45 protein-coding genes (2 of these 45 running past the window's edge) are annotated in these 57,671 nt (G+C 46.8%); 10 read left to right on the top strand and 35 right to left on the bottom strand.

The genetic code is table 11. The annotated features are described in order from the left end of the window. Positions 1-16: the 3' end of a tetratricopeptide repeat protein gene (locus gpAD87_RS15565; protein ID WP_064639115.1), read on the top strand. The gene continues 662 nt to the left of window position 1, outside the view; 16 of the gene's 678 nt are visible here — the last part of the coding sequence; its start codon lies off the left edge, out of view; the stop codon is at positions 14-16. A 167-nt stretch (positions 17-183) separates the two neighbouring features. On the opposite strand, the gene gpAD87_RS15570 is transcribed toward gpAD87_RS15565, so the two are convergent. From gpAD87_RS15570 to rpiA, 13 genes are all read right to left on the bottom strand, one after another. Beyond that, on the bottom strand, positions 184-1,239 hold the full coding sequence (locus tag gpAD87_RS15570; protein ID WP_064639116.1) for a phosphotransferase: 1,056 nt from the start codon (positions 1,237-1,239) through the stop codon (positions 184-186). A gap of 121 nt (positions 1,240-1,360) precedes the next feature. Next, the gene (locus gpAD87_RS15575) at positions 1,361-1,987 is read right to left on the bottom strand and encodes a GDSL-type esterase/lipase family protein (protein WP_063564694.1); all 627 of its coding nucleotides are present in this window, start codon (positions 1,985-1,987) and stop codon (positions 1,361-1,363) included. 194 nt (positions 1,988-2,181) lie between these two features. Next, positions 2,182-5,349, bottom strand: coding sequence for an MMPL family transporter (locus gpAD87_RS15580; RefSeq protein ID WP_064639117.1), 3,168 nt, complete (start codon positions 5,347-5,349; stop codon positions 2,182-2,184). Further along, the gene (locus gpAD87_RS15585; protein WP_064639118.1) at positions 5,346-5,804 is read right to left on the bottom strand and encodes a MarR family winged helix-turn-helix transcriptional regulator; all 459 of its coding nucleotides are present in this window, start codon (positions 5,802-5,804) and stop codon (positions 5,346-5,348) included. Before gpAD87_RS15585 ends, gpAD87_RS15580 begins: the two co-directional genes overlap by 4 nt. A gap of 204 nt (positions 5,805-6,008) precedes the next feature. After that, entirely contained in the window at positions 6,009-6,449 is a 441-nt protein-coding gene (locus tag gpAD87_RS15590; protein WP_064639119.1) for a GNAT family N-acetyltransferase, read from the bottom strand. Between the two features lie 63 nt (positions 6,450-6,512). Continuing rightward, complete coding sequence (locus tag gpAD87_RS15595; protein ID WP_064639120.1) at positions 6,513-7,499, bottom strand: N-acetylglucosamine kinase; 987 nt, start codon at positions 7,497-7,499, stop codon at positions 6,513-6,515. Positions 7,500-7,621: 122 nt separating this feature from the next. Beyond that, positions 7,622-8,335 (bottom strand): class I SAM-dependent methyltransferase, encoded by a 714-nt coding sequence (locus gpAD87_RS15600; RefSeq protein WP_064639121.1) that lies wholly within the window; start codon positions 8,333-8,335, stop codon positions 7,622-7,624. A gap of 17 nt (positions 8,336-8,352) precedes the next feature. After that, entirely contained in the window at positions 8,353-8,703 is a 351-nt protein-coding gene (locus gpAD87_RS15605) for a hypothetical protein (RefSeq protein WP_064639122.1), read from the bottom strand. A gap of 46 nt (positions 8,704-8,749) precedes the next feature. Further along, positions 8,750-9,712, bottom strand: coding sequence for an alpha/beta hydrolase (locus gpAD87_RS15610; RefSeq protein WP_082935140.1), 963 nt, complete (start codon positions 9,710-9,712; stop codon positions 8,750-8,752). 55 nt (positions 9,713-9,767) lie between these two features. Then, positions 9,768-10,280, bottom strand: a complete 513-nt coding sequence (locus tag gpAD87_RS15615) for a response regulator (RefSeq protein ID WP_064639123.1) — start codon at positions 10,278-10,280, stop codon at positions 9,768-9,770. A 179-nt stretch (positions 10,281-10,459) separates the two neighbouring features. Next, positions 10,460-10,918: a MarR family winged helix-turn-helix transcriptional regulator gene (locus tag gpAD87_RS15620; RefSeq protein ID WP_024630132.1), complete on the bottom strand. Its 459-nt coding sequence runs from the start codon at positions 10,916-10,918 to the stop codon at positions 10,460-10,462. A gap of 14 nt (positions 10,919-10,932) precedes the next feature. After that, positions 10,933-11,532, bottom strand: a complete 600-nt coding sequence (locus gpAD87_RS15625; protein ID WP_064639124.1) for a GNAT family N-acetyltransferase — start codon at positions 11,530-11,532, stop codon at positions 10,933-10,935. 24 nt (positions 11,533-11,556) lie between these two features. Continuing rightward, the gene (rpiA, locus tag gpAD87_RS15630) at positions 11,557-12,228 is read right to left on the bottom strand and encodes a ribose-5-phosphate isomerase RpiA (protein WP_064639125.1); all 672 of its coding nucleotides are present in this window, start codon (positions 12,226-12,228) and stop codon (positions 11,557-11,559) included. A gap of 631 nt (positions 12,229-12,859) precedes the next feature. On the opposite strand from rpiA, the gene gpAD87_RS15635 reads away from it, so the two are divergent. Both gpAD87_RS15635 and gpAD87_RS15640 read left to right on the top strand, forming a co-directional pair. After that, positions 12,860-14,602 (top strand): methyl-accepting chemotaxis protein, encoded by a 1,743-nt coding sequence (locus gpAD87_RS15635; protein ID WP_063564933.1) that lies wholly within the window; start codon positions 12,860-12,862, stop codon positions 14,600-14,602. 46 nt (positions 14,603-14,648) lie between these two features. After that, positions 14,649-18,356 carry a non-ribosomal peptide synthetase family protein gene (locus gpAD87_RS15640; RefSeq protein WP_064639126.1) on the top strand — a complete coding sequence of 1,236 codons (3,708 nt, stop codon included), beginning with the start codon at positions 14,649-14,651 and terminating at the stop codon, positions 18,354-18,356. Between the two features lie 106 nt (positions 18,357-18,462). Here gpAD87_RS15640 and gpAD87_RS15645 read toward each other — a convergent pair whose 3' ends face one another. Both gpAD87_RS15645 and gpAD87_RS15650 read right to left on the bottom strand, forming a co-directional pair. Next, positions 18,463-19,083, bottom strand: coding sequence for a TraX family protein (locus gpAD87_RS15645; protein ID WP_231952585.1), 621 nt, complete (start codon positions 19,081-19,083; stop codon positions 18,463-18,465). A gap of 53 nt (positions 19,084-19,136) precedes the next feature. Beyond that, complete coding sequence (locus gpAD87_RS15650) at positions 19,137-19,634, bottom strand: GNAT family N-acetyltransferase (RefSeq protein ID WP_064639127.1); 498 nt, start codon at positions 19,632-19,634, stop codon at positions 19,137-19,139. Between the two features lie 209 nt (positions 19,635-19,843). Between gpAD87_RS15650 and gpAD87_RS15655 the strand changes: the two genes are divergently transcribed. Genes gpAD87_RS15655 through gpAD87_RS15670 form a run of 4 tightly spaced genes read left to right on the top strand, consistent with a single transcriptional unit; the run spans position 19,844 to position 23,820 of the window. Next, entirely contained in the window at positions 19,844-21,289 is a 1,446-nt protein-coding gene (locus tag gpAD87_RS15655; protein ID WP_064639128.1) for a spore germination protein, read from the top strand. Further along, positions 21,286-22,437: a Ger(x)C family spore germination protein gene (locus tag gpAD87_RS15660; RefSeq protein WP_064639129.1), complete on the top strand. Its 1,152-nt coding sequence runs from the start codon at positions 21,286-21,288 to the stop codon at positions 22,435-22,437. The genes gpAD87_RS15655 and gpAD87_RS15660 overlap by 4 nt, the downstream gene beginning before the upstream one ends. A gap of 43 nt (positions 22,438-22,480) precedes the next feature. Then, positions 22,481-22,687, top strand: a complete 207-nt coding sequence (locus gpAD87_RS15665; protein WP_063564708.1) for a hypothetical protein — start codon at positions 22,481-22,483, stop codon at positions 22,685-22,687. A 14-nt stretch (positions 22,688-22,701) separates the two neighbouring features. After that, positions 22,702-23,820, top strand: a complete 1,119-nt coding sequence (locus tag gpAD87_RS15670) for a GerAB/ArcD/ProY family transporter (protein WP_064639130.1) — start codon at positions 22,702-22,704, stop codon at positions 23,818-23,820. A gap of 8 nt (positions 23,821-23,828) precedes the next feature. Here gpAD87_RS15670 and gpAD87_RS15675 read toward each other — a convergent pair whose 3' ends face one another. Beyond that, positions 23,829-24,302 (bottom strand): RbsD/FucU family protein, encoded by a 474-nt coding sequence (locus gpAD87_RS15675; protein ID WP_064639131.1) that lies wholly within the window; start codon positions 24,300-24,302, stop codon positions 23,829-23,831. Between the two features lie 299 nt (positions 24,303-24,601). Here gpAD87_RS15675 and gpAD87_RS15680 point away from each other — a divergent pair, with 299 nt between their 5' ends. Further along, on the top strand, positions 24,602-25,030 hold the full coding sequence (locus tag gpAD87_RS15680) for a MarR family winged helix-turn-helix transcriptional regulator (protein ID WP_064639132.1): 429 nt from the start codon (positions 24,602-24,604) through the stop codon (positions 25,028-25,030). Between the two features lie 31 nt (positions 25,031-25,061). Beyond that, complete coding sequence (locus gpAD87_RS15685; RefSeq protein WP_064639133.1) at positions 25,062-26,384, top strand: MFS transporter; 1,323 nt, start codon at positions 25,062-25,064, stop codon at positions 26,382-26,384. Between the two features lie 94 nt (positions 26,385-26,478). On the opposite strand, the gene gpAD87_RS15690 is transcribed toward gpAD87_RS15685, so the two are convergent. From gpAD87_RS15690 to yicI, 4 genes are all read right to left on the bottom strand, one after another. Beyond that, complete coding sequence (locus gpAD87_RS15690) at positions 26,479-27,780, bottom strand: MFS transporter (protein WP_064639134.1); 1,302 nt, start codon at positions 27,778-27,780, stop codon at positions 26,479-26,481. A 177-nt stretch (positions 27,781-27,957) separates the two neighbouring features. Beyond that, positions 27,958-30,870: a glycoside hydrolase family 3 C-terminal domain-containing protein gene (locus tag gpAD87_RS15695; RefSeq protein ID WP_064639135.1), complete on the bottom strand. Its 2,913-nt coding sequence runs from the start codon at positions 30,868-30,870 to the stop codon at positions 27,958-27,960. Between the two features lie 15 nt (positions 30,871-30,885). After that, positions 30,886-31,902, bottom strand: coding sequence for a phosphotransferase family protein (locus tag gpAD87_RS15700; protein ID WP_064639136.1), 1,017 nt, complete (start codon positions 31,900-31,902; stop codon positions 30,886-30,888). Between the two features lie 148 nt (positions 31,903-32,050). After that, positions 32,051-34,369, bottom strand: a complete 2,319-nt coding sequence (gene yicI / locus gpAD87_RS15705) for an alpha-xylosidase (protein ID WP_064639137.1) — start codon at positions 34,367-34,369, stop codon at positions 32,051-32,053. A 172-nt stretch (positions 34,370-34,541) separates the two neighbouring features. Here yicI and gpAD87_RS15710 point away from each other — a divergent pair, with 172 nt between their 5' ends. Continuing rightward, a complete protein-coding gene (locus gpAD87_RS15710) occupies positions 34,542-35,456 on the top strand; it encodes an AraC family transcriptional regulator (protein WP_064639138.1) in 915 nt (304 codons plus the stop codon). 154 nt (positions 35,457-35,610) lie between these two features. Here the strand turns inward: gpAD87_RS15710 and gpAD87_RS15715 are convergent, their stop codons facing one another. The 15 genes from gpAD87_RS15715 to gpAD87_RS15785 form a co-directional block, all read right to left on the bottom strand. Beyond that, positions 35,611-36,531, bottom strand: coding sequence for a hypothetical protein (locus gpAD87_RS15715; RefSeq protein WP_064639139.1), 921 nt, complete (start codon positions 36,529-36,531; stop codon positions 35,611-35,613). 397 nt (positions 36,532-36,928) lie between these two features. Further along, positions 36,929-38,785: an adenine deaminase gene (locus gpAD87_RS15720; protein WP_064639140.1), complete on the bottom strand. Its 1,857-nt coding sequence runs from the start codon at positions 38,783-38,785 to the stop codon at positions 36,929-36,931. Positions 38,786-39,106: 321 nt separating this feature from the next. Then, a complete protein-coding gene (gene helD, locus gpAD87_RS15725) occupies positions 39,107-41,482 on the bottom strand; it encodes an RNA polymerase recycling motor HelD (RefSeq protein ID WP_064639141.1) in 2,376 nt (791 codons plus the stop codon). 241 nt (positions 41,483-41,723) lie between these two features. Continuing rightward, a complete protein-coding gene (locus gpAD87_RS15730) occupies positions 41,724-42,185 on the bottom strand; it encodes a hypothetical protein (protein ID WP_064639142.1) in 462 nt (153 codons plus the stop codon). Between the two features lie 139 nt (positions 42,186-42,324). Next, a complete protein-coding gene (locus gpAD87_RS15735; protein WP_064639143.1) occupies positions 42,325-43,392 on the bottom strand; it encodes an FUSC family protein in 1,068 nt (355 codons plus the stop codon). Positions 43,393-43,649: 257 nt separating this feature from the next. Then, the gene (locus gpAD87_RS15740; protein WP_064639144.1) at positions 43,650-44,375 is read right to left on the bottom strand and encodes an HD domain-containing protein; all 726 of its coding nucleotides are present in this window, start codon (positions 44,373-44,375) and stop codon (positions 43,650-43,652) included. 1 nt (position 44,376) lies between these two features. Next, the gene (locus tag gpAD87_RS15745; protein ID WP_063564724.1) at positions 44,377-45,816 is read right to left on the bottom strand and encodes an NAD-dependent malic enzyme; all 1,440 of its coding nucleotides are present in this window, start codon (positions 45,814-45,816) and stop codon (positions 44,377-44,379) included. A gap of 281 nt (positions 45,817-46,097) precedes the next feature. Continuing rightward, a complete protein-coding gene (locus tag gpAD87_RS15750; RefSeq protein ID WP_064639145.1) occupies positions 46,098-48,170 on the bottom strand; it encodes a beta-galactosidase in 2,073 nt (690 codons plus the stop codon). Between the two features lie 34 nt (positions 48,171-48,204). Beyond that, positions 48,205-49,314, bottom strand: coding sequence for a glycoside hydrolase family 53 protein (locus tag gpAD87_RS15755; RefSeq protein ID WP_082935141.1), 1,110 nt, complete (start codon positions 49,312-49,314; stop codon positions 48,205-48,207). Positions 49,315-49,346: 32 nt separating this feature from the next. Next, positions 49,347-50,225, bottom strand: coding sequence for a carbohydrate ABC transporter permease (locus gpAD87_RS15760; RefSeq protein ID WP_064639146.1), 879 nt, complete (start codon positions 50,223-50,225; stop codon positions 49,347-49,349). Between the two features lie 29 nt (positions 50,226-50,254). Next, entirely contained in the window at positions 50,255-51,145 is an 891-nt protein-coding gene (locus tag gpAD87_RS15765; RefSeq protein WP_062321959.1) for an ABC transporter permease, read from the bottom strand. Between the two features lie 247 nt (positions 51,146-51,392). After that, positions 51,393-53,078 carry an extracellular solute-binding protein gene (locus tag gpAD87_RS15770; protein ID WP_063564727.1) on the bottom strand — a complete coding sequence of 562 codons (1,686 nt, stop codon included), beginning with the start codon at positions 53,076-53,078 and terminating at the stop codon, positions 51,393-51,395. A gap of 124 nt (positions 53,079-53,202) precedes the next feature. After that, a complete protein-coding gene (locus gpAD87_RS15775) occupies positions 53,203-54,825 on the bottom strand; it encodes a response regulator (protein WP_064639147.1) in 1,623 nt (540 codons plus the stop codon). A gap of 89 nt (positions 54,826-54,914) precedes the next feature. Beyond that, on the bottom strand, positions 54,915-56,660 hold the full coding sequence (locus tag gpAD87_RS15780; RefSeq protein ID WP_064639148.1) for a sensor histidine kinase: 1,746 nt from the start codon (positions 56,658-56,660) through the stop codon (positions 54,915-54,917). Positions 56,661-56,990: 330 nt separating this feature from the next. Further along, positions 56,991-57,671: the 3' portion of a hypothetical protein gene (locus gpAD87_RS15785; protein ID WP_064639149.1), read on the bottom strand. 18 nt of this gene lie beyond the right edge of the window; 681 of the gene's 699 nt are visible here — the last part of the coding sequence; its start codon lies off the right edge, out of view — the gene reads right to left on this strand; its stop codon occupies positions 56,991-56,993.

Genomic DNA, 57,671 nt, shown 5'->3' on the forward strand with positions numbered 1-57,671 from the left:
CAAGCGTGGACTGTAAAGCTGTTGATTACGTTAGATTGAGCATTGGATTCGACGTCATGAATTTGAAATGTACGCATCCATTCCATTCATTCGTGATAAAAATTTCACCAAATAAAAAGTGCACTGATAATTGCCTCAAGGCAGAAATCAGTGCACTTTTGTCATACATCCCCTGTTGCAGAGCTAGGTCAGCAGCTCACGCAGTCGTTCCTCATTACCTTTCATCCAGTCTATCCGTTCTCTCAGCTTCCTGATTTGCTGCACAGCCACTTCAGGCTCATCTGTACCTTCGAACAATCGACTGATAAAATGCATCACCACATCCAGACTTCGAAGCAAAATAAGCGCTGGAATCACGCTCAGCTCCTCTGGTTCCAGGTTGACCTGTTGCCTGAATCCCTGAATCAGTCCCTCCAAAGCCTCCCACATCCATGCCTGCTCCTTGTCCATCGTCAGAAGGTCAGACATGGGCACAGCAAGCTCCATTACCCGCAGATCCCATGTGGCAAATTCAAAATCCAAAATAGCACATATGATATCCTGAGAGTCTGCCAATACATTGGATGCATTCAAATCCCCATGGACCAATTGATGTGGTAAAAGCTCCATACCTCGCAGCGTATTGAATAAGTCTGGCAATACAACCTTCAGCTTCTGCAAGTCATCCGCACATGCCATCAGCGTATCCGGGGGTGAGGTGCATAGTTGTAACAATTTCTCCGGTGAACAGAGCGGGTAAGCCTCCTGAATCTGATAATAGGGTGGATAAACGGGAGCCAGGGATATGGGAAGGTGCGCCATAACGGAAGACAGCATGCCAGCCGCCCTGCCCAGCCCACTGAGCTGATCGGGTGTATTCCACACGGGATTATGGCCCTCACGATAATGGAACAACGTCACGATTTTGCTTCGGCCCGAGGAACGATCCTGCACAGCAAGAAATGTTGCATGCTTATCATCAGGAAGGCTAACGGGCGAAGGCACATCAAGCTCAAACTCTGAACGTGACAAGGCAGACAGCACCTCGTGTTCAAAAGCAATTTTCATTTGATCATTATGCGTTTCATATTGCCTCAGCACGTAACATTCTTGGCCCATCTCTACCATGAAGGTAGAGTTGTTCATGCCTCCCTTTCCACGCTGAGCTTTCCAGTTGGACGTGAAGCCATATGAGGATAAAACGGTGGATATGAGCTGCTGTTCTGAATCGTTTAGGGAACCTGAATCGATGATGTGCACCAAAAATAACTCCTTTATCTCACGTAATACAACCTCTATATGTCCTCATCTTAACGGAAGTATTTCTTTCGGTCTAGTCAGCTTCGAGGTAATAGTCATTCTAAGCTTCACTGCCTGCTGATCAGGCAAATGGATAGTATCCTGTACGATTCAACTGTTCTGCAATCACGCGATATCCTTTTGCATTTGGATGAACCCTGTCCCAAAATAACAGTTCACGTTCACGCCCTTCAAACCGGTCATAGACCTGAGCACAGGCATAGTTCCCCGATCCTGCACTATTCAGAAAGGAATTATACTGCCGCACCCAATATGCAGCTTCAGCCGCTTGCGGATACGGGTTGTACAACCCAATCGTACGGACCATATATACACTGTTTCCTTTCAACTGCCGGATATGCCTCATAATCTGGGACACGTTACTGCGAGTATCCCCAAGCACCTGTGTCATCTTACTTGCATTCGGGATCCCGCCGCTCGCTTTGAATGTACGAATCAGATCGTTCCCACCAATCGACAACGTAATAATATCCGCCTCACGCAGCGATTGCCGCACTCTTGGATTGTTGGATATCATCTGCAGCATTTCCCCTGACGTAAGTCCATTCACTCCCAAATTATCCATGGATACAAACGTACGCACATTCGTTTCTGCCATTCTCCGATATAAAGGAACAAAGCCGGTGCCCAGCAGCGCTCCTGTACCTACCGTTAATGAATCTCCTATAGCCACATATCGATATACCATCCCGCCGCCCCTCTCTGCTGTGTTATAAACTACTCCATATACAATTCCTATATATCGTATGAGAGGAACGGAGACAAGGCGCGGGATGGTGTCCGTAGGCATACACATTTATTTGTCCGTTTCATAAAGGATTGTTCAAAACCATACAGAAAGCCCCGCCGGGAATCCAGCGGGGCTGTTCATATATCATTTAATTACATGCCTATGTTACGATCCGAATCAACGGAATCTGCCTGTTCCTTATTCGGGAATGGCCACCAGTTGGCACGGCCAAACATTTTCACCATTACAGGAACGAAGAATGGCAGGAACAACAGAGAATACAAGATCAGTCCGCTGAGTACAACCGTCGCAATCTGCATCATCGAAAGAACTCCCGATGGATACATTGCGGCAAAGGTACCACTCAGAATGACGGCTGCAGACAGGATGACCGTACCCATGTTTTTCATGGCATACAACATGGCATCCTGTACTCTCATACCTTTGTTCTCATTGAACCGGTCCATCAGGAAGATGCTGTAATCCACTCCCAGTGCAATAAGCATGACAAAGCCGAAGAACGGCGTAACCCAACTGATGCCCGCGAACCCAAGTATATTCACAAAGATCGCTTCAGTCAGGGCCATGGATGTGAAATAAGCCAGCAACAACGAGACAATCAGATACAGCGGCATAATAACCGAACGGAGCAGCAGGACCAGAATGATAAACGTTCCTGCAAGCATCAGCATAACTGTGCGTGTGTAGTCATTGTTGGAGACTTCCTGCAGATCTGCAAATGTACTGGTTACCCCGCCAATGGCAATATCCGCTTTTTCAAGCGCACTTCCCTGTACAGCACGATGTACAGCAGCTTCGATATCCGGAACACGATCAATCGCTTCAGTTCCATATGGATTCTCGGCAAAAATAACGTCAATCGTCATCGTTTTCCGATCTTTGGACAGATACGTATCGAATACCTGTGTGAAGTCCTTACTATTCAGTGCTTCTTCAGGAACATACCAGCCTGCCAGATCGGAATCAGGTGAGTTTTGCAATTGTGTCAGGTAGTCCTGTGCTGAATCGAGTCCACCTGAAACCTGTTCGATTCCATCTACACTCTGATTAAGACCATCTGTCAATTGAGTCAGTTGACCACTCAGATCCGAGAAGCCTTGCTGAATTTTCTCCTGACCACCCTGAAGCTGACCAAGTCCGTTCTGGATGGAAGGAATTTCACTAATCACTTTACCTTGACCGTCAGCGGCCTGTTTGAGACCAGATTGCAACTGACTGATTCCCGTCACAATCTGACCCAGACCATCGGCAAGTGCCTTCTGTCCGGAAGCTGCGGAGGCATAGCCTTTGTTAGCCTGATTGATTCCAGCCGCGGCTTCGCCCAGCTTGGTTTGAATTTGACCCAAACCTTGAGCGAGCTGTGCTGTGCCGGTACCTGTTTCACCAAGGGTGCCTTTGACCCGCTGATAATCGGCGTCTTGCAGCAAATCAGGATAGCGCTCTTCAAGCGCTGTGAACGATTCATTCAAGCTGGTCAACGCTGTAGATACACCTTTGAGTTGTTGTTGCAGTTCACCTACACCATCACCCAGCGCTGCGACACCTGCTCCTGCCTGACGATAGGCTTGAAGCAGCTGATTGTTGGCCTGTGCAAGTTGATCTGCACTCGTTTTGGCTTTCTGCAGACCTGCTTTTAGATCACCGGCGCCCGAGGAGCCGTCACGAATGCCTTTTTCAATCTGCTGAAGTCCTTCCGACAACTGTGTAATACCAGACTGCAGTTGGGAAGTACCTTTGGTCAGTTCTCCAGCCCCATCCGCAGCTTCTTTAAGTTGTGGTTCATTTTTGCTTAACTGACTGCTGGCTGCGCTCAGACCATCACGGATTTTATCCAGACCCGATTTGCCTTCGCCCAAACCATCAGACAATGTCCCTACTTGTTGTGTCACTTCAAAATCTTTGATCTCATCACCGGTTGGACGTGTCATACTGCGGACACCAGAGATCCCTGGCACCTTCTCCACTTCCCGGCTGATCTTTTCGGCGAGCGCCATATATTTGGCATTATCCATGGCTTCATCATTCTGGATAACGACCTGACCCGGCAAGGATTCACCCGGACCGAAGCTGTCGGAAATGATATTGAATGCTTTGACCGAATCATATTTCTCACCAATCTCATCGAGACTGTTAAACGACAGCTTGCCATCGTAAGTTGCCAATAATGGCACACAAACCGCTGCAACGATGAGCAGGGCTGCCCATGGACGTTTTAGGGAGAAACGACCGGCTGCACCATAAATCTTGCTCTCGGCATGTTCCAGTGAACCCTTGGAAGGCCAGAACAGTCTTTTGCCCAGCACTGCCATGAAAAATGGAACAATCGTGACTAATGCCAGCATCATCACGGCAATACCGACAGCAACCGCTACCGCGGAACGATACAACATAAACTGTGCAAAACCAATGGCAATGAATCCAACCAGCACGGCGAGTGCGGAGAAGAATACCGTTTTGCCTGCTGTGCGGTACGTAGCAATAATGGCATCCCACGTATTTTCATGATGAGCCAATTCTTCCTTGAACCGGCTAATCAACAGGATGCAATAGTCCGTACCGATCCCGAACATGACCGCCACCATAAAGATCTGCGTAAATGTCGAAATAGGGAAGTCTAGACCGTCCACAAGGAACGCGACAATCTGCTGTGAAACAATATAGCTGATCCCCACCGTAAGCAGTGGAACAAATGGAGCGACAAAAGAGCGGAATACAAGGAATAGGATGAGCAAAATAAATACTACGGTAATGTACTCCGATTTTTTGAGTCCTTCTTGGGAGCTTTCCACCGTATCCTCATCAATTAAGCCTTTACCGGTTATGTAATGCTCCACATTGACCGATGACAAAGCTTCATTGAGATCTTCGCGCATTTCCTTGACTGTACGATCTCCCTGATCAATAGAAAGCGACGTTAAGATCGTCTTGCCATCGGCAGAGATCATTTTGTCTGATAATTCTGGTTGAGAGAACGGTTCCAGTATGGACAGAATGCCCAGTTTCTCTTTTTCGGCCTCTAGTTTCTTAACGGCCTGTTCTGCCTCTTCTTTACCCTCGGCACCCAAACCATCCGGATTATAAAATACAAGAGCCAACTGGCTGCCCTGCTGCTCACCCTTTTGTGCAGCGGCTTCTTCCAGAATCGCCGCTGCCTGGGTGGAAGAGTGTCCTTCAGGAACCGAAAATTGTCCCTTTTCCCGAATCAATTCACTCATGTTAGGGGCGGTGAACATTAATACGGCGGCCACAATGACCCATAGCCCCATCAACCACCATCGCGCTTTCAAAATCGTTCTCATTCGTTCTCCTGTCCTCCTTCATGCGTTAGCAAAGCTGCGAGCTTCTCAAAAGATTCAATGAAATTCTGAACCTCTTCCGGTTTGAAATGGACCAAATACGGCTCCAGAAGCTGCTGTATTTCCTGTTCCGTTTCCCTGTATACTTCACGTCCAGTGTCCGTCAGGGTCAAATAAACAACTCTGCGGTCGCGCTCATCCCCGGCCCGATGGACCAGATCCCGATCCACCAGCTTGTTGACCAGAGCAGTGATACTGCTCTTGCCTACACACAAAAGCTCTGCCAGATCAGAAGGCGTACATAACGGTTTCTCCTCAATCATACGAAGTGCACAGAACTGATCTGTGGTAATGGTTTGCCCCAAGCGCTCACGTATCTGGGTATCAAACCGTTTGGTTACTAGGAAAGAAGCATCCAAATAGCGGTTAACCAAACTTCTAGCATCCGGTGTGTTCATTCTTCATTCTCCTTCCCTTATAGTTCACTCATAGAACTATTCTTCAATGAAACTATTCTATAATGAAACTATATTGCAAAGCAATACGTTTTTCCTATTTTTTCAAACAAACGACAAAAAAACAGGACGTCCGACTCAGCTGCTTCGCCAAATCCAACATCCTGTTATGATTATGCTCTCTTTACGTTACACAGTAGTAGACAGTTACTTGTCTTCGTCTTGCTCCTCGTCCTTCTCTAATACACAGCGGAATCGCTCCACACCCGGATACAGCTCACCCAGGCTGTACACTACGAATCCCGTATTTCGATAAAACTCTACCGCTTCCACATCGGTCTCAGCGATCAGTCTGTCGGGGTTATATTTGGCCAGCACCTGTGAAATCATGCCACGACCATAATTTTTAAAACGGTTCTCAGGCAGGACAGCGATGTGATGAATAGTGATCTCACTCGTTCCTGTACTTTCATATCCAATCAGACCGATCAGCTGGCCTTCGTCTTCATAACCGTCCAAATGCAGCTCGTCCTTATTAACATACTGTTGTAACGCACGATTCAGGTGATCCGGGTCGGGAAAGACCGAGTAGGACAACAGCTCCTGCACTTCCGGCTCCTGTATGCGTGATTTCAATTGAATTAACACCCTGATTCCTCCTATAACTTGCTTGATTCCGTTATCGTATTGTAGTCGTTAGCCTTTAAAAGTTCAAGTCGTATGCCGTTTCAGCTCCGATTGGAGATCAGACGTGATACCTTCAGGCACCTGAATTCCTGCCAAATGATATGCATCCAGCAGCGCACCTCCGACTGCTGGCACATGGCTGGTAATGTAATGAATCTGTTGTCCACCCGGTTTATAGGCTGCATTCAGCCCCTTTCGAACGGCCTCCACCATATAAGGTGTACTCAGACAACTTCCTGTAAGCGTCATGCGCACCTGCTGATCTTTAAAACACGATGCAAGCATGAGAATACCCACAACGACCGTATCCGCTGCTGAATCGCATACTCTGACCGCAAGGGGAATATTTTCGGCTGCTGCTTCGGTAACCAAAGGAGCCATTTGACCAAATATCCGATTGATGGCCTGTCTATTTTCAGCAAAACCTGATACGCCTAGTGCAGCAAGCTCCTGAATCGAAGTTACATTCCAATAGGCTAATATCTGTTCGATCCAGGGTTGGTCCTGCGGACCATAACGTCCCGCAAGGATGGAATGCACCGCGTCATAAGCCAAAAAACGAGCTGCTGTTGGCGCATAGTGGCCGAACTGGTCATTGCGGAGCCAGTTCCCTTGTTCCGTTTTACCGAGAATCAGAGAGCCCGTGCCCCCAATAGCTACGATGCCTGGCTCACCGCCAAAGGCTGCCGTATGTGCAATATGCGTGTCATTTACTGCGCTGATTCTGCCTAATATCCCGGTTCGAGCGAGTAAAGCTTCAGCCCAGACTGTATCTTCTGGCTGATCCAGGCCTGCCATCCCCGCCTGAATGGAAGCAATCTGATCCACTGCTAGCCCAGCTCCGCGAATAGTTTCAGCGATGCCCTCCAATACATTCTGCTCTGCATTGGCATCATGATAGCGGTTGCAACCACCTTTTTGCACATAAGACAAAACCTTTCCGTTCTCATCGGCCAATGCCACACGTGTATGACTTCCCCCGCCATCCATGCCAATCACATATGTACTCATTCTGATCCCCCATGTTCTGGTGTGATGATGTCCCCTATCCCATGATGCTTCTCGTGATGTTCCTATTAAGCTGCCGAGTAATACGAACTACCGGGACCTTACTACGCGATCCCGGCAGGCTGCTATTGCTTCTGTGCAGCGAAACGAAGCAGTTCACAACGGAACTGTGTCGGTTCATCATATTTTTCCTCTTCGATCGTCTGTGTTACATGTTCCTGAAGCAGAATGTTCCAATTAGCATAAGCCTTCTCCAGTAATGCTATAGCCTCAGCTGTGGGCAGATTCAATTCAATCAACGGCTCAATCTCCCGGCCTGTGTTGATTTCCTTTTCCTCTACACTCGTACTCATCGTGATACAATGAATGCCGCCTGTACGAGTTCCCACTTGCAAACGTTCAATAGCCTCCACTAAGGCTTGTTTATTTGAAACATGTTCCAGGCAAGAGCAAGCAGCAATATAATCAAAATGATCCGGCTTGACAGCGTAATGCTCAACATCCGCCTTCTCTACTTGCACGATATGATCAACCTGATATTCTTTCGCATATTTGCGAAGTCCATCTACAGCCTCATCCAGCAAATCCACCCCGATAACTTCACTATTTGTTTGCCCAAGACGCTGCGCAATGGGTATCGTATGTCTGCCTACACCACATCCCAAATCGAGAACACGCAGCTCTGTCTTATGGGTAAGCAAACGCTCAAGCATATCCATAACCATCGGCATGGGTCTCGCCATCCAGGTACCGGACGCGAATAATTCATTATTCTGATAGAAGTTAGAATGGTAACCTGCCTCTGCTTTCCGTGCAGCCTCAAATTGTTCATTTGCCATACAAGCACCTCCATAGCTTAGATGTTAATCGTCAATGTCCCCGAACCTGCAAACAGAATAACGGTGAGAATAACCATCACTACAAATGCCCCGGTGACGAGCAATTTACCTGTATCCTGCTTATACGTATTGTCATTAAATAACATCAGGCCGCCAATGGTCATGGCTACGGGAGGAAGAAACAGTGTCATCAGAACAAGTAACACAATTGAATATCGATCCAATATAAATTCATCATTTTCAATCATGTACGGTTGTTCAGGCTGAACCGTTTTGGTAGTAACCAGATTGCCGCAAGATTTGCATTTGAACTCATCCTCTGCCATTTTTTCATGACAATATGAACAAACTCTAGGTGTATATGGCATCTCGCACCTCCCCTTAAGGACATCTTCTACTTAATACCCAGGATGCTTAATTGGAATCAGAAGAATGCTGCTGGTTCTTTGTCAAAAAGGATTCAAGTACCTGCTCGTATCGGGTTCGATCCACTTGAAACGCTGTTCCATGACCCGCACGGGGAATAGTCAACAGTTCCTTTTCTGTCGGACAAGCTTCATATAGTCTATAGACCATTTCCGTCGGTACAAACGCATCTGCCTCACCATGAATAAAAAGAACCGGAACTTGAACTTTGGGGAGTTGATTTAGTGCCGATGCTTCCCCAAAAAAGTAGCCTGCCTTCCATTTGGAAATGAAACTTGTAACGGGAATAAACGGAAATGCGGGCAGCTTGTATAGCTGCTTGAGCTGGAAGGTCAGCTCCTCCTTGACGGAGGTATACGCACAATCCGATACGATGGCCTTTACCTGATCAGGGAGAGCTTCACCACCTGTCATCAATACTGTAGCGCCTCCCATCGAAATTCCATGCAAAATGATCTCCGTCTCCGTACCAACCTTGCCCAGAACCCAATGAATCCATTGAACATAATCTTTGCGGTCCAGCCAGCCGAATCCGATGATATTGCCCTCACTTTGGCCATGACCCCGATCATCCGGCATCAACACATTGTAGCCCCGTTTTTCAGCATAAAAGCGGGCAAAACCCGCCATTTCTCTGCCTTTTCCCGAATAGCCATGGGCCAGGATAACCGTTGGTCGCTGCGATCCGTAGTGGGAAGGAAGCCATGTTCCATGCAGCTTTAATCCATCATGTGATTCAATATATATATCTTCGGTTGGCTGCGTATCAAGCCACGTTAAGTCAGACGCACTGCTGATTATTTCGTTATCCGGTTCGGGCATCAGATTCGGATTATCAACTAAAAATGATTTTGGAGCACGCCGAATGGCGGTTTTGAAGAAGTAAAGTCCACCTAACCATAGTACGGCAAGAACGATTAGGACCAGAACGGCAAGGCTGTATAATAACATGAACATTTCCCTCTCTTTCAGTCGATCTTCCACGTGAAACATGTATGTATATTATTTATCGTTTCGTAATTTCTTCAGACATGGATGATGGTTGCCACTTCTGGATTACGTTGTTTAGAGCTTCAAGGGTGAAGGGTTTACCAATAAAATCATCCATCCCGGCTTCAAAACATTTCTCTTTCTCTCCATCCATCACATTTCCTGTCATCGCAATAATCGGAGTGGGATGCCACTTCTTATCCTGTTCTAAAGCTCTGATATGGCGTGTCGCCTCCAGTCCGTCCATTACAGGCATCATGTTATCCATCAGGATCATACTATATTTATTGCTGAGAAAAGCTTCACTAGCCTCTTCCCCATTGGAGACGGTATGCACTTCGGTCATGCCCAGCTTTTTGAGTTGCATCTGCACAACCTGCCGATTGATGACGTTATCGTCTGCCAGCAAGATTGATATCGGAAGGGATGTACGAATCTGCTTCTGGTTCTCCTTACCGTGAATCATCTGATTGGATAACGATTCAATCGTTCTGTGCGATGATTTCATTTTGCCATGTTCATTAGACATCACATGATCACTCTCCTAATCGCGAATTATGCCATACTGCTTATACGAAGGCTTCACTCATCCAATCGTTTGCAAAAGCTTCAGCAGCTTCGATCTTCCCCGTTCAAATACAATCCCTCTATTCATTATACATGAACGACGAATGGCATACATTCATATAAAAAAACTGACCTGCGTTATTAACGCAAGTCAGTTTTCCCCTCTGCAGCGAGTCCAAGCTTTTTTAACAAACGAATCGCATCTGCCTTTTCCGAAGGTTCCAGTCCATCCACCGCATCAATGATCACCTGGTGGTGCTGAGGAAAGATTTGTGTAAACAAATGTCTTCCTTCCTCCGTCAATTCAGCGTATATGACACGCCGATCTTCCTTGGATGCTCGACGAATCAGCAGATTTTTGTTCTGAAGCTTGTCCACCACATACGTGATATTGCCGCTGGACATTAACACTTTCTCACCGATCTTTTGCAACGCCTGCGGCCCTTTATGGTATAACAAATCAAGCACGCCAAATTCTGTTGTATTCAGTCCATGACTCTGGATATCCCGGTTGGACCTGGATGTAACGGAATTGTATGCGCGAGCGAGAACCACAAATAATTGTAAAGACAGTTCCCGATTGTCCTCGTTGTTCGGCATTTCTTAATCCTCCATCAGTTGTTTACATTTCGACCTGCGCCTGCAGATTTCATCTGCTCCCACTCTTCGCGCAGCATTCCCATACGAATTGAATCATAATGTTTGCCATCCACGATGCGGCATTTGCGCATACGTCCTTCCACCTGCAGTCCCGCCTTCGAAGCTGAACGCATCATTCGTTCATTGCCTGACCAGGTTGTCAATCCAACCCGGGCCACGGGCAATTGCTCGAATAAGTGACTGGACCACATCTGAAGTACTCGCGTGCCGATCCCGCGCCCCCATTGGGCTGATCGATATAACACTATTCCCATTTCCAGCCACATGGATGGACGATGTTCCCAATAATAGCTGATTGTACCGACGATTCGACCATTCAGCTCAATAATTCGAATGGAGTCCGGATCAGAATTGTTCTGAGTTGCTCCAAGTCTTCTTAACATGCTCCGTTCGAAGTCTTCGTAGCTCTCATGTTCAAGGGCATAATATGGCGCATCCCATTGTTTCCATTCCGGTACGTCTTCACTGTAGATCAATTCATAGAGTTCAGTCAGATCCTCTTTCTCCACACATCGAAGAACAATCTCACCATCCACTAACGGGTTTTCCCTCATCTATGCAATGACCTCACTTTCCGTTCATGAACGATGACGCTCATCGATGCTGCCATCATCCTTCGCAAGAATGACGGTGTCCGCCATTTTAATAAACAGTCCATTATCGACAACACCTGGGAGCATATTTAACTGAATGTTAAGCTCTGCAGCATGCTCTATGGCTTCCATGCGGCAATCTGCAATGAGGTTGCCATTATCCGTAAGGTAACGTTGATCCCCATCCATACGCCATTCTGGATGACACCCGAGTTTCTCCAGCGCCTGGAAGGTCCACTCTGAAGCAAACGGAACCACTTCAACTGGCAACGGGAATTTTCCCAGCTTTTGTACGGCTTTGCTACCATCGGCCACAATAATCAGTTTGTCGCTGTTTGCAGCTACAATTTTCTCACGTAAAAGCGCACCGCCGCCACCTTTGATCAGGTTAAACTCAGGATCTACTTCATCTGCACCATCAATGGTCAGATCCAGACGTCCAATTTGATCAAAGGGAACGATCGGAATTCCCCACTCTTTGGCGAGCTTGTCCGATGCTTCCGAAGTAGCTACAGCCTGAATGTTCAACCCTTCACGTACTCGCTCACCAATTCGACAAATAGCGTAATACGCCGTTGACCCTGTACCCAATCCAACCTTCATTCCATCTTGAACATACTCTGCCGCGCGCTCAGCTGCTATCTGTTTAAGATTCATCTATAAACCCCCGCCTGCTCATGATTTGAGAAATGCATACTGTAGTTATTATAGATAAAACCGCTTCCGATGTATATCTGTGCATGACGTGTTCAACTGGGAAACTTGGCCTGTTTCTCTGCTTCACATGTATCAATAATGTTGCTTATGTACATTCTTGGTTAGATTCTCCTCCCTGATATCTGATTTGTGTGGCAAAAGAAAGTCCGTTTTCTGTCGTTTTCACTATTTTTTCAATGTTTTAGGATGTTTTTTAACCCACCATGTTATAGAATACAGAATGAAACTAAAAAATGGGAATTATTTTAAATAAACAGTTCTAAATACCTACTTCTTACTTTCATATGTCCATAAGTACGTAAAATATTAAAAAAGTTTTAACAAAACTATTCAATTTGACGACATTTTATACGACATATTAAGTATAGATGTGTTTTAATAATTAGACACCTATGGGTATCTAGGTAAAAATATCTCTACATAGCGACCAGGAACCCAAGACCATGGTCGCACATTATGCCTTTGGAGGGGATACTGGAATGACTTAATTTGCAACATGAAGGCACCAACATATTATCAATTCAAAGAAGATCAGGAGTGGACTTTAGTGAAATCATTAAGTTGGAAAAGCATGTCTTTTTTCTCCAAAAATCTGTTGCTTTCATTTACTAACATTATTATCATCGGCGTGGCACTTATTGCCAGCAGCTATTACTTTCAAAAAACAATCCTCGTAGACCAACTACATGGTCAGGTAGAACAAATTACTAAAAAATGGGCAGAAGGCATTGATTCCACCGAAGTGCAGGCTGCTATTGCAGAAGCCAATTATGATGGAAAAACCCAAACCAAATTGCGTGCCTATTTCGATGAAATGCAGCAATATTATCCTAACATTGCACAAGCCTACATCTTTGGCGTCGAGCTGGGTGGAGATAACCAACGGTTAACTTCCCTTGTTGCCATGCCAACCAATCTGAAGGAAGCCTTCCAGAGTGAAAATGTAAATATCGGCGACATGTATGAACAGCCAGTCGTTGTGGCAAATGCACTGAAAGAAATGGTGAATACCGATCGCCCAACGTTCACCACATTTTATTCCGATGATTTCGGAACCTGGACAACCATTGCTTACCCGATCAAGGATAGCAACGGCAAGATTTACTCTTACTTTGCAGTCGATGCAGACGCATCAGCAGTACCTGCCGGACTGAACAAATTGCTCAAGAACGGAATTATCATCCTGGTAGCGTTCCTGCTGTTGTTCCTGATTATCCAATATCTTGTTGTCAAAAACACGCTTTCCCCTATTCGTCACCTGATCAAAGGGATTGATGACGTAAGCCGGGGTAATTTGAATGTCAAAATTCCGACAGGCAAAGACGATCTGGGCATTGTGAACGAAAAGTTCAATACAATGGTTCGCAAGATCAACGATACCATCGTCAAAGTGCAAATCACTTCGCAAGAAGTTAACGAGTCTGCTAAGGAACTGTATGAAGTCTCGGAGAGAAACAGCGAGAATGCTGATTCTATTAATAGCAACGTTACTCAGATTACATCCAACATTCGTGCACAGGAACAGGCAACCCGGGATAGTGCCCGTGCGATGTCCGAGATGGCTATCGTCATTCAAACTATTGCCAGCAGTTCAGCGAGTGTAGCTGACGAGGCCTATGAGATGGAACGTCGATCCCAACAAGGAAACAGTGTGGTTCGTCAGGTATCCGAACAGATGAATCTGATTACGGAATCTGTTAAAAACACTGCTTCGGCCATTCAGGTTCTGGAGAGCCGCTCTCAGGAAATTGGCGATATTCTGAATATCATCTCAGGCATTTCCAGCCAGACGAACTTGCTTGCACTCAACGCATCTATTGAAGCAGCACGTGTTGGTGAAGAAGGTCGAGGATTCGCAGTTGTAGCAGGTGAAGTCCGTAAGCTTGCTGAGCAGTCCGAACAATCCACGAGCCAGGTTGCTGTACTGATCCAAGAGATCCAGGCTGAAATCAGACAAGCCGTTCGTGCGATGGAACAAGGAACGTCTGAAGTGGATACCGGACTCAGCGTAGCTGATCAAACCGGTCAATTGTTCGAAGAGATTCTGGAAGCAGCCAAGAAAGTATCGAATCAGATTCAGGAAGTATCGAGTGCTACAGAAGAAATCTCTGCAGGTACAGAAGAAATGACCGCAACTGCGGATGATTTGTCTGCGAGTGTGAGTAAGACAGCTGACAACAGTGAACGGATCTCTTCATCCGTAGATGAACAAAAAGCATCTCTGATTACACTTGTTGATTCCTCTACCCGTTTGAACAACATGTCTGAGGAACTGCAAGAACTGATTTCGCATTTTAATGTAAGTAAACAATAATTCAACCCACAACTTGAACGGTTTGAACCAAGGAGGAACAACTGAAGTGGTCGAAAATCAATCATCATCTACCCAAACAGTGGAATCTGGCCTGCCGGTTCTTCAGATTCCACTGGATTTTGGGCGCCGTCAACAAGCATTCACTTATGAGTCTGCTCATATTTCATTGGAATCGTCCCTGGGTCGGGAACTGAAACAAAAATTCGGTTCAGAGGGCGTTTATCCAGCATTATTGTCTGCCTACGCAGCCTTGTTGTTCCGTTTATCAGCTGAGCAGGAACTTGCCATCGGCACGCTGGCTCCCGATCAGGTAGCCTCCCATGTGTTATTGCAGATTCAAGGAAAGTTAACCTTTATCGAACTGATTCATCAGATTTCAGATCAACTCCAGCTGCATTACACGCTGCAAGCGGGAGGTAATCCGGAAACGCTGTTCATGTTTAACAGTGTACAGCTCCCTAAAGCTCCTCAATTGTTAAATTGGAATATCCGTGATGATCAGAATATGCTCACGCTGGATCTGTTCTATGACAGTTCACTTCTAAATGAATCTACGGTCACAAGATATGCAGAGTATTATCAGACTCTTTTACTGGCTATGTTGCGTGACCAAGACAAGGCCATCGGCACAGTGGACATTTTATCCGCTTCAGACCGGTTGCTATACCGAGAAATGAATGATACCGCCGTTCTCGAACCAGAACATCAGACGATTCATGGCTGGTTCGAAGCAACAGCAGCCGAATATCCTGAATCTCCAGCAATTACTTCACCAACTGGCCGGTACACCTATAGAGAACTGAATGAACGTGCCAATCAGGTTGCCCGTGTGCTGTTATCCAACGGATTGCAAAAAGGAGAATTCGTCAGCATCTTTATGGAGCGGAGTCTGGAAACGATTATTTCTTTGCTCGGTATTCTCAAAGCTGGCGGAGTATACGTTCCTGTCGATCCTGAGCATCCACAAGAACGCAACAGTTATATTGTCGAAGATACAGCTTCATCCTTTGTCCTGACCAAAGAGTCCTCTTTACCTGAAGCTTCACGGTTATTCTCAGGAATTACTAGCGTTCGCCAAATCCTGGCCGTAGATGGACGCCTTGCCGGATTCGCTGCAAGTAACCCCAATCTCGATATTGAGCCAGACGACCTGGCGTATATCATTTATACCTCGGGATCTACCGGCAAGCCCAAAGGTGCGCTTATTGCCCATCGGGGTGTAGCCAATCTTGGTAGTGTGGTGCAGCGGGATTGCGATATTCAACCAGGTGACGTATTAACCCAGTTTGCTACATACAGCTTCGATGCATCAGTGTGGGATACGATTGGCGCCTTGTTCTACGGAGCAGAACTGTACCTGTTGTCGGCGGAAGAACGTGTATCCGTTGAAGAATTTGCGAGTGCAATTGAGCGCACAGGCACAACAATTATTACGATACTGCCAACCATCTTTTTCAACCAGCTTGCTTCCTTCCTGTCTGATGAAGGCTTCCACAAGCTGGCCAAAGTCAAAATCATTACCGTGGCTGGAGAAGCACTGTACGGTGAGCAGGTTCGTGCCTTCCAGCGCAAATTCGGCAACCAGATTGATATCGTCAATGTATACGGACCTACGGAATGTACAGTAGCGACAGCGACTCACCGAATTAGTGAGCAAGTTCCGGAAAGTGTCGTTAACATTCCAATAGGCAGACCGATTCATAACTATAAAGTGTATATCGTCAATGAAGAACAGCAATTATGCCCGGTAGGCGTTCCCGGCGAGGTATATATAGCAACACCCGCTTTGGCCAAAGGTTATCTGAACCAGCCTGAGCGTACAGCACAGGCATTCATTGATAATCCATTTGCTATCGATGAGAAAATCTATAAGTCTGGCGATATTGCCAAAATGCTCGATAGCGGACTGCTGGAATATGTCGGACGCAGCGACTCCCAGTTAAAAATCCGGGGTCACCGGATTGAGATTGGAGAGATCGAGGATCATTTTGCCCGTCTGGATCAGGTTCAGGATGTTGCCGTGATTCCAAAGAAGGAATCGGATGGTCAAAACATGCTCGTAGGATACTTTACATCCAAAGATGGCAGTACACTTTCCGTTGCGGACATCAAAGCGGAGCTAACGGTGAAGCTTCCTTCCTATTTTGTACCCAAATGGATCTGTCAGCTCGATGAAATGCCAATCGCACCGACAGGTAAAATCAATCGTAAAGCGATGGTAGCTCTGCCTCACGTAGAGCGTCATGAAGATCGACCAGATCGGGTACTGCCGGAGACGGAAACCGAAGCGATTATTCTGGAAGCATGGAAAGAAATTCTTCAGCACGATGACTTTGGTGTGGAGGACAGCTTCTTCGCCATTGGCGGTGATTCTCTTCGGGTCATCCATGTGCTGGTTATTCTGAAGCCGCATTATCCACAGCTGAAAATTGCCGACTTTTTTGCCGAGAAGACGGTTCGTGCCTTGGCACAACGCGTGGAGAAGCTGGCTCAAACTATAGAAGAAACTGCTCATTCCTCAGTGAATGAGGGCATGATCACCCAATTGTCAGAACATCCTGTAGAGCTGAGATCCCAGATTGGATATCCTGAAATTCTGAATCCCGAGCATGTACTCTTGACCGGGGCTACCGGATATCTTGGATCGCATGTGCTGCAACAGTTGATTCTAACTTCGAATACACGCATCTATACTCTTGTGCGCCGCCCCGCAGACGGAAGCTCTGCGATGGAACGACTGAGTAGCGTCATGAAAGGTTACTTTGGACCGGAACTGCTACCTCTCCTCGCATCCCGCGTCGAGATTATCGAAGGCGATCTGGAGCAACCGAATCTTGGTCTTTCAGTCGAGCAGACAACTTACGTGCAAGAACGAATTGACCGTGTGATACACTGCGCCGCGGATGTACGACATTTCGGGGATGCAGCACAATTCGCCAAAACCAATGTGGATGGAACCACTGCATTGCTCAAACTCGTTCGCAGCAAACCAGGTGCCTCCTTCCACCACGTATCCACGATGGGGATACCGGAAGATCTTGCACTCAGTGGACAGTGGGAGTCATCATTGCAATATGATCGCTTCCCAGCGGACCTGCACGTGGACAACCTGTACTCGGACAGCAAGCTTGAAGCCGAGAAAGTGCTTATGATTGCTGCTGAAGAAGGTGTACCTGTTAGCATCTATCGTGCAGGTAACCTGACCTGTCATTCCGAGACGGGACGTTTCCAGTCTAATATTGATAGCAACGCCTTTTATCGCATGATTAAAGCGATGTTATTGCTGGGCAAAGCACCGGCAGCCGACTGGATGGTTGATTTTACACCTATTGATTATGCAAGTCAGGCCATTGTGCATCTGGCATTACGCCAGGACACAGCAGGACGTGTATTCCATATCTGTAATCCGGAGCCTATCAGCTACGATGATCTGATTCGCTCTGTGAATCGGGCCGGTTATGAAGTAGAGACTCTGCCTTTTGCAGAATACACCAACTGGTTGTTCGATGGCAGTGTCAGCAAGGACCCTGAGGCACTTCAACTGGCTATCGCCCAGCTTGAAGGAGACGGTGCCAAGGATTCTGCCTACGTATATGCTTCTCCTGTAACAACCGCCTATGTAGAACCAGCCGGCATTATATGTGCCAAAACAGATGATCGTTTCATCTCAAAAATGCTGGAACATGCCATCGAGATTGGTTATTTCCCTAAGGCCGTCCGACCGCAGTTTGGTACTTCGCCAACAATGGAATAACTCCAATAAAGTGAATGCCTATATTGCATCCATTAATGAATATAAAGAAGCCACCTCAACGTCAGTGATGACGGATAAGGTGGCTTCTTTTCTTCGTGAAGAATTCTCAGATCAAGCGGATCAAAGCAATGACAGCCAAATGTGCAGGATAAAAATAACGCCAAATCCAACGCGGACCTTTCAGACGGAAGCCTGCGTTATAATACTGGGCTATTGCAATTCCTGCTGTAGCAATCACGCTGTACATCTGAATAGAGCTGCTGTGCAGATAAATATACAGCACATTTAAGAGCAGATGAGCCATTACCAGTACTGGGCCCTGGAAGTAACGGAATAGCAATACAAGCAGTAGGCCATACATACCATAATCCATGTGGGTCATCTCCATGACCAAACCAGCCACGATCACAATCGGAATTCCCAGCAAACGGACCGGAAGTTTATCGAGCACGAGCAATACAAGCAGAGCAGACCATAATGTCCATACCACATTCAGCGAAAAATGATTAAAAGCCACCATAAACGGCAATTGAGAAATCACTGCAATCCAGAACAACCGCCATATGTATTTTTGTACGTTGCGAGTATGTTTATAACCGATATAAACGGCAAAAGCATAGATTGGAAAAGCAATTCGACCAATGATTCGCAGCTCACCGACCTGTGGATAAAAGACGGCTCCTATATGATCGATCAACATCGTAATCATGGCTATCCATTGCATCATCTTGTGCTAATCCCTCCTGCTTATCCTCAACTTCAGGTTTCTCAAAGTCTCTCTTATATATGAAGTTCATAATACATGAACTTGGTGTCCAGCGTATAGCCTTCCGACTCATATAATGCCTGAGCCTTCTTGTTGCTTATCGCCGTAGAGAGCACTATTCGTACAGCCCCACTCTCATTTCCCCATAGTCGTGCAGCTTCCAGCAGCTTACGCGCAATTCCTCGCTGGCGATGATCCGCATGTACGTACAGATCATTTAGTACCCAGATTGGCCTCATGGACACTGAACTAAAGCTAGGATACAGCTGTATAAATCCACCAAACTCACCCGCTAAGGGTTTATTCGTCAAACTGCACTCCTTTTCCTTTTCTGTCTCCAATTCTGATTCGGCAACCAAAATAACGGATTCATTGCGCTCCATTCGTTCTTTTATGTATTCACTTGCTCCCTCCAGATCTGTAGGCTGATCGTAAAACATTCTATAGTCATTGAACAACTGTGCCACTCCGTTAACATCGCTACGCTCAGCAAGTCTGATCCGATACGCCATCTTCCCTCAACTCCTTATATAAATCGTCTACTTACTTCATTCCATCCTCTTATTTTAAGGCAGATCCGACGATCTCCCCATTCATCATCTGCATCAAAGTTTGTAATATATTTCGATAATCCAAACTTAAAAGTATATTTCAGTGGAAGCGTCGCACACTATAGTCAGATTATAGGCTCGGCATTACAGCATAGGGAGGCGAAACTGAAATGGAACAAGACAATATCTATGAACAGGTTAGAGCTAATCTGTTGGGTGTTGCCGACATAATCTATCAGCCTTTTCAAATTGGACCTTTCCATTGTGAACTCATCTATATTCAGTCCATTGTAGATACCCCTACTATGCGGGAAGCCATCGTCAAGCCACTGCTTGAGGAAGCCTCAAGAAATGAAATAGATCATCAATTCATTACCCGAGTCCTGACTGGATCATTTTTCACCCTTAACAGCCACCATTCGAATTCACCAGAAGCAATAGTGGATGATATCGTGTCAGGTAATGCAGCCTTATATATCGAGGGTATTTCGGGAATGATTCATTTTGCACTTCAAAATTATCAAAGGCGTTCCGTAGCGGAATCAACCAATGAAGTTGTAATTGTTGGCCCTCAGGAAGCCTTCATTGAAGATATTCATGTGAACATGTCTCTGCTTCGGCACAAAATCAAACACCCTGATTTGAAGATGATCAAATTCACCATTGGAAAATACACCAAAACCGAGGTATTCGTTGTATATATCCAAGGGTTATGCAAGCCAGACATTTTGGAAAATGTATTGGAAAGTCTTGGTAATATTGATATGGATAGCAGTCTGGGTGTAAGTTATCTGTCTGAATTTCTGGAGGACCATCCTCTCTCTCCGTTTCCACAATATCAATATACGGAAAGACCGGATACGGTGGCCGCTGCACTGGTTGAAGGACGGATTGGGGTCATGCAGGATGGAACACCGTTCTCCCTGCTCATTCCGGTTACTTTTTTCTCTTTAATGCAGTCTTCGGAAGACTATTATCAACGATTTTATTCTGCCTCCTTTATCAGACTTATTCGCCTATTGTTTGCCTTTATAGCCTTCCTGCTTCCATCCTTTTATGTCGCCGTTACAACATTTCACCCAGAAATCATTCCGACCAACCTGCTGATTACGATCGCTTCTGCTAGAGAAAACATTCCTTTCCCTGCCTTGATTGAAGCGCTCATTATGGAAGTGACCTTTGAAGGTTTGCGCGAAGCGGGGATTCGTATTCCGAAGCCACTGGGCCAAACGGTGTCTATTATCGGGGGGATTGTTATTGGTCAGGCGGCCGTACAGGCTGGAATTGTCTCAGCACCACTGGTTATTGTCGTATCTATCACAGGTATTGCCGCCTTTATCATCCCGCACTTTGAGCTCGGACTGGCCTTCAGGCTGCTTCGTTTTCCGGTGCTGTTTATGGGTGGAACGCTGGGTCTGTTCGGCATCGTGATCTCGATCTATCTGATCTATTGGTATATGGTTAGTCTGCGTTCATTTGGCGTGCCATACATGCAGCCATTTGCCCCCCTCGTGCTGCGTGATATCAAGGATACTATTGTTCGTGTGCCTTGGTTCCTAATGAAGAAGCGACCCGCAGCTTACGAAGATGCGAATAAGAAAAGGCAAAAAACATGAAAAAGTGGATGATTATGCCCAAACTGAGTGTCGTTTTGGTATGCGTGTTACTTTGCAGTGGCTGCTGGTCCAAAGTGGAGATAAATGAACGTACTTTTATTACAGCCATGTATGTGGATAAGGGTGAAAAACCGGGTGAAATCGATATTTCGCTAAGTATGCCACTTCCCAACCGTCTCTCGCCAGAAGGTACGGGGGGACCCGGAAAAAATCCATATGCTCTCGTTTCTGCTACCGCATCCACCATCGCTGACGCCATGGAGAAAATCCAAACCGATCTCACACGAAAGATTTCCTGGGGGCACACACGGGTAGTGGTATTCGGTGAGGCATACGCCAGAGAGGGCATTCAAGATGCGATGGAATGGATCTCACGTGAACCTTTGTTCCATCTTAGCAGTTACCTCATGGTTGCGAAGGGCAGAGCCAGAGACGTGGCTGATCTGACTCCCGTTTTCGAAGAAACACCCAGTGATGTGTTAAGAGAATTTGCAACCGAAGAAAACATGTTAAAGACTCAAATGCTCAGTGTACTTATGGCTGACAAAATGAATCAGGGCTTTGCCGCCCCCTTGCTGGAATCGAAAGGAACCTCGATGGCAAGTGAGGATAATAAACGAAAGCAATGGACCAGTCAAATAGGCGGCGCTCTTTTCAAACAGATGAAGATGGTGGATTCAATCTCGGCGAATGAAGCCAGGACCATAGCCTGGGCCAATCGCAAATTGGATTCCGTAGCCCTTTCGGTGGAAACCGATAAAGAAAAAGCGAGCATGACGATCTATAATATGAATTCCAAAATTAAGGTCAGGCTTGTCAACGGACAGCCTTTCTTCGACATCACTTTGCGGGGGCAGGCTGAACTGAATTCCGTGATTCCGATTCTCAAGGTCAAAGATATTGTGGGCGTGAATCAGATCGAGCAAAAGGCCAATGAAAAAGTGAGTGCCTATCTAACCGACGCAATAAGGAGCGGCCAACGCAAGAATGCTGATATTCTAATGCTCGGTTATCGCCTGGAATGGGCATATCCTCGAATCTGGGAACAGTTGCGTCCCGTTTGGAATGATTATGTCAAACACGAATTGCAGTTTAAAGTGCATGCCCAAATCAACATCCAGTTCGTAGGTTCGGAATCCAGCTACTGATAGGAACAGAGGAATGTGTCAGGCCACTTTAGGAGGTAAACCAATGATTGCTGTTGTTTTGTTTGCCGTACTGTACATACTGGAGTGGCCCATGATCAAGTCCAGCAAAAAAGGAATGAAACGGGCCTATTTCATTCTGCTGGGGATATTTCTGCTGTGGAATACGTTGGCTGTCTCTGTACCGGGCTGGCCTAATCCCAATGATGTCATCAGGCTGGTCTTTGGCTGGGCAGACCGCTTGTTTGGCTAAGAAAGGAGCACGCCATGAGCAAATTGTCTGCCGGACAAGCGTACCGTTTTATGTTTGTCTACCTGTATTCCGAACCCATCGCTTTCCTTCTGCAGCGCTTGTTCAAAATGAGCGGGTATCAAGGATGGTTATCCATCCTTGGTGGGTTTGCGATTAGTTTGATCCTTCTCTTTTTCACATACAGATTGGGAGCGGTTTACCCGGATCGACCCTGGATTGATTTTGGTGAAGAAATTGTGGGCAAGGCCGTTCACAAGATGTTCCTCGGTCTCATTGTGTTACTGTGCCTGTATTTGATATCCGTTGACGTAGAGAATTTCATCGTTTTCCTGCAATCCATGTATTTACCCGAGACACCCATATGGCTGACAGCAACCGTAACCATTTTGTGTATCAGCTTTTCAGCACGCTCAGGTTTGATTACCATTGTCTATTTATCAGAAGGGATATTTCTGGTGCAAATCTTCACCTCCACTTTTCTCATGCCTGCTGTAATGGGTGGGGGGAATCCTGATGTTCTTCTTGCCATGGTAACTCATCATGATCTGAAAGAAATTTTAACAGGCTCGATCTCAACTATGCCCTGGTTTTCCGAATGGATGATGTTCCTGTTCCTCGCCCCTGCTATTGCTTTCAGGCGGCCGCTTCTACGAAGTATGTTATTTGCAGGCTCTACGCTTGCATTATTCATTATCGTGTTCTGGATGTTTACGTTAATGAATTTTGGACCTTACGAAGCCAGCAGTCTTCGTTACCCTTTGCTGGAGATGATCCGTTTTGCTCGTTACGGCGATTTTCTGGATAACCTGGACCCTTTCCTAATTGCCATCTGGTCTACGACCATGTTTACTCGCAGCTCGTTTCTGTTATATGTAGCCTCGGTTTGTCTTGCTAAATTCACAGGCGTAAAACAGGAAAAAACGGTAGTGTATCTACTTGCCGGAACTGCGGCTTCCTATGTGCTTCAATATGCAAAAGACGCAGCTTCCTATGAATTAGCCATTCGTTCTTACGCGATTGCTACATATGCCGTGCTTATCGAGTGTATGCCTATATTATATGTTGTTGTTTACTGGCTGCGATTTGGGAAAAGCAAAAAGGCGAGCGAGGCTTCTGCCGCCCCGTCGCCTTGAGTTTGGATTCAGTTCAGTTCAACTTTTTTCACTTGTGGGTAAGGATCTGTATCTGGAAAGATGACCCCTTTTTTCAAGATCAAATTGGCATACTGCGCACGTTCACCGGTTGCAATGATGACATAGGCGCGAGAAGCCCGCTCATAAAAAGCAAAACGCTCTTCATGATCAAAGGCATCCGTGATGCCCTCATGGTCAAGGATCAGCCTGCGATAGTCTTCCCAGATGATGGGCACCACCTGATCCCCCTTGACGACCTGCATAACGGCTGCCGGCCGCTCAGCGTAAGTATCCAGTGGATACAAACTTAAAATGGCATCCAGTAACTCTACGGTACCCAGCGCATCACAGCGAATCAGCCGCTGGGCATGACTGGCTGCGGGAAAGTTGCCATCAGCCAGTACCAGTTCGTCTCCATGACCCATTTCAGACATGATCTTCAGCAGTTCCGGAGGTATTATTGCGGGAATGTTCTTCAGCATACTCAGCTCTCCTCAGTCAGCTCCAGAATCAGCTGGAGCAGATTCGTCTTCGTAACCTCACCATCATGTAGCCCAATTACCGCGATACAGCGGCATTTCTATTTTATCAGTATTTACCAACGTTTGCATATTTCAATGTTCACATAAAACATTATTCGACTGCCAATCACATATCAAAAGATCTTATCATGACGCCGATATTCATAAATCCGTTTTGACAAAATTAATTGTTTAGCATATAGTTGTTATAACAAGTAAATGAATTGAGACTATTTTTATTTTAAGAAAGAGAGGATTATATGGGGAACGATTATTCACTCGATCAATCCATTGGATTCATGCTGGGCATGACACATCGCAAGGCGTCGGCTTTACTAGCCATACGATTCAAACCCTATGATATTACGACAGAGCAGTTTTCCGTTCTGTTCAATATCGGCAGAGGCGAAGGCGTGAACCAGAAGGAAGTCGCCACTCGCGTTTATAAGGACCAGCCCACAACTGCCCGCATTATTGATCTGTTGGAAAAGAAAGGCTGGGTCGAACGCCGGACCAGCGAACAGGATCGCAGAGCCTACTTGCTCTACTTGACCGATGAAGGAAAGATATTGCTCGACCAGCTTGTTCCGCTCGAAAGAGAAATGAATAAAAATCTGATTGAAGGTATACCCGAAGACCAGATGGAAGCATTTAGACATACTCTTTCCCTCATGAACAGCAATCTGTAACGAATTTTACACCAGGGGGAATGAACAACTAATGAAATCACAATCATCGCAAGTCAAACTATGGACCACCGATTTTATCCTGCTCATGTTATGTAACTTTCTACTCTTCCTTCAACTCCACATGATTGTATCCCCACTGCCTTCTTATGTGCAGGACCGTTTTCACGCCAATGCCTTTGAAGTCAGCCTCTTCACCTGTCTTTTTGCCCTTAGCGCCATTGCTGCCCGGCTCTATTCAGCCAAAGCATTGGAGAAGGGTCTTCGTAATGCCATGATCTATATTGGCCTGACAGTTGCCTTACTCGCTACACTTGGATATTATTTTGCTGCCGGGATTGCGGTCCTGTTATTGCTGCGCATGGTGTTCGGTATCGGATTCGGTATGAGTAGCACGGCTTTCCCGACTATGGCGTCGGATATTGTGCCTGTGAAACGGATGGGTGAGGGCATGGGCTATTTCGGCCTGTCCACAAGTCTTGCCATGTCCATGGGTCCCATTATTGGGGTCACGTTGCTTCAGGGTGCCGGGTTCATGACACTCATGTTATGTACGGCAGGTGTTATTGTGGTCATCTATCCGCTCAGCTATTCACTGACACGCAAGAAAGCTCGTAGGGTCAATGATGAGGTGATACCAACGCCACCTGTTGGAACAGCTGCGATATCAGGCACCAAAGTAAAGACGCCTTTCAACCGCAAACTGATTCTGCCAAGTGTACTGAATTGTTTGCTGTCCATCACGTATGGCGGACTGGTCGGATTCATCGTTTTGTACGGAAAGGAAGCCAACCTGGCTAACCCTGCACTGTTCTTTTTGTTTAATGCTCTCGCTGTACTGCTGGTTAGACCGTTTGCAGGAAGGATCTATGACAGTAAAGGTCCAAAAGCGTTACTGATTCCCGGAGCGATATTCATCGCTGCTGGACTGATCACGCTCTCTTACGCTTCGTCGATGTCCATCTTGTTTGTCGCTGCATTTTTATATGGAATTGGATATGGTTCAATACAGTCTTCCATGCAGACATGGATGATTCAGATTGTCTCCCCTTCACAGCGCGGTATGGCTAACGGCATGTTTCTGAATACGCTGGATCTGGGGATTGCTCTGGGAGCACTTCTGCTGGGCGCTATTGCTTCCATAACCAGTTATACCGATATGTACCGTTATTCCATTGTGTTCATGATTCTATTCCTCCTGATATACCTGATTCAAGGGAAACGAAATGGAGGGTTTGCGGTGCCTGTGCATCCGTTATTGACGCATACACATATTGCTGCCCAGGATTCCGATCGGCATGAGCATACCGAGACTGCGAACGAGAATAACACAACTAGTCAGCAAAAAGATAATTGAGGCAACTACACTGTTATCCTTCGATTCATTAAAACGCGTTTACTCTGTGAGGAAAGATACATCCCTCAGAGTAAACGCGTTTTTATATTTTAAATCAGAGTGGACTTTTCTTTCTCCGCCCCGGCAGATAACCACTGGGCTGTTTCGCTTCATCATAATCACGTTCACGATGATTTTGACCACTGCCTGATGTGGGCTGATTTCCCTTATCTGGCTTGACTGCCAATAACGTGAGTAACCCTCCCACCGCCCCGGAAGCGGCGAGAATACCAAACAGAAGGAAATGGTGGGAAGAAATCAACAATGACACGACAGGAGGACCGAGAGACACACCGATAAAACGCATGCTGCTGAATAAAGCCGTGATGGTGCCGCGTTGTTCCTTGTCCACCCCTTCAGTAACCATAGCATCCAGACATGGGAGTGTAGCGCCTATTCCAGCTCCACCAAGGGTGAACAAACCAACAACTACATAAATGTTGTCAAAAAGTCCGATCACGCCAAGAGATACAGTTAAAACAGCAAGTCCGATAAAACCAAGCCATTTCATCCGTGTCTTGTTCTTTCCTATCCATTTTCCAGCAAAGAAAGACGCCAGACACAAGGCTGCCAGTGGTATAGCAAGTACAAGTCCTTTAAGTACACCCTTTAATTTGAACTCCGATTCCAACGTCTCCGACAGATAAAAGAGCACACCAAAGAGAACAAACATGCAAATACCGCCAATCGCAAAAATCGCATACAGCCAGCGGCCCTTTTCTTTCAGCACACTGCGGATGGAAGCAACGAATTCGGGAAAGCTCTTTGGTTCTTCCTTCCTCTTGGGTGTTTTCACCAGGAAAATAACCAGAACCAATGAAAGCACACAAAGTACCGGAATAGCCATAAAAGGCAAATACCAAATCCATACAGCCAGAGCTGCACCCAAAATCGGACTTAGTACCTTGCCGAAGGTATTCGAGGTTTCAATAATGCCAAGGCTTTTACTCACCTCGTTTTCATCATCGAACATATCACCCACCAATGGAATGACAATCGGGAAAGCCCCTGCTGCTCCTATCCCTTGCAAAAGTCTGCCACCGAGAATGCTCCAGTATGCCGCATTTCCATTCAGCATCCAGGCTGCTCCTCCTGCTACCGCGCCTCCTGCGGCTGCAATGATGAGACTGGGGATAATAACGGCTTTCCTGCCGAATCGATCCGACAGATATCCTGCAAGTGGAATGAGCAGGATTGCGACGACCGCATAAACCGTAATTAACATGCTGACCTTGAATGAGGACACTTTCAATTCACGCTCAATCTGCGGAAGGATGGGGATCAGCATAGAGTTACCCAGTGTCATGATAACCGGGATGGAAGCGAGTGCGACGAGGTCCCACTTTTTATCTTTCATACCTCAACCACCTTTACAGAATCAGAAAACAACAACGTTATTGTGGGTTGTTCTGCAGTTGAATATACGGCCTATGTAAAAAAGGTCACTGGGGATAACAGCGCAAAAAGGCTGCCGCACTAAATTCAGTGCCAGGACAGCCTTTTGGCCATGCATTATGAAGATCAACAAATCAACTTATTTCAACACAAATTGCTGAAGGGCTGCACCGCCCCTGAAAACAATGCAGAGCTGGTCAATCTCACGCTCTCCCTTCAGGGAACAGCGAACTGTGCTCCACTGAAGATTCTTCCCGTTGACTGTTCCAGCGGGACCAGGAATGATACAAGTGCCGAGCAGTGGGCCTTCCGGACCTTCCGCCCGAATCTCCAATTCGCCACCCTCTCCGAAGGCTGCCACCCGACCCTCAAACGCACTAGCTTGCCGGAAAACATTGTCGTGGAATGAAATCCAGGAAGAACGACCTTCATGATACAGCGGTTCGCCTGAAGCAATGGCTCGGACGGCTGAACGACCTTCCAGACACTCATCCAACAGAACGCCTGCATATGCATCGTAATTTTCCGCTAACGTAGGCAGATTCAGCGCGCGTGCAGGAATAGTTTCACCCTCGATATGGATTTCTGCTGTCTGACGAATATCTGCCGAGGAACGTCCAGCCATGATCGACCAGATGGTTGTTTCAAGACAATATCTGTCACGAGTGACATCCCAGAAGACCAGTTTTTGAACAGGAATTTCGAAAGATAGAGTTTCCACTGCGCCAGAAGCAAGATGAATACGTCGGAAAGCGATCAACTGACGTTGTGGTCGCTTTACCCGTGAAGTTTGGGCGTGCCCGTACAGCTGCACCACTTCATCGCTGGCACGTGCCCCTTTGTTCTCGACCTGCACTTCAATCTTCAGCACATCATCTCCAGAAGATCCCTGTGCCCGCTCCACTCGAATCGACTTATATTCAAATTCCGAATAGGTCAACCCATGACCAAAGGGATACAGGACTGGACCTTCATGATACATATAGGTTGTACCGTTATGAATAATGTCGTAATCCATGATGTCTGGCAGCTGTGATTCATCCTCATACCATGTCATGTTCAGTCTACCAGCAGGAGCATAATTTCCGAGCAGAACATCCGCAACCGCATTCCCCAGTTCTTGGCCTGCGTGCGTCAGGTATACGATTGCCGGAGCCACGTCTTTTAACTCTTGCAGTGCAAATGGATAACTGCCAACAATGACAACGACCGTATTCGGGTTCACTTGGCAGACTTCTCTTACCAGTCGGGCCTGCTCAGGCGGAAGCAGCAGACTTGGGCGATCGATCTCCTCTTTGCCGTTAATATATGGACTATTACCTACAACAACGATAGAAACGTCACTATTCTGAGCAGCTTTTTTCGCCTGCTCTATTCCGTTAGCAACAATGTCCAGCTTGAACACAGGAGGTTTCTGCTTCCCTTCTACGGCATCCGGATTACCAGATGAACTCAAGTCCTCGTCTGTTTGTTCCGGCGTTGGGGACAGCACCAGTTGCCCCTGATGTTCATCCAGCCTCAGTGGCAGTCCGTTCCACGTACGCAACGTGCTGGTTCCATCCGCTTGTGAGTCAATCTGTACCACTTCCTTGACGAACCAGCCACCAATCTCCGGCGCATTCGCCTGATAGATGCCCTGTTCGGTTAACCAAACATAGCGATTATTTTTCACACTGCGAAGCGTATGACTTCCCCAGCCCCAGTCCTGATGGATGAACTCAGCGGCCTCCGCACTACCTTCCGGCACGGCTACAAGCTTTCCTTCAGCACCGAGCGTGATCACCTTTCCATCGGCTGTCTTCAGGCTGATGCGATCATTCCCATCTGCAAAAGATATTTCAGCTCCAGCAAGCTGCTTGCGTAGTCCTTCCAAAACGGTAACACGATAAGGCAGTGTGCCGCTATACCAATCGGTATAGACCACATCCGCGAGGGGACCGATTACGCTAACCTTCTGCAATCTTTCCGATTGGAGAGGAAGCAGTCCGTCATTTTTGAGTAAAACGATAGACTCGGCTGCTGCTCTATAACTTAATTTGGCATGTTCAGGGGCACACAATACAGATTCCGATATCGAAGCATACGGGTTAAGTCCCGTCTGATCCAGTTGTCCAAGCCGCATTCGCACGCCAAAAATATTACGAATGGCCCGGTCAAGATCCTCGACCTCCAGCAAGTTACGCTCAAGCGCCTCTTCCAAGGCAGATACCACTAAATCAACCTCGTCCGTCAAACAGTCCACACCTGCCTTTATAGCCCCTGCTGCCGATTCCGCATGCGTGGCATGATAACCGTGATAATTGACCGTCTGGGACAAATCTCCCCCGTCACACACGATAAATCCAGGCATAGCCCACTCACCCTTGACCACATTATTCACGTATGGACTTTCAATAGCGGGTGTGCCGTTGATCGAATTGTAGGCTGTCATCATGGACAAGGCCCCACCTTCTACGAAAGGCGTCTCGAATGCCTTTAAATAATATTCACGCAAGTTACGCGGATCGATGCTGGATGAACAATTCAACCGATCCTTCTCATTATTATTGGCAAAAAAGTGCTTCAACGTCGCTACCATTTTTAAATAGAAAGAATGATTACCCTGCATGCCCTTCACAAGAGCAGCTGACATTTCACCTGTCAGTACAGGATCTTCACCATAACCTTCTTCCGTTCTGCCCCAACGCGGATCTCGTTCCAGATCGACGGTTGGCGCCCATAAGGTCAAGCCGTGACGCTCCGGTGCACGATGGTGGTATGCTCTGGCTTCATCTCCGATGACGGAACCAATTTCGCGCATGAGCTTGGTGTTCCAGGTGCTCGACAGACCGAGTGGCTGCGGGAAAACGGTAGCTTCACCTATCCAGGCAACCCCGTGAGCCGCTTCGCCTCCCACATTGTAACCGGGTATTCCTAAGCGAGGTACTGCGGCTTCGCGTGTAGGAATTAATCGGATTTTCTCCTCCGTTTTCAGACGCGCAATCAAGTCATTCAATCGTTCTTCTAAAGGTAATGTTGCGTCCCACATCGGATATTGCATATACTCTTTCATACTAAACCCTCCTACTTATTCGTTAAGTTTGAGTCTCTTCCATTCTTTCAATAGATCCAGTGTACGCTCACGATACTTCTGTCCTGCCTCCAGCTGATCCACCTGATGTTCATGCACATATGCGTTAAAGTAAGAGGAAAGTATGCGATAGGCAAGAAGGCGTGCCTGTCCCTCATCGGACATATCCTGTGGCCGGCCATAACCTTCATGAAAACCAGCTGATGATTCTGTCGATAAAATCGCCTCAAACGCCCTGTCCGCAAACATGGAACGATCCCCATCAATGATGGCGGCTATGTTTAGCTGCCCGTTCTCCTCATGAACAAGCACGTTGGCTTCCCATAGATCGTTATGAACAAGAACCGGAACAGTAACCTGATCAAATAAATCCTTATTGGTTATGAACATATCTGCGATTTCTTCTCCTACACCTGGCATATACCCGGCTTGTGAAGCCTTGAGTGCCGTCTCTTCTGCAAAAGAGTGCAGCACCTCAGACCAATGATCCGAGCCTTTAATCGTCCCATCCCCTTGCGGCCAGCCAAACGATGCACCCTCAATCTGATGCATGACAGCGGTATAAGCGCCGAGCTGATGATATAACCGCTCTTTATCTGACTCCGAAATCAATGGATGATCCAATTGCTTACTGGGGATAAACTCCATAAACATATAGGTTCTCGGAATGATCGATCCGCTGTCATCACAGGCAATAATGTTTGGAGCGGGAATGCCTGCTTTACGGTAATATTCATAAACGACAGGTTCAGCAGACATCATTGTCCGTTCAAATGAAAACAACGGATCGCCAGCAGATCCCAGCGGCATCTCTACACGTTCTGGAGCCAAACGTAATATCACATCCGTGTACGACGCATGTTCAAGCTGAATTCGATACGTAGTATTAAAAAGTCCACCCTGCAAAAGTGAAAAACTCTTCACAATGGTAGCGGTTCCAAAAGTATACTCAACCAACTGATGCAGCATCTCTGCTGTAATGGTTTGGTGTAAGCCTGAATTCGTTGTACTCATTTGATATAATCCCCTATCTTTATCTGTCGCTAGCAACTAAATGATACTACCATTTCTTTGCTGGAACCATACTTCCATGGCACGACAGTAGACAGTAGACAAACAGACGGCACCTTGCGGTACCGTCCTTCTGTTTATCCATTAAACATTACAGTTGAATTGTAAGCGAGCCTGTACCTGCTGCTGCCGTAACGACAACACCATTTGCACCAGACGTTTGGGAACCACCCTCTACGACGGATACACTCTCAATGCCACGCAGCACGAGATTCCATGGTTTGCCTGCACCTTCAGCACGAACTTCCAGAACAGAACCGTTACGGGATACGTTAACAACCAGCTCCTGCTCAGCACTTTGGTTTACAACAACCGCTTGAGCGGAGTTGCCTTCAGCCAGTTCGAACAAGTGAAGGGACACATTATCCGCAAAGTCATAATCCGGTTTGCTATCCACAGCACCAACAGCAATCAGGCTGTTTGGCTTAACCATCATTGGCAGTGTTTTGAAGTCATGGTTTTCGCTTATCCAGCGTCCACCTTCAACTTTGGCACCTGTCAGGTAGTTGGTCCATGTACCTTCAGGCAGGTAATAACGAACATCACCCTCCTTGTTGAAGATTGGAGCCACCAGAATCGAATCACCAAACATGTATTGTGTATCCAAGCTGTATGTTGTTGGATCCTCTGGGAAATCAAGCAGCATAGCGCGCATCATTGGAATACCTTTTACAGTCGACTCGACCGCAGAATTGTAAAGATACGGCATCAGGCTGATTTTGAGTTTGGTAAAGTCACGAACAACGTCCACGGATTCCTCGTCAAACAGCCAAGGCACACGATACGAAGTGCTTCCGTGTAGGCGGCTGTGAGAAGATAAAAGTCCGAATTGTACCCAGCGTTTGTATACGTCAGGGGTCGCTGTACTTTCAAAGCCGCTAATATCATGGCTCCAGAACCCGAAACCGGAAAGTCCAAGTGAGAGGCCGCCTCGAAGTGATTCAGCCATGGATTCATAAGTAGAAGAGCAATCTCCGCCCCAGTGAACCGGGAACTGTTGACCACCTGCTGTTGCAGAGCGTGCAAACAGGGCAGCTTCGTTTTTGCCAATCTTATCTTCGAGCAATTCAAATACAGCTTTGTTATAGAGCTGTGTATAATAGTTGTGCATTTTAACCGGATCAGAGCCATCGAAGTACACGACATCTGTCGGAATTCTTTCACCGAAGTCTGTTTTGAATGAATCAACACCTTGATCAAGCAGGACTTCCAGCTTGCTCTTATACCAATTAACAGCATCTGGGTTCGTGAAATCAACCAGTGCCATACCTGCTTGCCACAAATCCCATTGCCATACGCTGCCATCCGCTGTTTTTACCAGATAACCATTCTCCATACCTTCATCGAACAAGTAGGATTTTTCTGCAATGTATGGATTGATCCATGCGCAGATTTTGAGTCCTTTTTCTTTCAGACGTGCAAGCATACCTTCCGGATCTGGGAACATCGCTTCATCCCATACGAAATCAGACCATTGGTATTCCTTCATCCAGAAACAGTCAAAATGGAATACAGAAAGCGGAAGATCACGTTCAGCCATGCCATCTACGAAATGGTTAACCGTTGCTTCATCATAATCCGTTGTGAATGATGTTGTCAGCCACAGACCAAATGTCCATGCTGGTGGAAGCGCTGGTTTACCTGTTAATTTCGTATAATTATCAAGTACATCCTTTGGATTGTCCCCACCGATAATGAAGTATTCCAAAGTCTCGCCTTCTACGCTGAACTGCACTTTAGATACATTCTCAGATGCAATCTCATACGATACGCGTTCAGGATGATTTACAAATACGCCATATCCTTTATTGGACAAGTAGAAAGGAATATTCTTATAGGACTGATCACTGCTTGTACCGCCGTCCTCATTCCACGTGTCCACCACTTGGCCATTCTTAACAAATGGTGTGAAGCGCTCACCGAGTCCGTAAACGTATTCACCAATGCCGAGATCAAGTTGCTCGCGGAAGTACGCTTCCTTACTCGGACCTGTAATATAACCAGCCGCTCTTTGACCGCTACCTGTGATCCGTTTTCCTCCATAAAAGAAGCTGACGTCCCAACCATTCGTTTTGTCGATTTGAACTTCCAGATTGCCGCTTTTCAAAACAGCGCCTTGTTCATTTTTCGAGATGTCAACATTCACATCTTGAGTGTTAAGCTCAAATACAGGCCCTTTTTTCACTCCGCCTTTATGGTGATTCAAGGTTACACGAATAACGTTAGGCATAGGGGAGCTGTACGATGCTTTAAGCAATGTACCGTTCAACGTGTCGCCTTTGGTGCGAATATATTTAGTTGCCGCATAAACGGTCAAAGAATCTTCTTTTTGCACAATATCACGAATGTCAGTCGGGTTTTGAACGTGGTACCCTTCACGAGTCATCCAGAATCCATCAGTAAATTTCATGTTTTCTTTCCCCCTTTGGTTATACTATAATAATATTGACATTAATAACGAATTTCTTCTCATATTTTGACCAAATATATCACGATTCTGATATTTCTTATCCGATTCTTTATAAACACCACCAATCTATGGGAACGTTTACATTAATAATGATGCAAAAGGAGATTCTCAAATGGAACGTGAACGATTACGGGAAGACCGGATTCACGGCAATGCCATGTATCCAGTCAGTGTGTACCCGGATATTCAACAATTGAATGGCGACAGCATTCTCGATTGCCATTGGCATGACGAGATGGAGTTCACCATGGTGACACAGGGCAGTGCTGTTTTTCAAATTGATATGAATACGGTAGAGGTTCAGGCGGGAGAAGCCATCTTTATTAATCGGGGGGAAATTCACGCAGGCTACCTGAAAGGCGATGTCCCCTGTGTTTTTTCATCCATTGTATTTAATCCGGAGCTGTTAGGCAGTCGGACGTTCGATGCTGTACAGGAGAAGTTCGTTGGCCCGCTAGTGCACAAAACAGTTCTCCCCCCTTACCATATCCAAACCGATGAAGCGTGGGGGGAAGAAATCATTTTTCATTTGAAACGAATTTTCGCCGATCATGCCGCTGGGACACCAACCTGCGAGATGACAACCAAAGCTTACCTCTATCTAATATTTGCACAAATGTTTGAACATATGAGACCTGCTGCACTCAAAGGGACCGTTCCGTCAGGCAGTCATGATAAAGTAGAACGCCTGAAATCAGTGCTAAGTTATATTCACAAGCGTTATCCCGAACCACTCAAGTTAAAAGAACTAGCAAATGAGGCTAATATGAGCGAAGGACATTTTTGCCGCTTTTTCAAACAGATGGTTCAGAAAAGTCCGGTCGACTATATCAACTATTATCGCATCCAGCAGGCCTGTGTTCAGCTTGAGAATACCGATCACAAAATTGTGGATATTGCCATGGACGTTGGGTTCGAGCATTTGAGCTACTTCATTACAACATTCAAGAAACACAAGAACATTACCCCGTCCCAATATCGCAAAATGTTTTATGAGAAAGTCGCGATGGAACCTGCACTGGTCTAACCTTAAACTCCTATCCGGTGCGGCACTCATCACATTGAATTGTCGATTGTTCAATGCTCTCCACTTATATTTCAGATAGAAGATGCAAAGAAGGTGCTACAACCTGTTCGGTCGTAAGCACCTTCTTTATCATTCTGATGAATGGAATTCCATTTTACTTTTTCAAAGTCTCCCATGAGCTGTACTCATGCACCGAGAATCCGTTAAAGGACGAGTGCACACTTGCCATTTTCTCGACCAGCTTAAGCTGTGCTTCCATATACGCTGTACCCTCTTCATAAAAGGTAATAAAATCGCCTTCCTTGCTTTGCTTGGTCTCCACGGCGATCGATACCGTTTTACCCAAAAGTGACGCTTCCTCAAGCTCATCCTTCGCTACATTATAGATTGCCGCAGCCGTATCCCGGTAAGCCATAATGGTAATCGAGTCAAACTTGCGGATCATCCAGCTGCTTACATTCATCGTGGAACCCGGAATTTTATAACCATCCAGCCAGAAAGGCAGGTCAGCGGCTACAGGCATCTTCATCCGTGCGGCCCGATCGACAATGTATTGAACGTTGCCCTGCCACTGCGTAATCACACTGGCTTGATTGGTTTTCCACTCTGGATGTACATGAGGTTCAATGTCCAAATGAATACCGGCAAACTTCTCATTGGGCTCTACTTGATTTTGATACGTTTCAACCCAGTCCAGAAAATCTGCAATTTGATCCCGGCTCTCCGTCAGTCCCCAAGCAGGTCTTCCATCCATAACGTCCACGGCAATATTTTTCTCTCTGGCCTTACGAATGAAATCCGTGTAGTACGGAAGTTTCACATCCCGATTCATTTGTAGGTAGATCGTATTGATTTTGTTCGTTGTGGCAAACTTCAGCACTAGCTGAGGGTTACTTTGAATCTGCGTCGTGTCCCATACCCAAGTTGCTCTTACGGTTCCCTGTACCGTTCCATGGATGGTTTCATAACTGTCGACTGAGCCAAGTGCAGTGGCCTTGCAAACATACGTATTCCCTACAAACAGCATGAAACAACTAATTAACAAAATAAATTGGTACCTTCTTTTGCTTTTCATATTTGTACACTCCCTTTGATGTTATGCAGCTCTATCGTGCAAATCTCGATGAAATTCTGTCGTTTTATATTCATTCATTGGATACAATTTCGATGTACGACTATTTACATTGCTTTTATATGCAACATCATCTCTTAGACTTACGACGAAAGAATCATATAACATTATTTCGGGTATTCACACTTCTGTATTTATAGTTCTAAAGTCTCATTTACGAAAAAATTTTTAATTTCATCCTAATTCCACCCTAACATGGGTCATTTTTTGCATATGTACAACAGACGACTCAAGACCTAGTAAGCGTTTTCCTGTGAAAATAAAAAAAGGCCGCCCAAAGGCGACCTATACTTCTCTCCCGTTTCAAGGAAGAATGGACACGCTATTATTCTTTAATTCGTTAATTACCTGCCGGAGCAGCCGGTGTATTCTCCACTATGTCATCAAACAAAGATACCAGCTCGATGCCTTCTGCCGAAATGCGTACCAAGCCTTTATCAGACAAGCGCAATTCCGGAATAACGACAAGCGCCAGCAGAGACAGCGTCATAAATGCGTTATTTAACGTACAACCAGCAGACCGTAACGCTTCACTTATAGCTGCAGATTGAGCTGCTACCACTTCAAAAGATTCCGTGGACATCAGGCCTGCAATGCGCAGCGGAAATTCGGTCACACCAGAGGCAGTCACGACGGCTACGCCTCCCTGCATCCCAACGACCCGGTTGCCCGCCTCGGCCATCAATGCGTCATCATTACCGATAATGAGCAGATTGTGGCTGTCATGTGCAACGGTCATCGCAATGGCCGCAGGACCTGTGAAGCCAATTCCCCCAACAAGAGCAACGGCGCGATTGCCGGTTTGTTTGTGACGCTCCAGCACTGCAATTTTGCAGATTTCACCTGATGTTGAAACGAAGACATTGCCATGTTCCACCGTGACATTAACATGCTTCTCCTTAGTATCCACATGATTCTCCGTCACATGAATCACTTTTGCTCCAATCGTCCCTTCGGTAATCGGCGCTGACAGTTCCATGTCCTTCGGCTGGATGTTGGCTTGCAGTTTCACGGTGTTCAACGCCTCTTCCGGGTATGTGAAGCTGTCCCAGACTGCTGTCATTTTGCCGTTCTCTGCCACGACATGCCCTGCGGCAATCGTCATGCCTACACGAACATCAGCCAAGCGTCCATCCAGCAAAATAATGTCGGCGATATTCCCTGGAATAACCGCACCAATGTCGCGTGCTACGCCGAAACGTTCAGCCGTATTAATCGTCGCCATCTGGAAAGCGGTAACCGGCTTCACCCCTTGAGAAATGGCCAAACGCACAACAAAGTCCATATGACCTTCTTTGAGCAGTGATTCCGAGCTCCGGTCATCCGTCACCAGCATCATGCGACGTGTATCCAGGCCAAGTTCTGTGCACGCTTTGATCGTTTCCGCCACGTCATGCCATGCAGAGCCCTGACGCATTTTGGCATACATGCCAAGCCGCAGACGTTCCACCACATCTTCCTTCGTAACACATTCATGATCCCCCGTAACGCCGCTTGCAGCGTAGGCTGGCAGACGCCAGTCATCCGCTGCCCAGGTAAAGTGACCGTCTGCCACCTTCCCTGCTCGGAGCGTCGCCTGGATCTCACCGATCATCGTCTCGTCCCCGTACACGACCCCAGGGAAGTTCATTACTTCACCTAGACCAATCATATCTGGACCCCAGGAGAGGGCTTCGGCCACTTCTTCCGGTCCAATATAAGCGCCTGTTGTCTCGAGTCCAGGATGTGTGGAAGGAACACAGGAAGCCACCTGCATATAAGCAGCCATTGGTGTCGTCCGAGCTTCATCCAGCATCAATCGCAAACCTTTGAGTCCAAGCACATTCGAGATTTCATGCGGGTCAAAGAATCCTCCCGTTGTACCGGAAGGCAGAACGGCTCTTGCAAACTCGGTTACTTTCATTTGTGTACTTTCTATGTGACAGTGCCCATCCAGCAATCCGGGAGCAATATATTTGCCTTCTGCCTCAATAATACGTGTATGCTCACCGATCGTATGGCTTACATCTTTGCCAACATATGCAATCCGGGCTCCCTGTACCGCTACAGACATGCCCGGTATAATTTCACCCGAAACCACATTAACCAGTGTTCCGCCCCGAATGACCAAGGTCGCAGGCAAGTCTCCCCGTGCTGTTGCCACCAGATCCGGTACGCAATCCGCCATTAATGGGCGTTCAAAAGATGGTGTATTCATGCTGCTGCCTCCTTCATTAAATAAACGATCCAAAAAAATAGATTGTTACGATTATATGAGTCTCGCCGTCATGTGTAAAGAAAATTCACACCTATTGTGCATGCACACAAAGGATGGATCATTTTTTATCCATAAAACCTAATCCTTCTGATCTCATGTCAGAAGAGATGCAATTATCTATGTCCAGTGATCTACTTCGTACCACTCCTAGCAGAGCCCAACCTCATGGAGCTTCTTATTCCCCACATCGTATTCCGCAATACACAGAAAAACTCCCGTCCCTTCGAACGGAAGCCTTCTTCATGAACATGAAAGACAAAATCAATCGGTTTGAACCGCAGACACCTTACCCATATCATACAATTCCTCGGACTGAGACGTAATGAATGGGCTCGGTTTACCCATGCAATAGACATGCAGCAAATGCATGGCACGGGTACATGCCGTATAGAACAGCTTACGTTCATGTTCCTGCGCATATTGCGATGCAGATCCGTCATAGATCAAAACCGCATCAAACTCCACACCTTTGGCCAGATATGCTGGGATGACATGCACACCCCGTTCAAAGGCTAACGTTGTTTTCTTAATTAGCTTCGGTGCCGTAGGCAGTACTTTGCTTAACGCTTCATGGATGTCCTTGCTCTCTTCCGCGGTTTTACAGATGACCGCAACCGATTCATACCCTTCCTGAATCAGATGTTTGAGATCGGCTGTAATAACATCCAGATGCTTCTGTTCATTGGAGGAAACGATCACTTTCGGTTTCTCCCCACCCCGATTAAATGGAACAATCTCTTCTCCACCCGGAACCATGCCGCGTGTAAACTCCACGATCTCCTGTGTTGAACGATAACTTCTCGTCAGCTCGATCACTTCCGTATTTTCCGGTCCATACAGGTTGGTCAGCGGCCCCGTCCCACTTAATACCGAAGAGTGTGCATAGATAGCTTGATTAAAATCTCCAAGTGCGGTGATTTTGGATCTCGGGAACAATCTCTTCATAAAGGCCAGTTGGAAGGCAGAGTAATCCTGTGCCTCGTCAATGATCACATGGCGGATATTGGAGTTAATATGGAAACCGAGAAGTAACTCACGCAAATACAAATATGGTGTGATATCCTCATAGGCCAGCTCCTGTACTTTTAATCTGCGAAGTGTCATCTCACCAATCTCTTCCCAGTGTGAAGGCAGTGCTTCCTCTCCCAACAGGCGAACCATCTGAGCCCGGTCGTTGAATAAGTTGGCGTACAGTTGACGGACATCGACAAAACGTAACGATTTGATCCATTTGCGCAAAGGCTTGAGCCGATCACTGACCACCATCCGGGCAAGGATCTCCCTTTCCTGCTGGAAATCATCGAACGTGTCTGCCTTCCCTTTTTGCTTTCGCTTGAGACGCTGATAGGCCCGCTGCAGATCTTCCGGCTCCATCAGATCCATTTGTTGATCTACCCAAGGGGCTTCCAATTCACCTTTGCCAAAGGCCGATAACTCTTTCAGCATCCAGTCCCGCAGTATTTCCAATCGATTCACCAGTTTGACGGATGGCTCGAAGCTATAGAATTTCTCCGCCATGGCCTCAGCTGTAACCACAGCCCGTCCCTGGAAACGAACTGGCTTGAATTTCATACCTTCAGACATCATGCTGTCCTTATAACGCGTTATCACCTTTAGGAAGGATTCGGATGACTTGAATCGAATGCCAGACATACGCGCTTCATACTCAGGATCTTCTGTTCCGGTCAGTACGTATTCAAGCTGAATGAATGGGTCTTCCAGCTGATATTCACGGCCCAGACGGCGTTCCAGATATTCCTGGAAGGTCGTTTGCAGCATATTTTCCTCCCCAAGCTCAGGCAGTACGGTGGAAACATAACTGTTGAACATTGGGTTTGGCGAAAAAAGAACCATCTGATCCGCTTGCAGATGCTCGCGGTATTTATAGAGAAGGTACGCCACACGCTGAAGTGCAGCAGATGTTTTACCACTGCCAGCAGCTCCCTGCACGATCAGCATGCGAGTCCGGTCATTACGTATAATCCGGTTCTGCTCCTTCTGGATCGTCGCCACAATACTTTTCATCTGTGCATCCGAGGTTCGACTGAGAACGGCCTGTAACAGTTCGTCCCCAATGGTAACTCCGGTGTCGAACATAAAGCGGATACGTCCATCCCGAATGACAAACTGCCGCTTCATCTCAATATCGCCACTTATCTCACCGCTAGGTGTATAATACGTGACCGGACCTGGCGCACCATCGTAATACAGGTTCGATATGGGTGCACGCCAGTCATAGACAAGGAAGGATTCCTCCTTCTCATCCAACAATGATGCGATCCCCAGATAGATTCGCTCTGCATATGGATAGCCATTTTCCTTAAAATCAATGCGTCCAAAATACGGTGAATGATGCAGCCGTTTCATTTTATCCAGCGCTGCTGCCGTATTCAGATGACTGCGCTCCCGATCCGATAGAACCTGTGATTGCTGCCTCATACTGGTGGAGGTCTCACCCACGTCATCCGCTTCGCTGAAGTTCATGGTGACTTCGTCCCAGAAGTCTTTTCTCATCCCCACAACTTCGTCCCTGAAGGAACCTACCTCTTTTTCTAGGATGTCGATTTTCCGATCAATCTGTTCCGTTACAACGTTGACCCGCTGTTGCTCCTCGCTCCATTGCTGGTCTGTACTCATATGTTAATACGCCCCTCTTTCCCCGGATTGTGTCCTCAAAAGCCCATTTGACAAGCCCGAAAAGGCTATGGTATAATTAATTAGAAAGTAAACATTTTTATTTTATGTTAATTAGTTCTAATTTTCTGAAAACCATTTTTTATTGTACCAGTGACAACGTCCCGATGCAAGCGGAGGCGTTTTTTGTTGTTTTCATTCTATTATCACCCTCGAATGGGGTGAATATAGAACGTTTACCATTCTATTGTCGTAATTCTTCAATGGTCTCTCTCCAACGTGTAATTGCCCCAGACTCATCTTTTAATTGAAATGTGATCCCTGAAGTAATCTCCGCATAGGGTGCATGATCTACTCGAATGTTTAACACCTGAGCCTCAAAACGATCTCTCGGATGCACAGCTTCCATGAGTTGTGGCAGTGAAGTCACATCCAGACGAATAGATAACAAGCTTTGCTGATGGACAGCAATCAAGGTAGCCTTGCCTGTTCGACTCATATTCATACTTGTCTGTGTTCCCGGCCATAAAGCCAGTCTCAGCAAGTTGGGCGCAATAGCAATGACTTCCCCCATACTAATCATCGCCTGATGCGGCCAGCCATCTTCGGACACAGTGAGCAATTGCATCGCTTCGTGCTGCTTCTGCTCCAGATCCTGTCCATTGAACCACTCCATCCATTCAGTGCTAAGCTGTGTTACATTCATACGTATCTACCTCGGTTCGATTGAGTTGGTTGCGCAAGGTTTGCACTATGTATACAAAACAACCCGGACACGCTGTCCGGGCTGGTTGTGGTTCCATTGTATATGACAAACCACATCACCGCAAACCGTATTACCATGTTTACGGCCATTTAAGCCAATTCAGAATTTTATCCTGTGACTCCTTGTCTTCACTGGCACTATGCACATGTTCGGCAAGCCGGTTTAATCGTTCCAGCTGATAGCCATAGTCATAGATTGCAGCTGCAACGATGGACAGTCTCAGCATCCCTTCCTGATCGATATCAAACTGGGATATGGCCTGCTCCATGAAGCGATCATTATCCAAAATGAACTGTGCCGCCTCTTCCCCGTTCGGTTTCAGCTTATCCTCGAATTTGAGCAGCGCATGTTCATGGAATTTGATAACAAGCTCCAGATGTGTATCAAAGAACTGATCCATTTCCGGTGTTCGCGATGCCTGGAAATAATGGCGTTCTACCGAATCCAGCACATCGAATCCTTTTTGCAGACTCAGCAGCATCTGTTTGTATACGACCATCTGCCGGGTCTCGCTGAATTTGGAACGTTTCATCTTCTTCTGTTCTTCTTCAAACAAATTATATTTATCTGACAAAGATTTAATGGAACCGCCCAGATTATTTTTCTCATCGCGGAACACTACTTCCTTGATCTCATCCGAGATCGATGTCCGCAGCAACAGTGACATGCCACTGAACACACTCTGAATCTGTTTTACGAACTGAATCTTCGGCTTGGGTGGAAATACCGTAATATTAATAAGAAAAGCAGATACAATGCCGACAAGTGTCAGCAGGAAACGGTTCAATGCAAAATGCCAGTCACCCGACGCTTCCATAATTGATACAACGGTTACCAGCGTCAGGCCAACCGTTTCGCCCATATTCAATTTAAGACAAATCATAATAACCAGCACAATAATTAACCCGACGGCGATGGGCTCATTGGACAGCACCATGCCTCCCAGCAGGGCCACAATTGCCCCAAGTGTGGTGGTCTGCAGCTGATCCAGGAAATACTTCCAGGAACGATAAATGGATGGCTGCATCGCAAAGATGGCCGCAATTGCGGCGGGAACGGGAGATTGCGGGTTCAGGAACATGCTGCTAAGGTACAGGGCCAGCGTGACCGCAATCCCTGTCTTAAGTACACGTGCACCAAATGACATGGTGACCCCTCCTCTTTTTCGAAACTGATTTCATTCGTTGGATGATCATTATCATTATTACCCCATATTTCTTTTTTTGCCCGAAATCAATTCAGGAGAACGATTTATTGTATCATGGAAGCCTTTGGGTTACCATGCCCTGTATCCTGTTGATGAGTTAAATTCCATTCCCTACTACTTCTATGTACACAAAACAATACCCCACACTCCACTCTCGGAAGTAGGGGGTATTGTATGTTTAACTCAAACGGAGAAAGTTATGAAAACCTTCCTTCCCATTCACGCTTGAACTGCTCCACAAACTGCACCATAAAGTCATGACGCTGCTCTGCCAGTTCCTTGCCATAGGACGTATTCATCAGATCTTTTAGCTTAAACAGCTTTTCGTAAAAGTGATTGATCGTTGTACTGCGTCCATTCCGGTATTCCTCCCGCGTCATCTGCTCTCGTGGCGGAAGGGAGGGATCATACATCTCACGACCTCTGGCGCCAGCAAAAGCAAACGTACGCGCAATACCAATGGCGCCCAGCGCATCGAGGCGATCCGCATCCTGCACCACCTGGGCTTCCAGAGATGAGACGGCAGGTCGCTGCCCTCCTGCATAGGAAATGGAACTAATGATGCGTACCACAGCTTCCTGCGTACCCGCTTCAAGCGGCTGGGTATCCAGCCATGCATTCAGCTTCGCCATTCCGGCTTCAAGACTTTCGTTAAGCTTCTCATCCGGCACATCATGAAGCAATGCAGCGAGTTCACAGATAAAGGGATCGGCACCCATACGGTGTGCAAGCTCGACCGCAAGTGCGGTCACCCGCTCGATATGCGGCCAGTCATGACCATCCGTATGTGCGGCCGCATCTCCCTGTACAAAAGCACGAGCCGCCCGAAGAATAGCCTCTCCTGTTAACGTTCCATCAACCTGATCCCCATGCCCTAATTGTTGCGTGTGTAGGTTCAGATGTTGAGGGGAATTCTCTTGCATCTTACACGTCCCCGCCTTCGCGAGTTTGTTCACGCGGTATACGTCTTGCCACACCCGTTTTGACCGCTGCTTCAATCACGCGATTGCGCATCGATTTGACGATTTTATCGTTAAACACACTCGGAATAATATAATAGCGGGTGCGCTCTTCATCGGAAATGGCTGAAGCAATCGCCTGAGCTGCTGCGAGCTTCATCTCTTCATTAATCTCACTGGCACGGCAATCCAGAACGGCTCTGAACATACCTGGGAAACACAATACGTTATTGATCTGATTCGGATAATCTGAGCGGCCTGTCGCCATGACAGCCACGATGTCTTCCACCACAGACGGCATAATTTCCGGTACAGGATTCGCCATGGCGAAAACAATTGGATCGGCGGCCATGGTTTGCACATCTTCACGGGTTAACAGGTTACCGCGCGACAGACCGATGAAGACATCTGCTCCGCGAATCACGTCACGAAGTGAACCTGTCTCCAGTTCCGGATTGGTACGAGCCGCATAGTCGCTCCATACTTCATTTTCATAGGTATTCGTCCGTACCAGCGCACCATCACGATCCACCCCGACAACCCGACTCGCACCCGCGGACAGCAGAATATTACTGCATGCCACACCTGCTGCACCGATACCACAGACGACAATTTTCACATCCGTGATGGATTTACCAACCAGCTTGAGCGCATTGATCAGACCTGCATACAACACAACTGCTGTACCGTGCTGGTCATCATGAAATACCGGGATGTCCAGTTCCTCATTCAGGCGACGCTCAATTTCGAAGCAACGTGGTGAAGAAATATCCTCTAGGTTAATCCCGCCAAACGCTGGTGAGATCGCTTTCACAGTTCGAATGATTTCCTCGGTATCCTGTGTATCCAGGCAGATCGGGAAAGCGTCCACTCCTGCAAACTGTTTGAACAACATCGCTTTACCTTCCATGACTGGCATCGCGGCACGTGGTCCAATGTTGCCAAGGCCAAGCACGGCACTACCATCGGATACTACGGCAACCGTATTCCGCTTGATTGTCAGCGAAAATGCCTTTCCAGGCTCTTCTGATATAGCCGAACATACCCGGGCCACATCCGGTGTATATACACGTGACAGGTCTTCACGGTTATGAATCGGGACCTTCGGAGTAACTTCGATCTTGCCGCCCAAGTGCAGCAGGAACGTCCGGTCCGATACGTTTATGATGGATGCTCCTTTAAGCTGGCGCACCCCTTCTATAATTTTGCTGTTATCTTGTGCATCCGTTACAGCGACAGTTAAGTCGCGCACACTTACATCCTGATTGGTCGAAATTACGTCGATGGCGATAATGTCTCCGCCAGCTTCCGAGATGGCCGAGGCCACTTCACCAAACTTGATGTCTTTTGTTGTCATTTCCAGCCGAATAATAAAGCTGTTACCGTCTAAATTCCTTTGATTCATTCCAATTCCTCCCAGACTGAAAGTCATGAGTTGCAATGTTACCTGTTTGTCTTCGCTGCGCGGACACGTTTATCCTTTATCTTGCCCAGAAAAAGTACTCATTGTGATCTAAATACGACAAAAAGGACTACCCTATCCGTCTGATCGAGACGTTAAGGGTGGCCCTTCTGCACTCTATATAAGTTAAACTAAAGAATATTTACACTTGCCACTCCGATGATAGAACAACCTTTCGATCGCTGTTATCCCTACATTTTCCAGCCAAATGAGTAACAAATATATTATTTACGCTCAGCCGCTCTGCGCAATACTCGGATATCATATGGTTGCAAATCCAGGCTGCCCTCTACAGCATCATCACTCAGCAGATCACGATAGGACTGGTTGTCCAGTTGTACTTGCTTCGTCTCCGGTGTGTAGTTCTGCACAAATACATAATCCGCTGTGCTATCTGTGCGAATGTGTGCCGTAACTCCAGCAGGAAGCTGAGTTTCAAGAGCACGCTCTATACCCAGATCAGCGATTAGACTGCCATAGAAATCATCGTAAAATGGAGCTTTGAAACGTGTAGCCATATAATAGGCTTTACCTGAACCAAGACGATTAACGGTCAAAGCAGGCCGTCCGGCATAGAAGTCGGAGCGATATGTCGCCAGAGCTTCTGCACCTTCCAGATGAATCAGGTCACATAATTCGAAAGCATCATATTCGGCATTCAGTTGAAGCTCGTTGTCCTTCACAGGCACAATCCCATTCAGATCACGGTCATGCAAGCCGTCGATCTCTTCTGACCAGATCCCCAGCGTCTTGCGAAGCGGTCCAGGGAATCCTCCAAGGAAGCACAGATCATTCTCATTTACGATACCTGACCAATACGTGGCTACAAATGTACCACCATTTTCCACGAATCGCTCAATGCGTTCGCCCACTCCTTCACGTACCAGATAGAGCATAGGTGCGATGAGCAGTTTGTACTTGGAGAGATCAGTATCCATGTCGATGACGTCCACAGGCACACCTTTTTTCCAAAATGCATCATAATGCCATTCTACCGTCTGCTCGTACTTCACTCCGATGTTACGCGGCCCTTGGGAATCCTTTACTGCCCAGCGGTTTTCCCAGTCGAAGATGATGGCAACCTCAGCCGGAACGGACGTTCCAACCACCGCCTGCATTCCTTCTAGTGCTGCTCCTACGTCAGTTACATCCTGGAACACGCGGGTATGTTCATGCCCAACATGATCTACAACCGCTCCATGAAGCTTTTCACTGGAACCCCGACTCTTCCTCCACTGGAAGTACTGTACACTGTCCGAGCCGTGTGCTACTGCTTGCAGAGATGCCAGCAAATGCATACCCGGACGTTTCAATTTGCTGGTCTCTTGCCAGTTAGTTGAGCTTGGTGTGCTCTCCATCAATAAAAACGGCTGCCCGCCCTTGATGGAACGAACGATATCATGCATCATCGCCACTCTGGATGCCAGTGTATCTTCTTCGTCCGCATCATGCCATGTCGGATAACTGTCCCATGACAGAAAATCCAGAATGTCAGCGAATTTCCAGTAGTTCAATCCTTCATAAAATTCCATCAGGTTGGTCGTTACCGGCAGATCGGGATTTTTGGCCTTCAGCGGTTTCGTTTCGTGCACGATAAAATCAGCGGTCTGATCGGTGACAAACCTGCGCCAGTCCAGATTCATCGCATGGACCTGTGTCTCTCCATGCGGGGCAGGAGACTCCACTTGACTCCAGTCTGTCACGGTATGGCTCCAGAATGTTGTCCACCAGGAGTGATTCAACTCGTCCAGTGTGCCGTATTTGTTTTTCACCCAGCCGCGAAAAGCGTCCTGACAATAATCACAGTGGCAATCCCCGCCGAATTCATTGGAAATGTGCCAGCCAATTACTGCCGGATGATCCGAGTAACGTTCTGCAAGTTTTGTATTGATTGCAGTAACCTTCTCCCGGTATACCGGAGATGTATAACAATGGTTGTGACGGAAGCCATGCAGGTTGCGAACCCGATTGGCCCCAACACGCAACACTTCTGGATACTTGGCCGACATCCAGGCAGGTCTTGCACCGCTTGGGGTAGCCAGAAATGCATAAATTCCATTGGCCGCAAAACGATCCAGCACTTGATCCAGCCATTCAAACGTGTACACGCCTTCCTCCGGTTCAAGGGATACCCATGAGAAGATGCCAATGGACATCACATTACATTTGGCAAGCTTCATCAATCGGATATCTTCCTCAAGGACTTCAGGATAGCGTAGCCATTGCTCCGGGTTATAATCTGCACCATGTAACATATGAGGTGCTTTGGAACTCACAGGTGGATATTTGTATGTCATGCTGACAACTCCTTATTCATTTCATTTTAATTATCTATTTGATCAATGCAGCACTCGGCTGCTCATCCAATGTAGTGTCATTTTCCTCTCCAGCCTTCAGCGCTGAAAACGATTGCAACTTCTGACCCTTGAAGTCAAACATCGTCAGGTTGCCCCAGTTATTCGGATGTCCAACAGACCACTCTTCCTTGCTAGGAATCCAGGCAGGCTCCCAGTAATAGAATCCCGCTCCTAGACCTCCGGGAACCTCACGAATAATCTGCAGCAAATCCTTCAGATAACGTGTCTGTCCTTCCACACTTGCCGGATACCCGGGCAGTAACAGTTCTTCCTGATTCAGAATCCACTCGTGACCTTCAGGCTGCTCCAATGTCCAAGGATAAGCGGTTTCAACAACATTGATTGGTTTGCCGTAGCGTTCAGCCAAGTCATGCAGATTATCCCGCAGTGCATCCAGTGTTCCATGCCACCAAGGGTAATATGAGAGCCCAATGATATCGAACTCCACACCTAGCGCCTCAAACCGATCATAGAACTTGCGACTCTCCGCATTATCACCACCGCGGTCTATATGAATCATAATTTTGATTTCCGAATCAACCGATTTAACAGCAGCGATGCCATACTTCACAAGTCCAGCAAAACGCTCCCACTGTTCATCGGTATCATGCTCTTCCCCACCAACACGTCCTTCATCCCATAACATGCCAGGTGTTATTTCGTTCCCCACCTGCACCATGTCCGGCAATGCATCATGCTCCTTGAGTGTTCTCAGCACATCCGCCGTATAGGTACATACCTCACGTTGTAGTTCCTCATAGGACAGCTTCTCCCATGCCTTCGGCTTCCATTGATTGGCTGGATCAGCCCAGCGATCCGAATAATGAAAATCCAGCAAAAATTGTAATCCTTGTTCCTTGATCCGTTTGGCTACCGCTACCGTCCGCTCCAGATTACAGAATCCGCCTACAGGATCATTCCAGATTCGCAACCGAATTGCATTGGCATCACCCAGCTTGAGAAGGGTCAGCAGGTCCTCCTGCTGCCCATGCTCATCACGATAGCTCCCACCATGCTGCTCAATTTCATCCATAAATGACACATCCATTCCGAGAACGAATGCCTCTTCCTTTAAATTGCTCACTTCATCAACCTCCGTTTAATTTAGATGCAGATTCAGCCTTTAACTGAACCCAAGGTCATACCTTTGACAAAGAAGCGCTGCAGGAATGGATACACAATGAGGATTGGCGCACTTCCAATAAAAATTTGTGCCGCTCTTACTGTGGTTTGAGAAATGGTTTCCATCTCTTTCGGGTTCATGGCCATCGTACTCATATCACGTTTGATAATTACGGTCTGCATGAAAGTGGCCAGTGGATAATCCTTGGCATTGTTCATGTAGAGCAATCCGTCAAACCATGAGTTCCAGTGAAACACCATGCTGAACAATGCAATCGTTGCGATAGATGGCATGGAAATCGGCAGGAAGATACTGAACAACGTTCTGAAGTGATTGGCTCCATCCATCAGCGCCGCTTCCTCAAGCTCTTTCGGAATACCCCGGAAGAAGTTTAGCATCAGAATAACGAGGAAGGTGTTAACCGCTCCCGGAAGCACCAGCACCCAGAAGGAATCCATCAGGCCGATCTTCTGGATGACCATATAGAAGGGAACGAGTCCCCCATTGAAGATCATACTAAAAACAAAAATCCATGAATAGACGGTTCTTCCTTTAAATTCATTATTTTCTTTCGACAACGGGTACGCTGCCAAAAAGGTGATCAGCAACGTAATTCCCGTACCAATGACTGTCCGCAGCAAGGAAATCCAGAGAGAGTTTAGGAAAATCGGGTTATTCATCGTTTTTTTGTATGCTTCAAGTGAGAACCCTACCGGCCAGAGGTTAACGAGATTGGCATCTGCGGCAGCCTTGTTACTGAAGGATACAGCCAGAACGTGAATCATCGGTACAATACACATAATGGCAACCAAAATGAGAAAACAAATATTGATGACATTGAACACGCGATAAGGCGTTGATTTATGATACATCGTGGTCCCTTCTTTCTCTGTTCATTCGATTAGAATATGCGGTATCCGGCGTATTTTTTGGCTAAGCTGTATGATACAAGGATCAAGACCATGCTGATGACCGATTTAAATAATCCAATTGCGGTCGCGAAGCCCATCTCTCCATTTTCCAGCGCCGAGCGATAAACGAATGTATCAATAATATCGCCCGTTTGATATACGAGCGGGTTGTACAGATTGAAAATCTGATCGAACCCAGCGTTAAGCACGTTACCCAGTGCCAGTGTTCCAACCACCATCAGCATCGGTACAAGAGACGGGATGGTAATATGCAGTGTCTGCTTCCAGCGACCCGCTCCGTCAATCTCTGCTGCTTCATACAGCGCTGGGTTAATGCCGGCAAGGGCAGCCAAGAAGACAATCATGTTATAGCCGAATTCTTTCCACACATCCGTTAGAATGATCGTCGGTCGGAACCAGCTGTTATCTCCAAGGAAGAAATATGGCCCAAGTCCGAATGTTCCGAGTACCCGGTTCACCAGTCCTCCGGTGGATAACAGATCAATCAGAATTCCGCCCAGGATAACCCAAGACAAGAAGTGAGGCAGATACACCAAGGTTTGGATCGTTCGCTGGATCGCCATCTTGCGAACTTCATTCAACAGAATCGCGAACACAAACGGGACAAACAAGTTAAAAATGAGTTTGAGTACAGCAATGATCAGAGTATTCCATATGACTTGCAGGCTGTCTTCGCGTTCAAACAAATATCTAAAATTATCTAGCCCGACCCACTCCGAGCCGCTGATGCCGAGCCATGGTTTGTAGTTCTGAAATGCCATAACGATTCCGCCCATAGGCACATAGCTGAATATGATCAAAAAGATGATGGCTGGCAGCAGCATTACGTGAAATGGCCAAGTTCGTTTTAAAGTTCTCATGATTGCTCCCCCTGTAATTCTTCCTACTCAAGTGCTCCCTGAGCGGCTTATACTGCGATTATATCAACCGTTTGCATAGGTCAAACAGCACATAAAAGCAATATAAATGGCACAAAAGCAACCAGTTTGGACTCGCTGTCATTCCAGTCATTCATCCACTGCTGACCCGCACCTCCCCGAGGCAAATCAGGCTCTCATAACGACAAAAAAGCGCACAGACCTGGTTGGTCTGCACGCTGCTGTATCCTTATTTTTTCACACTGTCATACCATTCGTTGACCTCTTGTGTGATTTGGTCGCCGCCACCCGATTTCCACGTTTGTACAAATGTATCGAACGCATCTACCGGATTTTTGCCATAAATAATTTCGTTGAATGCTTGATTCTCAATTTTGTTCAGGTAGTCCAGCTTGGATTTCATTGTCGCTGTTGTAGGACCTGTGAACATGTTTTTGTAGGAGATTTCTTCCTGACTGAGCAACACTTTCGCTGCGGCAGGGGTCTCTTTACCGTAGTTGACAGCAACATCCTTCTCAAGCTTCGTCTCAGGCTCTTTGCCATCTGCCAGATTGAGCAGGGCTTTCATCTGAGCATCCGGAATACGGGCGCCGTCACGAACGAGCAAATAACGTACAACGTTCACATATCCGCCTTCGATTTGGTCAATCGGCAATTGTTTGCCATTGGCATCCAATTGATAGTCATACTTTGCAAATAGACCGTTATCATACTGGCTACCCGGTGCCGGGTCTGCATAATTGTCGAACAGGTAGTTCTCATACGTGAAGAACGCTTCAGGGTGCTCCATGTCTTTCTTGATCAGAATGACGCCGTTAACAAACTGTGTACCATGACGCATAGCTTTGCCTTCTGGACCGGTCGGGATTTCAATCGGTTTCCAAACGGCACTTGGCACATTTTTCACTGTATCCAGAAGCGGCCATCCACTCATCCAGTATGGACCTGGGATAATACCGGCTGTACCTGCCACTGCTGGCTCGGCTGTTTTGTTTTCATCCCACAATGCTGCTTCCTGCGGGATGTAACCTTTTTTGAGCCATTCGCTCAATTTGGTCAGACCTTGCTTCATGCCAGGATTGATGGAACCATACTCCAGCTTGCCGTCTTCAGCTACATTCCATTGGAACGGCAATGTTCCGTATGCACCAAAGATCCAGGATGGATCTCCCATCCATGTGTTCATGGATGTTTTGAAACCAATGCTGAGCGGAATGACCTTATCTGGAGCTAAGCCATCCGGATTTTGATTTTTGAACGCATCCATGACTTTTTCCAGTTCATCGATCGTTTTTGGCGCCTCCAGATTCAGCTTGTCCAGCCAGTCCTGGCGAATCCACAGCAGGTAATCATTGTTGTACGCATAGTCCAGTACGGGAATACCCATTCTTTTGCCGTCACGGCTATACTGGTTCCATACATTGGGATCCTGCTCCATCGCTTTTTTCCATGTGTCGGAAGCGTATTTGTCGAACAGCGGACCCGCTTCCTGGTACATGCCAGAATCAATCAGATCCTGTGCAAGCAGGTTGTCCCCTACCATTACCACTTCAGGCATCTCCTGACCGGATGACATAGCAAGACGAAGTTTTGTCGCAAATGCGTTGTTCGTATCCGTTACAGACCACAAGGATTTGATGTCGATGCCAAATTGATCTTTGGCCCACTTGGTTGCTACGTTATTTTCCATCGATTCGCCATTTTTGAATTTTAGCTCAGGATCAATTCCCCATGCCGTTGTAATCGTTACTGCAGGATCATATTTTTCTTTGTATTCGTTTTCAATAGCTGGCGTACTTGATGCCTCGCTATCTCCTCCGCTATTTCCTCCTGTACAGCCTGCAAGGACGCCGGTCAGACACACCGCCGTTGCGAGAAGCGACAGTAATCTCTTTTTCGTGGATTTCGCTCTCAATGTTGTTCCCCCTTCAATCATTTTGGTTACCCTTTCATTATAGGCCTGCCGGGTCTTTCAGCCTATGTCACGAAAACAAGATTTCTGCACCTTTGGCAACCTATATATTGGAATGATGTTGAAATTATGCCTGATCCCGATATTCATTCGGTGTCATGCCGTAATGTTTTTTGAACATTTTGCTGAAATATTGCGGATTTTGGTACCCAAGTTCACTGGTAATCTCGTATATCTTTTTGTTGGTGTTTTTGAGCAAATACAATGCACGCTCCATCCGCATGCGAATCATATAATCGCCCAGCCCCTCACCTGTCTCGGCTTTGTAGATCTTGGACAAATAAACGGGATGCAAATACACCTTGTCTGCGATCATCTTCACGGATAGATCCTGTCCTGCGTCTCTGGTTACCATCTCCTGAACCTGCTTGATGACGTGTCTGCGACTCTGCACGCCTTCCTGATCCGACAGTTCCTCCTGCAACTTGGCAAGCATCTCAGTCGCCCAGCGTCGAAGCTTGTCAGGTGATTGAATCAACTGATGTGCCAATAGCAGATCAAATCCCGCATGATCAATTTCATGTACGAGATGCCCCTGCTTGTGCGCAATGTACATAAAAGCATTCGTTACTGACAAATACATCTCATATACATGCTCTCTGGAGAGACATACACGGTCCGCTGCATCAAAGACAGCATTCAGTTTACGTGCCGCAGCCTCCCACTGTTTGGTTTCAAGCAATTGAGGCAGAACGGGTGGCTTATAGAGCTCTTCAAGCGCTTGAGCCGCATCGTTCTCCGGTCGTTTGGACAGTTCTTTATCCATGTAAATGATCGTATTTTCCTCTGGACCCGATAGTACGAGTGATCCTAGACCTTTACGATAAGCGGTCATCAGTTCGGCAAATTGAAACGGCGCAGTGACCACCATGGACAAATCACCTTGCAGATATCGAATGACATGCTCGCGGAAAGTTCCAACTGGCTGTTTCAGTTCTTCCACATTGGTCTGAGCAGGCTCTGTCCAGTCCTGATTCTGTATCATCATGACCAAACTCTCATGAGGACCTCGTCCAAACCATACGTTGAATTGGGGACCAAACACCTCTTCGGCGATATTGCCAACCGCAAACTCCATCAAATCCAGTGATTGCTGGTCCATTGCCGAGAACCTGCCTGTAAGGCGAATTAGCATCATAACTGCCGGTTGATCCGGCTGAAGCACAATTTCATACTTTTCAAGCTGTTCACCCAGTGCCCGTGCTGTAATCTCGCGGCCCAATAACAAATCGTGCATCAGATTCTCCCGCAAAATTTTATAATCTGACTTCCGGCTATATAACAACCGATGGTATTTATCAAATTCATCCCAATCATCCCGAAGGGACGTGATGGCAGCAGAGACCGAAGCCATGAATTCCTCATCGTTCACCGGCTTGAGAATATAATCGGCAGCTTGCAGCTGAATTGCTTTTTTGGCATATTGAAAATCACTATGCCCGGTCAGCAGAATACAGCGGATATGCGCCCATCGACTGCTTACCTCCTCCACCAGTTCCAGCCCGGACATGCCCGGCATTCGAATATCGGTCACCACAAGGTCCACTGCATTCTCTTCCAAGATCTGCAGCGCTTCCTTGCCAGATGCTGCACGCAAAACCGTCGTAACCCCGAGCTCGCCCCAAGGAATGGTCAATTCCAGACTTTCAGTTACATACGTTTCATCATCCACCAGTAAAATATCAATCAAGACAGTCACTCCCTATCTGCTTCGTTATGCAATGCATTCTTTCTATAGTTCTAATTCTGTGGTCATATGGCGTCTCTATTTCTATCCTTCTATTCAATAAGATGTTTTTCGTCAGTAGGCCAGGACAAGGTAACACGCAGCCCACCAAGCGGTGATTCCGTGACGCTAATTCCCGCCTGCTCCCCATACCTGAGCTGAAGACGCTGGTTAACGTTCCACAACCCACATCCCATCTCTTGGTCCATACCGCCTGTAAGTTTGTGGAGCAGCATCTGCCGGTCCAATTCATCCATACCTTGCCCGTCGTCATCTACGGTAAGAATCATCATGCCATTTCTCTGTTCTCCGGACACCCGTATTTCCCCAGCTTCGGCATCGGCTTCAATTCCATGAATGACCGCATTTTCCACCAGTGGCTGTACGATTAGCGGAGGCACCTCCTGCCTCAAGAGCTCTTCCGATAAGTCAATTTTGAAACGTATTCGGTCCATACGCATCTGCTGAATCTCCAGATAACAGGTAACGAATTCAATTTCCTCTGTGAGCGGCACCACATCACGCTCCTGCCTCGTCGTATACCGATAGTATCGGGACAGATTATGCGACATGGCAACGACGGCATCGACACGCTTCAGCTTGGCCATGCTCGTAATGAATGAGAAACAATTATAGAAAAAGTGTGGATTAATCTGCGATTGCAGCTGTTTCAGCCGGGCTTCACGCACATGAATCTGTTCCAGGTACACGTGTTCAAACAACTGCTGAATCTGCGCCACCATGGAGTTAAATCGTTCGGACAAAAAGCTGAATTCATTGCGTCCTTTGGGTGTAATTCGGACTGAATAATCCTCCTGCTTCAATCGTTGGAATCCACGAATCAACTGTTTGACAGGAACTTGGACCTGCACATATAACAGATAGGCTACGGCAAAGCTCATCAATAGCAGACAGATCATCGCTGAATAGAACAGTATATTAGATTGATGAATCGGCTTCAGAATAGCCGATAGTGGCATGTAATCGACCAGATACCAGCCGGTCGTGCTGGACTTTACCGTATTAACCATATAAGGCTCGCCGTTAATGACTACCGTCCGATTATCCACATCCTTAAGCTTATCAATGGCCAGCTTGTCCATCAGCTGACCTGTCAGGGCACGATCAGAGGTTCGGTTATAGATGACCCCCGTCTCTTCCCGGTAATAAAATGGATCATGGCGACCATCGTCCTTGAATTTGTCCAACATATCTCGAATGTTGTCACTGTCGAATTCTAGTTTAATCACGGTTTGCGCATTGGCTGCGGGATCGCTAATGCCGTACGGAGATACGGTGATCCAGCTGAAGATGAATTTATCATCTTCCCCTTCCTGAGTCTTTCGAACATTCCATCCGGATGATATGTTGCCTCTCAGCGTCTGCTGATCATAATAGCCAGCATCTCTTTCAGAGATGACTCTGCCCAGCGTCGGCGAATAAAGGTACAATTTCGTTGTCCAGTTGGATGAACTCTCCTGGATGCTCAGCTTGTTCTGAATACGTTTAACCAAATTGATCGTATCCAGATCGAAATATTTACTGTCGGCGTAGATCCGCCGGAAGCTCGCAATATCGGGATCATGGATGAGCAGATTCGGCCACGAGGATAACAACTCGATGTGTGTGTTCACTTGATTCTGAAAAAATTCCAGTTGGTTACTGTTGGAGCGATTGAGTTCATCTCGCAGAACTGCTGTCGTTTTGTGGTTGGAATACCAGTACAGCAGTACGACTGGAACCAGCATAATTAGAATTAAAATGACCATTTTGGAAAATAGATTCGTCCGGTATGACATCTGCTTACCTCACCTTGCCTTCATTAGTCAGTGAATCTAATTTTAACGATGAAAGCGTTAAACATAAACTATTTTTTCTGGGCGAATCCGCTCCACAGCTCATCTGTTATTCCTGACTTAATCTCTTTAAAGAGACTCTCTATATATCGTAAGCGTTACCATATACATACATAAAGGTGACAAAACCAACTTTTCTGCACTAATTGCAACTTCCACGCCAAAAAGAGCTGGCAACCGCCAGCTCCTTTCTAAACACTATATATTGATTAATTTCTTCTAATTCGCAATGCTCTTCTTATGTATTCATTCTATCTTGCTAACGCAAAATCATTATGGAATATCGTAGTCAAACACAGTGTTCTCTCCATCTACGGCGACATCCAATACAATATCGGTTAGCTTTCCTTTGACTTGCAGCGGGGAGGCAGCCAAACCGGAAAACGCCAGTTGACCTTTAAATGTTCCATGCGGCTCAATCTCTATATGCACAGGCTTCAGCTGGACAGATTGCAGGGATTCATAGAGCGGATCATCCTGGTGTTTGTAACTGCGGGCCAAGTCAGGCAAAAGCACAGCTGCTACAGGCTCTCTGGTGTAATTTTTGAGTGTCAGGTCACAGTTTACTCGTGTAATGCCATTTTCCAGTACATCATAGGTACAGGAGCTATCGTTTTGGACATAGGAAACACCATTGATACCGGATGCCCCCCATTTGGCTACATACATCAATTTATCCGTCATGTAGGAATAACTGAGAACAATAGCGAGAACGATCAGCCAGAGCCGTTTGGCCAGAACCGGATATAATGGCATGATTTCTTTGCGTGTAAGATAGTAGCTGCACGCTAATATACCCATTCCAAAAAATAACGTGATATGCACACCACTTACATAGGATGTGGTATAAGGCGACATGCCTATAGCAGACAACATCGTGTCCCCCACAGAGAAACCGAGGTGATGCTTAAACGTAAAAATGATGCCAAACAGCAATAACATCGCAGAGAACAC

It is taken from the genome of Paenibacillus sp. AD87 (assembly GCF_001659845.1).
In the GTDB taxonomy this organism is placed as follows: domain Bacteria; phylum Bacillota; class Bacilli; order Paenibacillales; family Paenibacillaceae; genus Paenibacillus; species Paenibacillus marchantiae.

What these genes read in the sequence shown, in the direction of transcription:
- gpAD87_RS15700 (WP_064639136.1), bottom strand. Translation starts at nt 31,902, where the DNA reads ATGAGTACAACGAATTCAGGCTTACACCAAACCATTACAGCAGAGATG.
- gpAD87_RS15715 (WP_064639139.1), bottom strand. Translation starts at nt 36,531, where the DNA reads ATGAAAAGCAAAAGAAGGTACCAATTTATTTTGTTAATTAGTTGTTTC.
- gpAD87_RS15655 (WP_064639128.1), top strand. Translation starts at nt 19,844, where the DNA reads ATGGAACAAGACAATATCTATGAACAGGTTAGAGCTAATCTGTTGGGT.
- gpAD87_RS15745 (WP_063564724.1), bottom strand. Translation starts at nt 45,816, where the DNA reads ATGAATCAAAGGAATTTAGACGGTAACAGCTTTATTATTCGGCTGGAA.
- gpAD87_RS15665 (WP_063564708.1), top strand. Translation starts at nt 22,481, where the DNA reads ATGATTGCTGTTGTTTTGTTTGCCGTACTGTACATACTGGAGTGGCCC.
- gpAD87_RS15710 (WP_064639138.1), top strand. Translation starts at nt 34,542, where the DNA reads ATGGAACGTGAACGATTACGGGAAGACCGGATTCACGGCAATGCCATG.
- rpiA (WP_064639125.1), bottom strand. Translation starts at nt 12,228, where the DNA reads ATGAATCTTAAACAGATAGCAGCTGAGCGCGCGGCAGAGTATGTTCAA.
- gpAD87_RS15765 (WP_062321959.1), bottom strand. Translation starts at nt 51,145, where the DNA reads ATGAGAACTTTAAAACGAACTTGGCCATTTCACGTAATGCTGCTGCCA.
- gpAD87_RS15720 (WP_064639140.1), bottom strand. Translation starts at nt 38,785, where the DNA reads ATGAATACACCATCTTTTGAACGCCCATTAATGGCGGATTGCGTACCG.
- gpAD87_RS15615 (WP_064639123.1), bottom strand. Translation starts at nt 10,280, where the DNA reads ATGTCTAATGAACATGGCAAAATGAAATCATCGCACAGAACGATTGAA.
- gpAD87_RS15740 (WP_064639144.1), bottom strand. Translation starts at nt 44,375, where the DNA reads ATGCAAGAGAATTCCCCTCAACATCTGAACCTACACACGCAACAATTA.
- gpAD87_RS15635 (WP_063564933.1), top strand. Translation starts at nt 12,860, where the DNA reads ATGTCTTTTTTCTCCAAAAATCTGTTGCTTTCATTTACTAACATTATT.
- gpAD87_RS15625 (WP_064639124.1), bottom strand. Translation starts at nt 11,532, where the DNA reads ATGAGGGAAAACCCGTTAGTGGATGGTGAGATTGTTCTTCGATGTGTG.
- gpAD87_RS15605 (WP_064639122.1), bottom strand. Translation starts at nt 8,703, where the DNA reads ATGCCATATACACCTAGAGTTTGTTCATATTGTCATGAAAAAATGGCA.
- gpAD87_RS15670 (WP_064639130.1), top strand. Translation starts at nt 22,702, where the DNA reads ATGAGCAAATTGTCTGCCGGACAAGCGTACCGTTTTATGTTTGTCTAC.
- gpAD87_RS15660 (WP_064639129.1), top strand. Translation starts at nt 21,286, where the DNA reads ATGAAAAAGTGGATGATTATGCCCAAACTGAGTGTCGTTTTGGTATGC.
- gpAD87_RS15580 (WP_064639117.1), bottom strand. Translation starts at nt 5,349, where the DNA reads ATGAGAACGATTTTGAAAGCGCGATGGTGGTTGATGGGGCTATGGGTC.
- gpAD87_RS15620 (WP_024630132.1), bottom strand. Translation starts at nt 10,918, where the DNA reads ATGCCGAACAACGAGGACAATCGGGAACTGTCTTTACAATTATTTGTG.
- gpAD87_RS15680 (WP_064639132.1), top strand. Translation starts at nt 24,602, where the DNA reads ATGGGGAACGATTATTCACTCGATCAATCCATTGGATTCATGCTGGGC.
- gpAD87_RS15690 (WP_064639134.1), bottom strand. Translation starts at nt 27,780, where the DNA reads ATGAAAGATAAAAAGTGGGACCTCGTCGCACTCGCTTCCATCCCGGTT.
- gpAD87_RS15600 (WP_064639121.1), bottom strand. Translation starts at nt 8,335, where the DNA reads ATGGCAAATGAACAATTTGAGGCTGCACGGAAAGCAGAGGCAGGTTAC.
- gpAD87_RS15610 (WP_082935140.1), bottom strand. Translation starts at nt 9,712, where the DNA reads ATGTTATTATACAGCCTTGCCGTTCTGGTCCTAATCGTTCTTGCCGTA.
- yicI (WP_064639137.1), bottom strand. Translation starts at nt 34,369, where the DNA reads ATGAAATTTACTGATGGATTCTGGATGACTCGTGAAGGGTACCACGTT.
- gpAD87_RS15780 (WP_064639148.1), bottom strand. Translation starts at nt 56,660, where the DNA reads ATGTCATACCGGACGAATCTATTTTCCAAAATGGTCATTTTAATTCTA.
- gpAD87_RS15645 (WP_231952585.1), bottom strand. Translation starts at nt 19,083, where the DNA reads ATGATGCAATGGATAGCCATGATTACGATGTTGATCGATCATATAGGA.
- gpAD87_RS15585 (WP_064639118.1), bottom strand. Translation starts at nt 5,804, where the DNA reads ATGAACACACCGGATGCTAGAAGTTTGGTTAACCGCTATTTGGATGCT.
- gpAD87_RS15760 (WP_064639146.1), bottom strand. Translation starts at nt 50,225, where the DNA reads ATGTATCATAAATCAACGCCTTATCGCGTGTTCAATGTCATCAATATT.
- gpAD87_RS15675 (WP_064639131.1), bottom strand. Translation starts at nt 24,302, where the DNA reads ATGCTGAAGAACATTCCCGCAATAATACCTCCGGAACTGCTGAAGATC.
- gpAD87_RS15695 (WP_064639135.1), bottom strand. Translation starts at nt 30,870, where the DNA reads ATGAAAGAGTATATGCAATATCCGATGTGGGACGCAACATTACCTTTA.
- gpAD87_RS15595 (WP_064639120.1), bottom strand. Translation starts at nt 7,499, where the DNA reads ATGAGTACATATGTGATTGGCATGGATGGCGGGGGAAGTCATACACGT.
- gpAD87_RS15650 (WP_064639127.1), bottom strand. Translation starts at nt 19,634, where the DNA reads ATGGCGTATCGGATCAGACTTGCTGAGCGTAGCGATGTTAACGGAGTG.
- gpAD87_RS15685 (WP_064639133.1), top strand. Translation starts at nt 25,062, where the DNA reads ATGAAATCACAATCATCGCAAGTCAAACTATGGACCACCGATTTTATC.
- gpAD87_RS15730 (WP_064639142.1), bottom strand. Translation starts at nt 42,185, where the DNA reads ATGAATGTAACACAGCTTAGCACTGAATGGATGGAGTGGTTCAATGGA.
- gpAD87_RS15735 (WP_064639143.1), bottom strand. Translation starts at nt 43,392, where the DNA reads ATGTCATTTGGTGCACGTGTACTTAAGACAGGGATTGCGGTCACGCTG.
- gpAD87_RS15750 (WP_064639145.1), bottom strand. Translation starts at nt 48,170, where the DNA reads ATGACATACAAATATCCACCTGTGAGTTCCAAAGCACCTCATATGTTA.
- helD (WP_064639141.1), bottom strand. Translation starts at nt 41,482, where the DNA reads ATGAGTACAGACCAGCAATGGAGCGAGGAGCAACAGCGGGTCAACGTT.
- gpAD87_RS15575 (WP_063564694.1), bottom strand. Translation starts at nt 1,987, where the DNA reads ATGGTATATCGATATGTGGCTATAGGAGATTCATTAACGGTAGGTACA.